A 57,247-nucleotide genomic window follows, 5' to 3' on the forward strand; every position below is an offset into this window, starting at 1 on the left:
GCGGGCGTCGCGTGCGCGGCGTACTCGACGAGCAGCCGGGCCGCCGCCGCGGGATCGCCGCGCTCGGACTCCACGGCCGCGCGGATCCGGGCGAGGCGGGCCCGCTCGTCCGGGGCGTCGGTGAGCTTCTCCGCCTGCGTCGCGAGTTCGTCGGCGGCGGCGGGACGGCCCGCCCGGAACACCGCGTCCGCCGCCGCGCCGAGACGCCGCGCCCGGATGGCGCGGTCCGGGGAGAGGTCCGCCGCCTGGCGGTAGAGCGTGGCCGCGGGGCCGAACCCGGCGCGGCGCTGCGCGCGTTCGGCCGCGTCCTGCAATTCGGCGGCGACGCCCTCGTCCGGCGACAACGTCACCGTGGCGAGGTGCCGTACGCGGCAGTCGGGGTCCTCGGACGCGTCGGCGAGCGCCCGGTGCACGGTCATCCGCTGGGCGGCCACGGCGCCGTGGTACGTCGCGGACCGGATCAGTGGATGCCGGAACCGGATCGAGGCGCCCGTGACCTCGACCAGCCGGGCGCGCTCGGCCTCCTCCAGGTCGGTGAGGCCGACGCCGAACGTGGCCGCGGCGGCGAGCAGCGTGGGCATGTGCCCGCGCCCCTCGGCCGCCGCGAGGAGCAGCATGAGCCGGCTCTTCTCAGGGAGGCCGGCGATGCGCGCGCGGAACGCGGCGGCGACTCGTTCGGCCAGCGGCAGCGGCGTCAGGATCGCGGGTGTACGCCGCGCGGAGCCGAACTCCAGCAGCGCCAGCGGATTGCCCTCGGACTCGCGGACGACCCGCGTACGCAGGTCCGGGGGCAGGCCGTCCCGCTGCTCGGCCAGCAGGCGCTCGGCGTCGGCGTCGGTCAGCCGGGACAGCGGCGTCTCGGGCAGACCCGGGCCGGCGAAGCCGTCCTCACGCGCGGCGAACAGCATCACCACACCTTCGGCGGCGAGCCGGCGGGCGGCGAACAGCAACGCCTCCGCGGTCGCCGCGTCGAGCCACTGGGCGTCGTCGACCAGGCACAGCACGGGCCCGTCCTCGGCGAGCTCGGCCAGAAGCGTCAGCACGGCCAGCCCACAGGCGAAGCGGTTCTGCTCCACGCCACCCACACCGGCCGGGACGTCATCCGCGGGCCGGTCGTTCGCGCCGAGGGCGCCGCGTAGGGCGGCGGCCTGCGCGTGCGGCAGGCCGTCGATCCGGTCGCGGATCGGCCACAGCAACTGCAGGAGGCCGGCGAACGCGATGTCGCGCTCGGCCTCGAAGCCGGTGACCCGCAGCACCCGCATGTCGCCGCCCGCCTCCGGCGCGGCGTGCGTCGCCTCCTCCGCGGCCCATTCGAGCAGCGCCGACTTGCCGATGCCCGCCTCGCCGCGCAGCACCACCGCGCCGCTGCGCCCGTCGACGCGAGCCTCGGTGATCAGCTGAGAGAGCCGCGCCAGCTCGATGTCACGCCCGTGAAGCACGGCATCCAAATTACGGGCCCGAATCCCGAAACCTTACGGATTCGGCCCGTACCCGGCCGTCCGTACGTTCGTGACCAGCCAGAACGACTGGGACATCAAGCGTGAGGAAGCCATGAACGAGCTGTTCGAGCCGGTGAAGATCGGCAAGCTGGACCTGCGGAACCGCCTGGTGATGTCTCCGATGACCCGCAGCCGTGTCGTCGACGCGGGCAGGGTGAACGACCTGACCGTGGAGTACTACGCGCAGCGCGCCGACGCCGGACTGATCATCACCGAGGGGATCCAGCCGAGCGTGATCGGCCAGGGCTACATCTGGACCCCGGGACTGCACGACGCGGCCCAGACGGAGGCGTGGCGGGCGGTGACCGAGGCCGTGCACGCCCGGGGCGGCCGCATCTTCGCCCAGATCATGCACGGCGGGCGGGTCGGGCACCCGTACCTCTATCCCGACGACGCGCTGCCGGTCGGGCCGTCGCCGATCCCCTCGGGCGAGAAGCTGTTCACCCCGGACGGCCTGCTCGACCACCCGACGCCGCGGGAGCTGACCATCGAGGACATCGCCCGTACGGTCGAGGACTTCGCGGCCGCGGCGCGCAACGCCGTCGAGGCCGGGTTCGACGGGGTGGAGCTGCACGGCGCCAACGGCTACCTGATCCAGCAGTTCCTCGCCGACGGGAGCAACCGGCGTACCGACGCGTACGGGGGCTCGATCCCCAACCGGATCCGCTTCGCGGTCGAGGTCGTGCGGGCGGTCGCCGACGCAATCGGGCCCGAGCGCGTCGGCCTGCGCGTCTCGCCGGGCGGTACGGCCAACGGCGTCAGCGAGAGCGACTCCGAGGAGCTCTACCGCGCCCTGCTGCGCGAACTGGCCCCGCTGGGCCTGGCGTACCTGCACGTGATGGAGCTGGGCGACCGCGCGCTCACGCGGACGCTGCGCGCCGAGTGGCCGGGCGCGCTGATCCTCAACCCGCACCCGACGCCGGAGGCGCTGTCCTCCTCGGCCCGGCCCGAACACGGCGTGGAGGCCCTCCGCGAGGGCGTCGCCGACGCGATCGCGTTCGCCCAGCTCTGGCTGGCCAACCCGGACCTGCCCGCGCGCATCAGGGCCGGCGGGCCGTACAACGAGGCCGACCGGGCGACCTTCTACGGCGGCGATCACCGCGGTTACACCGACTATCCGACGCTGGAGAGCGGCGTACGGGAGTAGGTCAGCGGCCGGCGAGCCACTGCTGGAGTTCGATCAGGTTGCCCTCCGGGTCGCGCAGGTACGCGACCCGGAGCCGTTCCCACATCACCGACGGCTCCGCGAGCAGCGTGACCCCGCGCTCGGAGAGCGAGGCGGCGTACCGGTCGACGTCGTCGACCTTCAGCACGACGAGCGCCCGGTCCCCGGCGGCCGCCGCGAGGCCGGGCACCGCCTCCGCCAGCGAGGCCCGGTCGTGCAGCGCGATCGCGGCCGGGCCCTCGTCCGGGCTGAACTTCGCGTACGGCCCGGAGTCGTCGTCGAACTGCGGCTTCAGCCCGAGGACGTCCCGGTAGAAGCGAAAGCAGGCCTTGAAGTCGGACACGATCAGTCGTACCTGGGTGAGCTCCATGACCGTCCATTGTTCCGGCCCCTGCGCGAGGAAGGGACGACTGGGTAGAGTCCAGACATAATTTCGGAATCCGATTCGGTCAGCCGGAGGCCTCATGGACGCCCAGGACTTCGCGGATGTGCTCGACGCGGTCCGTTCCTTCGTGCGCGAGAAGGTGGTTCCGCGCGAGGAGGAGATCGAGGAGACCGACCGGATCCCGGACGACATCCGCCAGGCCTCCGCCGACATGGGCCTGTTCGGCTACGCCCTCCCGGAGGCGTACGGCGGGCTGGGCCTGTCGATGAGCGAGGAGGTGCGGCTCGCGTTCGAACTCGGCTACACCGGCCCGGCCTTCCGGTCGATGTTCGGCACGAGCAACGGCATCGCCGGGCAGGTGATCGTCAAGGCCGGGACCGATGAGCAGAAGGAACGGTGGCTCCCGCGGCTCGCGGCCGGTACGGCGATCGGCGCGTTCGCGCTGACCGAGGCCGAGGCCGGCTCCGACCCCAGCACGCTGACCACGACGGCCCGCAGGGACGGCGACCACTACGTCATCGACGGCAGCAAGCGGTTCATCACGAACGCGCCCGAAGCCGACGTGTTCATGGTGTTCGCCCGCACCGGGGGTGAGGGAGGTCACGGCATCTCGACCTTCATCGTCGAGGCGGGCGCCGAGGGCCTCACCGTGGGGCGGCCGGACCAGAAGATGGGGCAGCGCGGCGCCCACACCGCCGAGGTCTTCTTCGACGGCGTACGCGTCCCGGCGTCGGCCATGGTCGGCGAGGAGGGCACCGGGTTCCGTACCGCGATGACCTCGCTCTCCCACGGCCGCCTGCACATCGCCGCCGTCTGTGTCGGGCTGAGCCAGAGGCTCCTCGACGAGACCGTCGCGTACGCCAAGGAGCGCAGGCAGGGCGGGCGGCGGATCGCCGACCACCAGCTCATCCAGGGCCTGCTCGCCGACTCCCAGACCGAGCTGTACGCGGGCCGCGCGATGGTCCTTCAGGCCGCCGAGGCGTACGACTCGGGCGAGGACCGCCGCATGGGCCCCTCGTGCGCGAAGTACTTCTGCTCGGAGATGGCCGGGCGGATCGCCGACCGCGCCGTGCAGGTCTTCGGCGGGATGGGCTACATGCGCGGCGTGGCCGTCGAGCGTCTCTACCGCGACGTCCGCCTCTTCCGCATCTATGAGGGCACCAGCCAGATCCAGCAGATCGTCATCGCCCGTGCCCTGGTCCGCTGAGCCACGGGTTATCGATTTCGTGTCGCCGACGCAGACCGTGTATGGTTACGGAGCGCGGAAGGCCGCACGCCCCCTTAGCTCAGTCGGCAGAGCGTCTCCATGGTAAGGAGAAGGTCTACGGTTCGATTCCGTAAGGGGGCTCCACCAGCCGATATTCACTCCAAGAGTGTGATGTCGGCTGTTCCGGGTGCGGGCGGGGAATCCTGTATTCTGTCCCCGGTCCTCCCGGATTTGTTCGTGGCGGAGTAGCTCAGTCAGGCAGAGCAAGCGGCTCATAATCGCTGTGTCGCCGGTTCAAGTCCGGCCTCCGCTACTACCTCACCGATCGCCCGCACACGTGAGCGGTCCGGTGAGGGTTGTCAGTTCACTGTCCCTTGGAAGGAAGGCACTCCCTCGTGGCTGCCACCGACGTACGGCCAAAGATCACGCTGGCCTGCCAGGAGTGCAAGCACCGCAACTACATCACGCGGAAGAACCGGCGCAACGACCCGGACCGCCTGGAGCTGAAGAAGTACTGCCCGAACTGCCGCAAGCACCAGGCGCACCGCGAGACCCGCTGAGTAGCGCCTTCGGGCATCACCGAAACTCATCCGGCCCGTCCCGGCGATCTGCCGGGGCGGGCTGAACCACGTTCTGTTACGGTCGCCCCATCGGCACCGGCCGGGACCGGTGGCGGTGCGCACTCGGCTCGAAGGGATGTACTGCATGGCGCTGAACCGCGACTTCATCGGGCACGCGTTCCCGAAGTCGGAGCCGTACGAGGTCTCCCGCGTGAAGATCAGGGAGTTCGCCGACGCGATCGGCGACCCGAACCCGATCTACCGTGACCGCGACGCCGCCAAGGCCGCGGGCCACCCCGACGTGATCGCGCCGCCCACCTTCCCGATCGTGATCACGCTCGGCACCGACGCGCTGCTCGACCCCGAGCTGGGCCTGAACTTCGCGATGGTGGTCCACGGCGAGCAGCGCTTCGAGTACCAGCGTCCGCTGCGGGCCGGCGACGTGGTGGTGACCGAGTCGACGATCTCCGGCATCCGCTCGATCGGCCGCAACGAGCGCCTCGAGGTCCAGACCGTCGTCATGACGGTCGAGGGCGAGCCCATCTGCACGTCGCACAACGTCCTGATCGAGCGGGGGGCCTAGAGCACATGACCGCCACGGTGAAGTACGACGAGGTCGAGGTCGGCCAGGAGATCCCGGAGCGCACCTATCCGGTCAAGCGGCTCGACCTGGTCAGGTACGCCGGCGCGTCCGGTGACTTCAACCCCATCCACTGGAACGAGAAGTTCGCCAGGTCCGTCGGCCTGCCCGACGTCATCGCGCACGGCATGTACACCATGGCCGAGGGCGGCCGGTTCGTCACCGACTGGGCCGGCGACCCGGGCGCGGTGATCGACTACGGCGTCCGGTTCTCCTCGATGGTCGTCGTCCCCGACGACGAGGGCGCCGAGATCGTGATCTCCGGCAAGATCGAGGAGAAGCGCGACGACAACACCGTCGTGGTCGCGCTGACCGCCCGTTCGGCCGGTGAGAAGGTCCTCACCCGCGCCAAAGCAACGGTGCGCCTGGCCTGATGGCCGTCCTCTGCGAGCGGGTGAACCTCTCCGGCTACACCACGCTGCGCCTCGGCGGCCCGGCGCGCCGCTTCGTCGAGGCCACGACCGACGACGAGCTGATCGGCGCCGTCCGCGACGCCGACGAGGCCGGTGAGCCACTCCTCGTCCTCGGCGGCGGCAGCAACCTCGTCGTCGCCGACGAGGGCTTCCCCGGCACGGTCGTCCACGTCGCCACCCGCGGCGTGACGATCGACCCGTCCCCGGGCGGCGGCGTGCTGGTCCGCGCGCAGGCAGGGGAGGAGTGGGAGCCGTTCGTCGCCCGTTGCGTGGACGAGGGGCTCGCCGGGGTCGAGTGCCTGTCCGGCATCCCGGGCCGCCTCGGCGCGACGCCCATCCAGAACGTCGGCGCGTACGGCCAGGACGTCAGCGAGACGATCGTCTCCGTCCGCGCGTACGACCGCGAGCGCGGCGGGGTCGTCACCCTCGACCGGGAGGCCTGCGGGTTCGGCTACCGCACCAGCGCCTTCAAGCGCTCCCGCCGTCACGTCGTGCTGGAGGTGACGTTCGCGCTGGAGCCGGCGGACCTGTCCACGCCGATCCGCTACGCCGAACTGGCCCGCCGCCTGGACGTGTCCGCCGGCGACCGGGTACCCCTCAAGGACGCCCGCGAGGCCGTGCTGGCGCTGCGCCGCGGCAAGGGCATGGTCCTGGACGCCACCGACCCCGACACGCGCAGCGCCGGGTCGTTCTTCACCAACCCGATCCTCGGTCCCGAGCAGGTGGCCGCGCTGGAACGCCGGGTCGCCGACCGGCTCGGCCCGGACGCGACGTTCCCGCGCTACCCGGAGGCCGACGGGCACGTGAAGACCTCGGCCGCCTGGCTCATCGACAAGGCCGGCTTCGGCAAGGGGCACGCCCGCGGCCCGGTGCGCATCTCGACCAAGCACACCCTGGCCCTGACCAACCCGGACGGCGCCCGTACGGCGGACCTGCTGGCCCTCGCCCGCGAGGTCCGCGACGGGGTACACGCGGTGTTCGGCGTGACCCTGGTCAACGAGCCGGTCTTCGTGGGCGTCGAGCTCTGACGCAAGGTTGTTGAACCCTCAAATACCCGCCCGGAGACGGGAATCGCGCCGGTGAACCCGGCGTTCCAGTGGTCATGCCGATCCGGGGTTTGAACCACGCCGTCCTGTATGTACGCGACGCGCAGCGCAGCGCCGCGTTCTACCGTGAGGTGCTGGGCTTCCGAGAGATCGTGAGCCTGCCGAACGCCGTCTTCCTGCGGGCGCCGGACTCCGACAACGACCACGACCTGGGCCTGTTCGGCGTCGGCGAAGCCGCCGCACCGTCACCCGCCGGCCGCTCGGCCGTCGGCCTGTACCACCTGGCCTGGGAGGTCCCGACACTCGCCGACCTGCGCGAGCACCGCGACCGCCTCGCCGAGGCGGGCGCCCTGGTCGGAGCCAGCGACCACGGGTCGACGAAGGCGCTGTACGCCAAGGACCCGGACGGCCTGGAGTTCGAAGTCTCCTGGCTGGTGCCGCACGAGCTCCTGGGCGACGACACGGAGATGCGCACGCTCCCGCTCGACCTGGACGCCGAGATCGAGCACTACGGCCCCGACCGCACCGGCGCCCTCAGCCGGGTGCCGGGAACAGCCCGTACCTGACCACCGGCCGGCGCCAGGGACGCCTGTGTCCCTCCGCGCCAGACGCGCTGGACGGAGAGCGTGTCGCCGATGGTGACGGTCGGGTCACCGGCGACAAGCGTGAGGTCGGCTCGGAGCCCGGGCTTGATTCGGCCGCGGTCATCAAGGCCGAACCTACGCGCGGGAACGGAGGTCGCCGCCCGCAGGGCCTCCATCGGCGTGAAGCCTCCCATCACCAGGAGTCGCAGTTCGTCGTGGAGGCTGGCGCCGTGGGCCATTCCCGGTGCGCCGAGATGCGCGGCATCCGTGCCCGCGAGAATGTCGACGCCGGCTCGCCGAAGCGCTGCGAGCGCCTCGAGCGCGTAACCGAAGTTCTCGTGTGGGCTTGTCGCCATCGCGCCGGACAGGTTGTCGAGCCATGCCGGCGTCAGCTTCGGGGTGACCCGCGGATCCTTGGAGAGCTCCTCACCGGCGGGCTCGCCGGTGATCGACGCGATCACCGTCAGTGTGGGGACCACGAAGGTGCCGGCGGCGGCGATCTTCTCGATCAGCTCGTCGGTATGCGGCCGATCGAAGAAGAGATGAGTGAATCCGTCGACGCCGGCGTCGAGGACCTGATCGGCCGTCTCGATGGTCATGGCGTGCGCGAGGACGATCTTGTCGCGGTCGTGGCCCTCGCGAACGGTCGCCGCGACCAGTTCGGGAGCGAGGGCGGGCAGGGACGAGCCGAACACGTGGCCATCCTCCACCAGCACCTTGAGGTAGTCGGCGCCCTCGGCGATCCTGGCCTCAACGAACGCCGGGATCTCGTCCACGCGCGTGGCCGTCGGCCACGGTGGGTCCCCTTCCCCTTTCCGGAGCTGATGCGGGTGTCCGTCCGCAGGTGTGAGCCCGATGGACGGGGAGCGCACGTCGGCGAGGTCGGTCGACTCGGCGACCTGGCGGCGCAGCGGGATCATTCGCTCCGGCATCGAGAGCATGTCGAGCTCGGTGGTGATCCCGAACGTCAGGGCCTGGCGGAGTGACTCCGCGTCGGTATGCGTGTGAGCGTCGAACAGGCCGGGCAACAACGTGGCACCGGTGCCATCGATCAGCTCGACTCCGTCGGGACGCCTGCCCGCGACGCTCACGATCGTGCCGTCTGCGACTTCGACGTCGACGACCCCAAGGAGGTCCTCGCCATCGAAGACGCGTGCGCCTGTGATCACGAAGTGATCCACGGCTGACTCGCGCAGCATAAGCCTCTCCACTTGGTTACTAATGGTGACCACAGAACCGTAAGAGACCACGATTGAGCTGCCAAGAAGGCACTTTTCCGACAGGTGGTGAGGTCCAGGTGACCAGGCGCGGCGACCTGGCCGGCCCATGCTGATGATCCGTCAGCTCGATCCCGGGGGTGTGCGCAGCCACGTGTCCACGTCGTCGAGAAGGCGCTTCTGGGCGTCGGACGGCGCGGCGGAGCCCCGGATCGAGCAGCGTGCCAGTTCGGCCAGCTCCGTGTCCGTGAAGCCGTGCACCTCGCGCGCCAGCTCGTACTGCCGCGTCAGGCGCGACCCGAACAGCAGTGGGTCGTCCGCGCCCAGGGCGATCGGCACTCCCGCGTCGAAGATCTTCCGCACCGGGACGTCCGGCGGCGCGGCGAACACCCCCAGCCCGACGTTGGACGACGGGCACACCTCCAGGGTCACGCCGCGCTCCGCCAGCGCGGCGAGCAGCGACGGATCGTCGGCCGAGCGGACCCCGTGGCCGATCCGGTCGGCCCCCAGGGCGTCCAGGCACGCCCGTACGCTCGACGGGCCCAGCAGCTCCCCGCCGTGCGGCGCCGACAGCAGACCGCCCCGCTTGGCGATGCGGAACGCCGCGTCGAAGTCGTATGCCCGGCCGCGCCGCTCGTCGTTGGACAGCCCGAACCCGACGACGCCGCGCCCGGCGTACTGGACCGCGAGGCGCGCCAGCGTCCGCGCGTCGAGGGGATGGCGCGTACGGTTCGCCGCGATGATCACCCCGATGCCCACGCCGGTGGCCGAGGAGGCCACCCGTACGGCGTCCAGGACCAGCTCGGTGAAGGCCGTGAGCCCATCGAACCGCGCGGCGTACCCGCTCGGATCCACCTGGATCTCCAGCCAGCCCGAGCCCTCCGCGGCCTCGTCCTCGGCCGTCTCGCGCACCAGCCGGCGTACGTCCTCCTCGTCGCGGAGCACCGAACGGGCGATGTCGTAGAGCCGCTGGAACCGGAACCAGCCGCGTTCGTCCGTCGCGTGCAGGCGGGGAGGCCACTCCTCCACCAGGGCGTCGGGCAGGTGCACGTTGTGCCGGCGGGCGAGATCCACGAGCGTGGCGTGCCGCATCGAGCCGGTGAAGTGCACGTGTAGGTGGGTCTTCGGCAGTGCGGCGATCGGACGGGCCTCCATGCGGAGATATAACCGCATGGCCCTCCCCTCGCATGCCACCTCCCCCAAGAACCGCCCGTCCGGGCCATGCCGAGGATCGCCTGAAAAAAGTTTTGGAGAGGCGTGCAACCCCCCGTGGGACTCACGCGTATATGAGGGGCGCGAGAGCAACACAGGCTGAACCAACACAGGCTGAAAGGGCATGACTCAATGAAGACGCTCAAGGTAGCTCTGCTGGTGACCACGACGGCCGGCGCCGTCGCCGCGGGTGGTGTCACGTGGGCGACCGTCGGGAACAGCAGCCCCGCCCCGAGCGCCCCGGCGGCCGTCAAGGACATCGCCAAGCACGCCCCCGAGGTGAAGACGCCCACCACTCCGTCCGTGCCCTCGGTGCCCACCTGCGTGCCGAACCTCCCGAAGGGCAGCAAGGCCCTCGCCGCCGCCAGGGCGAAGGTCGAGAAGCAGATCGAGGCCCTGGCCGCCAAGGCGCCCAAGACCCCGGTGACCCTTCCCGCGGTGCCGGGCAAGGCCCCGAAGGTGCTCCCGGCCGAGGAGCTCGCCAAGCTGCCGGTGAGCAAGCTGCCCACCTGCGACGCTGCCGGCGAGAAGGCCGAGACCGCGACCCCGCCGAAGGTGCCGGCCGCCCCGTCGCTGCCGGACGCCGTCTCCTGCGACAAGGTCCCGGCGGTGATCAAGAACGAGCAGGCCAAGGCCAAGCAGTTCACGCTGCCGAACGGCGCGAGGTTCGGCGTCGTCCACGCGCACAGCATCACCATCCAGAGCCGCGCGGCGTGCGTCTGGACCCAGCAGCTCGTCGGCTCGCTGCCCGGCTCCATCACGGTGGACCGCATCAAGACCCCGCCGCAGGTCACCCTGGCCGAGCTGGCGCAGGAGCTGAAGATGCCCGGCCAGTTCGTCTCGGTGAGTGGCGGGAACGCATGGCAGACGCCGACCCACGAGGGCATGCTGTGGCTCGATGACAATGGCTACGCCGTCCGGATCACGGGCAGCAACCCGGCGACGGCCGCGCTGCTGCCGGGCATCGCCTCCCAGCTTCACGCGGAGTGAGCATGGCGCGGGTGGCCCCGGCGCGGAGGGCCACCCGCGACCGGTCGGCATTCGATGTGGCGTTCACCGGACGGAGCACATTGGCGCGTCGAGATGACGAGTCATTCGTCAAGTTCGTGGCGGAGCGGGGTACCGCGTTGCTCCGCACAGCGAGTCTGCTGTGCGGGGCGCGGTCCGACGCGGAGGACATCCTCCAGACGGCGCTGGAAAAGGCCTACCGGCACTGGAACAAGATCAGTACCGAGGCCGATCCGGAGCCGTACGTCCGCCGCATCCTCGTGAACCTGACGGTGAGCCGGGCGAGACGATGGCGGGTTCTGCGTGAGGTGCACATGCCGAGCCCGCCAGAGGTCCCCTCGGCGTCGGAGACGGCCACGGTCGAGCTCCGGGGCGTCCTCATCGACGAGTTGCGCCGTCTCGGTCCGCGCCAGCGAGCGGTGCTCGTCCTCCGCTACTGGGAGGACATGTCAGAGGCCGACACGGCGAAGATGCTCGGATGTTCGGTCGGCACGGTCAAGAGTCAGGCCGCGCGGGGGCTCGCGCGGTTGCGTGAGCGGATGGGCTCATCCGCCCACACGGCGGTATCAAGGGGGTGAACCATGGATCTGGAGAATGAGCTGCGGCAGGCCATGGCGGACCATGTCACGGAGGTGTCCGCGCCGGAGACGCTGGCCGCGGACGCCAGGCGCCGCCATCACCGGACGGTACGACGCCGCACGGCGTTCGCCGTCGGTGCCGCCGGGGTGATCGTCGCGGCCGGGATGATCCCGGCCTACCACACGATCCGCCCGCAGACCGTCGGTGCGGACGGTCCGGACGGCCGGAGGCACGGGCAGCAGACGACCCGCACGCTGTCCGCGTCGCCGACACCCTCGGTGGACGCCCGCTCGGGCTCACCTGGTGCCGGATCGAAGGGTTCACACCCGGCGGGAAGGCCGAAGCGCCCGTCCGGCGCCCAGGACCCCGGCCTGGGCGCGGTCAGGGCGCTGCTCACGTACCTGCCCCACGGCCTCACCGCCAAGCCGTGCACGAGCACGCACACGGGGGCGAAGGAGACCAAGACCTGCCGTTGGAGCGGTTCCGGCGGCTGGATCGAGGTGCGCCTCATCCGCGACGGCGGGCTCAAGAATCCGTCGGACCTGGGGCTGGCGCCGCCGGTGGCCAAGGCGTTCCGCGTGCACGGCCATCCGGGTCTGCGCACGGACGGCCCGGCGGTGCCCAGCCAGATCATGTGGATCGAACGGCACGGCCTGGGTGTCTGGGTCGGTGTCAGCCCGTCGCTCGGCGGCAGCATGACGCGTATCGCCGAAGGGGTGAACGTCACCTGAGGGGAGCCGGGACGCGCCGCCCTCCACCCCATGCGTCCCGGCACTCACAAGAAGAGGCCGTCCCGTCGTTCGACGACGGGACGGCCTCTTCTCACGTACGGCTCCGAGGGCCGCGCTCAGTGGGCCTCGGCGAGCAGCTTGCCCACGCGGCCCACGCCCTCGGCGAGGTCCTCGTCGCTGAGGGCGTAGGACAGGCGGAAGTAGCCCGGCGTGCCGAACGCCTCACCCGGCACCACCGCCACCTCGGCCTCCTCCAGGATCACCGCCGCCAGCTCCACGGACGTCTGCGGGCGCTTGCCGCGGATCTCCTTGCCCAGCAGCTGCTTGACCGACGGGTAGGCGTAGAAGGCGCCCTGCGGCTCGGGGCACACCACGCCGGGGATGTCGTTGAGCATCCGGACGATGGTCTGCCGGCGCCGGTCGAACGCCTCGCGCATCCGTGCGACGGCCGTCAGGTCGCCGCTCACCGCCGCGAGCGCCGCGGCCTGGGAGACGTTCGCGACGTTGGACGTCGCGTGGGACTGGAGGTTCGTGGCGGCCTTCACGACGTCCTTGGGGCCGATCATCCAGCCGACCCGCCAGCCGGTCATGGCGTACGTCTTGGCCACGCCGTTGAGGATCAGGGTGCGGTCGGCCAGCTCGGGCACGACCACGGGCATCGAGGAGAACTCCGCGCCGCCGTACACGAGGTGCTCGTAGATCTCGTCCGTGATCACCCACAGGCCGTGCTCGGCCGCCCAGCGGCCGATCTCGGCGACCTGCTCGCGGCTGTAGACCGCGCCGGTCGGGTTGGACGGGGAGACGAACAGCAGGACCTTCGTACGGTCCGTACGGGCCGCCTCAAGCTGCTCCACGGTCACGAGGTAGCCGGTGGTCTCGTCGGCGACCACGTCGACCGGCACGCCGCCGGCCAGCTTGATCGACTCGGGGTACGTCGTCCAGTACGGGGTGGGGACCAGCACCTCATCGCCCGGGTCGAGCAGCGCGGCGAACGCCTCGTACACCGCCTGCTTGCCGCCGTTGGTGATGAGCACCTGGGACGCGTCGGCCTCGTAGCCGGAGTCGCGCTTGGTCTTCTCCGCGACCGCGGCCTTGAGCTCGGGCAGCCCGCCCGCGGGCGTGTACTTGTGGAAGCGGGGCGTACGGCACGCCTCGACGGCGGCCTCGACGATGTAGTCGGGTGTCGGGAAGTCCGGCTCGCCGGCGCCGAATCCGATGACCGGGCGCCCCGCGGCCTTCAGCGCCTTCGCCTTGGCGTCCACGGCGAGTGTCGCGGATTCGGAGATCGCGGCGATCCGGGCGGAGATTCGAGTGCTCATAGTGCCTATCGTCGCAGACGGCGCGGGGAGATCTCAGCCGGATATAGGCTGAGTCCGGAGCCGAACCGGGCGCGCTGCGGCGTTTGGTTCGACGCGGAGGTGGTTTGACACGTAGACTGCAGCACTTAGTGACGTCGCTCAGGGCTCTGACACGCCCTGGATGCGGTGCCACTGCGAAGGGCAGTAGCTCAATTGGCCAGAGTCCCGGTCTCCAAAACCGGTGGTTGGGGGTTCGAGTCCCTCCTGCCCTGCGGATTGCGGTTCGCGACTAACCTGAAGTATGCGGACGTAGTGATGCGCACGCCCACAGCGGAGTTTGCGACACGACCGACGAGGGGATGCGTCGACATCGATGGCGACTGACACGCGCGGCGACGCCGCGACCAAGGACAAGGAGAAGAAGCCGCGCCGGAAGCGGACTTCTCCTCTGCTGTTCTACCGCCAGGTGGTCGCCGAGCTTCGCAAGGTCATCTGGCCGACGCGCCACGAGCTTGTCACGTACACGACCGTTTCGCTGATCTTTGTGATCATTGTGCTGGCGATCGTGTTCGGTCTGGACAACCTGTTCTCGTGGCTGACCCTGAAGGCGTTCGGCTGACTCGGCTGATCACGCGTCACATCCGGCAAGACATTACGTATCGAGAGAAAGAGTGATCGTGTCCGAGTCCCCTGAGCTCCACGACGAGGCCGTCAAGGAGGCCGAGTCCGTGGAGACGGCGGCTACGACCGAGGCTGAAGACGTCGCCGCGGAGTCCGCCGAGACGCCGGAAGGCGCCTCGGCCGATGACGCCACCGCCGAGACGACGGCGGACGAGTCTCCGGAGGAGTCGTCCGACCCGGTCGGCGACTTCATGACGCAGCTGCGGCGCCTGCCGGGCGAGTGGTACGTCGTTCACTCGTACGCGGGATATGAAAACCGCGTCAAGACCAACATCGAGCAGCGCACCCAGTCGCTCAACATGGAGGACTTCATCTTCCAGGTCGAGGTGCCGCAGCACGAGGTCACCGAGGTCAAGGGCGGCAAGCGCCAGAAGGTCAGCGAGAAGGTCCTGCCGGGCTACATCCTGGTCCGCATGGACCTCACCGACGAGTCCTGGGCCGCCGTACGCAACACGCCCGGTGTGACGGGCTTCGTAGGACTTTCCAACACTCCGTCGCCGTTGCACCTCAGTGAGGTCGCCACCCTGCTGGCGCCCGAGCCGGAGGAGCAGGTCAAGGCCAAGGAGACCGCCAAGACCACGGCCACCGTCGACTTCGAGGTCGGCGAGTCCGTGACCGTCATGGACGGTCCCTTCGCCACACTGCCCGCGACGGTCAACGAGATCAACGCCGAGGCGCAGAAGCTCAAGGTGCTGGTTTCGATCTTCGGTCGGGAGACCCCGGTCGAGCTGTCGTTCAACCAGGTCTCCAAGATCTGACCACTCCTCGTCGGCGAGGAGCCCGCGAGAGCGGGGTCCTCGCCTGCCGAGGAGGTAAGGGCCCCAACGCGGCGGTCGACGTTCCAGTCGCCGTGTTGCCCGCGAATGCGGGAGTCGGGGCCGAAGTCACACAGGAACGCTAGGGGTGAGGCATGCCTCCCAGGAAGAAACTCGCCGCGATCGTCAAGGTCCAGCTGCAGGCCGGCCAGGCGACCCCCGCGCCGCCCGTCGGTACCGCCCTCGGTCCGCACGGCGTCAACATCATGGACTTCTGCAAGCAGTACAACGCTGCCACGGAGTCCCAGCGCGGCAACGTCATCCCCGTAGAGATCAGCATCTACGAGGACCGCTCGTTCACCTTCATCACCAAGACGCCGCCGGCCGCCCAGCTCATCAAGAAGGCCGCCGGGGTCGAGAAGGGCAGCGGCGAGCCGCACAAGAACAAGGTCGGCAGCATCACCCGCGACCAGCTCCGGGAGATCGCCCAGACCAAGATGCCCGACCTGAACGCCGGCTCCCTCGAGCAGGCCGAGAAGATCGTCGCCGGCACCGCCCGTTCCATGGGCATCAACGTCGGCGACTGATTCTCCTCAACTCACATCATTTCCGTGGGAGGGCTCGCGCGGCCCGTACCACGCACTCCAGCAAGGAGACGCACATGAAGCGCAGCAAGGCCTACCGCGAGGCCGACGCCAAGATCGACAAGGACGCTCTGTACAGCCCGGCCGAGGCCGTCAAGCTGGCCAAGCAGACCTCGCCCACCAAGTTCGACGCGACCGTCGAGGTCGCGCTCCGGCTGGGCGTCGACCCGCGCAAGGCCGACCAGATGGTCCGCGGCACCGTCAACCTGCCGCACGGCACCGGCAAGACGGCGCGCGTGCTGGTCATCGCCGGTGGCGCGAAGGCGGACGAGGCCCGTGAGGCCGGCGCCGACTACGTCGGCACGGACGACATGATCGAGCGGATCCAGGGCGGTTTCCTGGACTTCGACGCGGTCGTCGCGACCCCGGACATGATGGGCAAGGTCGGTCGGCTCGGCCGCGTGCTCGGCCCGCGCGGTCTCATGCCGAACCCCAAGACCGGCACCGTCACCACCGACGTGGCCAAGGCGGTCACGGAGATCAAGGGCGGCAAGATCGAGTTCCGCGTCGACCGGCACGGCAACCTCCACTTCATCATCGGCAAGTCCTCCTTCGACGAGCGCCAGCTCGTGGAGAACTACGCCGCGGCGCTGGAGGAGATCCTGCGGCTCAAGCCGTCGGCCGCCAAGGGGCGCTACATCAAGAAGGGCACCCTGAGCACCACGATGGGACCGGGCGTCCCGCTCGACCCGAGCCAGACCCGCAACCTCACCGCGGAGCTCGAGGGCGCGGCGAGCTGACATTCCGCACGTCAGGGGCGTCTCCCATCGGGAGGCGCCCCTTTTCGCGTTTGAGATCGCCGCGACCGCGAATCGGCCTTGGGGCGCCCGGCCGTACGACTTGGGGAGCATGCGGGGATAAACCATTTGGTCCCTGTGGGGGATGTCCTACGAATCGTTGGGGACAAGACTCGTAATCGGCCGGAGACAGAACGGTTCGCGGACCGAGATCCGCGTCCGGTAGCCATACGCGAGACGCAGGAGGAACCCAATGGTTCGTCGATACGCCCTGGGGACGGCGGCGGGAGCCGCGCTCATCGTCTCCCTGACCGCGTGCCAGGGAAGCGGCGACGACAAGCAGAGCGCTCAGGTCCCGGCGGCTCAGGCCATCGCCCTGGCGTCGCAGAAGACGGCCACCGTCGACTCGTACAAGGTCGCGGTCACGGCCGCCGGCACCGGCGAGGCGGCGGCCAAGATGCACGGCACCATCCAGATCCGACTCAAGCCGCAGCTCCAGGCCACCGGCACGCTCGACTCGGCCACCGTGAAGGGCCAGTCGCTGCCGGGCGGCGAGCGCGCCATCCTCCTCGGGGACGCCTTCTACGCCAAGGTTCCGCAGCAGCTGTCGCAGTTCACCGGCGGCAAGCCGTGGGTGAAGTTCTCCATCTCCCAGGCGAGCAAGCAGGCGGGGGTCAACCTCGACAGCATCGTCAAGCGGGCCAACCCGGCCGAGCAGACGAAGATCTTCACCGGCTCCAAGGACGCCCGCCGGGTCGGCACCGAGAGCATCGACGGCGTGAAGACCACCCACTACGAGGGCACGGTCACCCCGGAGCAGGTCGGGCAGCTCGACGCGCGGGCGCAGCAGGCGTTCAAGCAGTTCTACCAGCGGTCCGGCGCGAACAAGGTGACGTTCGACCTGTGGGTGGGCAAGGACAGCCTGCCGCGCAAGCTCGTCACCAAGGTCACGACCGACAAGGGCAACGCGTCCTCGACCATGATCTTCAGCGACTACAACAAGTCGTTCTCGGTCAGCGCGCCTCCGGCGAGCGAGGTGACCGACGGCAGCCAGCTCAAGAACGCTTTGGGCTCCCAGATCCATTAATAGTCCGGCTGACCAGCGTATTCGTCGCTTAAACGGAATGTCCCGTGACCTAAGTCACGGGACATTCCGTTTAAAGGGTCCTTGCTCAGGTACGGAACCGACACGCCGGAAGGCGGGCCACCGGAATGGCCGACCGTCAACCTGGGAGGAAACTCGCGATGACAGCAAGGGCCAGTCGATATGTGGCAGGCGCCGCCGCCGGGCTGGCGCTGACGGTGTCCCTCACCGGCTGCCGTACGGACGGGGGCGGCAGCGACGCGTCGGACAGCGGCAAGCCGGGCAGCGGCAAGCCGGGCGTGCACCTCACGGCGGCGCAGGAGGCTCTCGGGAAGGCCGCGGACAAGACCGCGGACCTGAAGTCGTTCCGCGCGACCCTGTCGACCTCCAGCGTCGTGAGCGGGCGGCAGGCCGACCTCAAGGGCGACCTGGCGTTCCGGCTGAAGCCGGACCCGGCGATGAAGCTCGACGTACCCGCGATCAACGCTTCGGGCAAGACCACCGACGGGTTCCAGGAGGTCTTCACCGGCGACACGATCTACCTGAAGATCCCCGCCCTGGCCAAGCGGGCCGGCAAGCCGTGGGTGAGCTTCACGACCGCCGAGGTGAGCAAGGCGACCGGCGTCGACGTCAAGGGCCTGCAGAGCCAGGGACGTCAGGCCGACCCGGCGCTGAACGCCAAGATGCTCACCGCGTCCAAGGACGTGCGCAAGGTCGGTACGGAGACGGTCGGCGGTGTCTCCACGACGCACTACCAGGGCACGTTCGCGCTCAGCGACGCGCTGTCCAAGCTCGGCACCGAACAGCGTGAAGAGGCCCAGAAGATCTTCAGCCAGGCCGGCCTCGACAAGCTGAACTTCAGCCTGTGGATCGACGGGCGGCAGCTGCCCCGCAAGATCACGCTGACCACGCCGCCCGGGGCGAAGCTGAAGCTCGACACCGCGATGAACTACGTCGACTTCAACAAGCCCGTCTCGATCAAGGCCCCGGCCAAGAGCCAGGTCGTGGACGGCCTCAAGCTCAAGGGCGCCGGCTCCAACGTCCCCGGCTGACGCCCGGCTGAGTGGGCCACGCGGCCGCCCGGACGGTGCTCCGGGTGGCCGCGTACTCATGTGACGGGGGAGTTTCTGGTGAAATGTGAACCTTTCTGGGGCGTACGACGTCTGATGTTGGCGTGGTCCCTGCCGGGGGTCGCGCCATGATCAGGAGAGGATGTTCCATGACACCAAAGGCCGGTCGATACGTGGCCGGGGCCGCGACGGGCCTGGCGATCGCACTGTCGCTGACCGCCTGCAAGGGCGCGAGCCAGGACAAGGCGTCCGGCGGCGAGCCGACGAGCGGTGCCGCCCACCTGACCGCCGCCCAGAACGTCCTGGCCAAGGTGTCGGAGCGGACGAGCGGAGTGACGTCGTACCGGGGGACGATGTCCGTGGCGATGAGCGCGTCCGGCCAGCAGGTGGACTTCAAGGGAAACATGGCGTGCCGGCTCAAGCCGTCGAAGGCCATGAAGCTCGTCATGACGATGCGCGGGATCGGCCAGGGGACGGCACGCGTCACCGAGATCGTGACCGGCGACAAGCTGTACATGAAGATGCCCGCGCTCCAGGCGAGGACCGGAAAGCCGTGGGTCGGCATAAAGCGCAGCGACCTGCACAAGGAGAGCGGCGCCGATCTGCAGTCGATGCAGCAGAGCGACCAGGGCGACCCGGCGCTGAACACCAAGCTGCTCACCGCGTCGAAGGACGTCCGCCAGATCGGTCGGGAGACGGTCGGTGGGGTACGGACCACCCACTACAAGGGCACGTACAGCATGACCGACGCCATGTCGAAGCTGAGTGGCGACCAGCGCGCTCAGGCGCAGAAGTCCTTCGCCGAGGCCGGCTTCGACAAGATCAACTTTGATATGTGGGTCGACGGGCGGCAGTTGCCCCGTAGGGTCACCATCGCGACGCCGTCCGACGCCCAGGTGGGCATGAAGATGACCCTCAACTACACGGCCTTCAACGTGCCGGTCTCGGTCACGGTTCCGCCGAAGAGCCAGGTCGCGGACGGGGCCGGCCTCCTGGGCGGCGGGCAGAACGTCCCCAGCTGACGCCCGGCTTCGCGAAGTCACGCGGTCGCCCGGATCTCCCTCCGGGCGGCCGCGTGTCGTTTTCCGGGGTTCTCCGGCGAGATGTCAACTCCTCCGGGCGGCGCACGATGTGCGGATGTTCACCGCCTCCAAGGACGCCCGCTTCCTCCCTACGCTGGGAATCGATTTGGACTCCCGGTTCCGGGCGCGTACTCTTTTGTCTGCCGAAGACCGCCGGTCGTCACCCGCATGGGTGGCCGAAGGTCCCGCACAGCGGGTGGCCAGCGCAGGTGATGACGAGAGCTTTCGACCGCGACGTCCGTCGCGTTCGGCCCCGTGCGCCTGCGCCGGGGCCTTTCCTGTTCCTGGGCCTTCCTCACCGGCGTACATCTGGAAGGAGGGCCATGGCGAGAGCGGACAAGACGGCGGCCGTCGCCGAGCTCCGATCTGCATTCGAGAGCTCGAGCGGCGCCGTGCTGACCGAGTACCGCGGGCTCACCGTGGCGCAGCTCAGCGAGCTGCGCCGGTCCCTCGGAGACAACGCACGGTTCGCCGTGGTGAAGAACACGCTGACCAAGATCGCGGCGCGCGAGGCCGGCGTCGCCGAGGAGCTGGAGCAACTGCTCCAGGGTCCGTCGGCGATCGCGTTCGTGCGCGGTGACGTGGTCGAGGCCGCCAAGGGCCTGCGTGACTTCTCCAAGGCCAACCCGGATCTCGTGATCAAGGGTGGTGTCGTCGACGGCAAGCCGATGACGCCCGACGAGATCACCAAGCTCGCCTCCCTCGAGTCGCGCGAGGTTCTGCTCGCGAAGCTCGCGGGTGCGATGAAGGCGTCCATGGGCAATGCCGCCGCCGCCTTCAACGCCCTGCCGGTCAAGGCCGCCCAGCTGGCCGACGCCCTGCGGGCCAAGCGCGAGAGCGAGGGTGAGGCGCCGGCCGAGGCGCCCGCCGCAGCGTCCGACGAGGGTTGATCCCGCGGTCGTAACAGACCTTTGAGTACGTGGCCCGGGCAGCGACCGGGCCGACAGGACAGGAGACATCATGGCGAAGCTCAGCACCGACGAGCTGCTCGACGCGTTCAAGGAGATGACGCTTCTCGAGCTGTCGGAGTTCGTGAAGCAGTTCGAGGACACCTTCGACGTCAAGGCCGCCGCCCCCGTCGCGGTCGCCGCCCCCGGTGCCGCCGCCCCGGGCGCCCCGGCCGAGGCCGCCGAGGAGAAGGACGAGTTCGACGTCGTCCTCGAGGCCGCCGGCGACAAGAAGATCCAGGTCATCAAGGAGGTCCGCGCCCTCACGAGCCTGGGCCTGAAGGAGGCCAAGGACCTGGTCGACGGCGCGCCGAAGCCGCTGCTGGAGAAGGTCAACAAGGAGACGGCCGACAAGGCCAAGGAGGCCCTGGAGAAGGCCGGCGCCACCGTGACGGTCAAGTAGTCGTCTGCTTCACCGCTCCTTGGGGCGGCCATCCGGAAACGGGTGGCCGCCCTTTCTCGTGCCCGCGTCTCTTGCGCCGGTCACTTGCGTCGAGCCGGTGCGGGCGTACGGCGCCGGTCGTCCTCTCATCCGCGCCGCGGACGCGTCGCCGTTCCGCGTTGAGACACCCTTCACAAGGGGCTTGTTGGACCGCTAGTCTCATAAGGATCCAGTAACGATCTGCTTACGAGGCCCTCGCCGTGACACCGGTATCGGCCATGGCCCCTTCCAATGGTGGAAGGGACGACTACGGTAGTTGCACGCTTTACACGGAACCGGCCGCCACCTTGCGGTGGCGCTACGTCATACGGCACCGTGACTCAGCGGTAACTCGCTCGTTGGACCGGATACCCCCCGGCCGGACGAAAGGTGACGAGTGGGCGTCGAAATCAGAGTCGATGGTCTGACCAAGTCCTTCGGGCGTCAGGTCATCTGGGAGGACGTGACGCTGACCCTGCCCGCCGGAGAGATCTCGGTGATGCTCGGGCCCTCCGGTACGGGTAAGTCGGTCTTCCTCAAGACGCTCGTCGGGCTGCTCAAGCCCGACCGCGGTCACTGCTGGATCGGCGACCGTGACATGCCCCATCTCCGCGAACACGACCTGTACGAGACGCGCAAGCTGTTCGGCGTCCTGTTCCAGGACGGCGCGCTGTTCGGCTCGATGAACCTCTTCGACAACATCGCCTTCCCCCTGCGCGAGCACACGAGGAAGAGCGAGTCGGCGATCAAGAAGATCGTCATGGAGAAGATGGAGATGGTCGGCCTGCTCGGGGCCGAGCGCAAGCTGCCCGGCGAGATCTCCGGCGGCATGCGCAAGCGCGCCGGGCTGGCCCGCGCCCTCGTGCTCGAACCCGAGATCATCCTCTGCGACGAGCCCGACTCCGGTCTCGACCCGGTCCGTACGGCCTACCTCAACCAGCTCATCGTCGACCTCAACGCCGAGACCAACGCGACGTTCCTCATCGTCACGCACGACATCAACACCGCCCGGACCGTTCCCGACAACATCGGCCTGCTGTTCCGGCGCGAGCTGGTGATGTTCGGCCCGCGCGAGATGCTGCTGTCGAGTGAGGAGCCGGTCGTCCGGCAGTTCCTCAACGCCCGCAAGGTCGGCCCCATCGGCATGTCCGAGGAGAAGGACGTGTCCGAGCTGGAGGCCGAGGCCCGCATGGGGCACGACCCCGGCGTCCTGCCGCCCATCCCGCCGCAGCTCATGCCCGCCGACGGCCGCCTGCGCGCGGCCCAGCGCGCACCGGGCGAGTGGCTGCGCGCCCACGGCGTCGCCCCGCCGGAGGGCTCGTTCGTCGACGACCAGGGCCGCAACTGGCTGGAGGAGTGGCCGCGGTACGTCGCCGAGCGCACCCCCGTCGCCGGCAGCGCCGGAGGTGGCCGCCCATGACCGAGCGAAGCGAAGGAATCAAAAGACGCGCCCCTGTGGTCACGCCCTCCGACGAAGGAGGACTCATGACCGAGCGAAGCGAGGGAATCGAAGACACGGCCCTGTGGTCACGCCCTCCGACGAAGGAGGACTCATGACGCAGGCCCCCGAGCGCACCGAACCCGAGACGAGACCCAGCCGCCTCGCCCCGGTCGCCGACGGCGCCGTCAACGTCATCTTCCGCGAGCCCGGGCGCTTCTTCGCGATGTCGCTCGACACCGTGCGCGCGGCGTTCAAGTGGCCGTTCCAGTGGCAGGAGTTCCTGCAGCAGGCCTGGTTCATCGTCAGCGTCACCGTGGCGCCGACGATCATGGTCGCCATCCCGTTCGGCGCGATCCTGTCGCTCCAGGTCGGCAACCTCATCCGCCAGCTCGGCGCGCAGTCGCAGACCGGTTCTACCGCCGTGCTCGCGATCGTCCGCGAGGCCAGCCCGATCGTGACCGCGCTGCTGATCGCCGCCGCGGCCGGCTCGGCGATCTGCGCCGACCTCGGCGCACGGAAGATCCGCGAAGAGATCGACGCCATGGAGGTGCTCGGCATCAACCCGCTGCACCGGCTCGTGGTGCCGCGCGTGCTCGCCTGCGCCTTCGTCGGGCTGTTCCTCAACGGCATCGTGTCGGTCGTTGGCATCGCCGGCGGCTACATCTTCAACGTCATGCTCCAGGGCGGCACGCCCGGCGCGTACATGGCGTCCTTCAGCGGCCTCGCCCAGCTGCCCGACCTCTACCAGGCCGAGGTCAAGGCGGTGGTCTTCGGGGTCACCGCCGCGCTGGTCGCCTCGTACAAGGGCCTGACCGCCTCCGGCGGCCCCAAGGGCGTCGGTGACGCCGTGAACCAGACCGTCGTCATCGCGGCCATGGCACTGTTCGTGGAGAACTTCGTGCTCAGCGCGCTGTACTTCCAGCTCGTGCCGCAGAAGGGAATGTGATGGTCGCGGGTACGCGCAGCGGCAGCGGCCTCCGTGCGGCCAAGCGTGTCGTCGACGCGCCGCTGGAGCGCCTCGAGGACTTCGGCCGCCAGATGGCCTTCTACGTCCGGGTGTTCGCCTGGGTCTGGCGGGTGATCGTCCGCTACAAGAAGGAGGTCGTCCGCCTCCTGGCCGAGGTCAGCCTGGGCACCGGCGGCCTGGCCGTCATGGGCGGCAGCGTGGCGATCGTCGCGTTCATGACGTTCTTCACCGGCACCGAGGTCGGCCTGCAGGGTTACAACGCCCTCAACCAGATCGGCAGCGCGGCCTTCAGCGGCTTCGTCTCCGCCTACTTCAACACCCGCGAGCTCGCGCCGACGGTCTCCGCGCTGGCGCTGTCGGCCACGGTCGGCTGCGGCTTCACCGCCCAGCTCGGCGCGATGCGGATCAGCGACGAGATCGACGCGCTGGAGGTCATGGGCGTGCCGTCGCTGCCGTTCCTGGTGACCACGCGCATGGTGGCCGGCATGCTCGCGGTCATCCCGCTGTACGTCATCGGCCTGCTGGCCTCGTTCTTCGCCACGCGGATCATCGTGACGGTGGCGTTCGGGCAGTCCAGCGGCACCTATGACCACTACTTCTACCTGTTCCTCCCGCCGCACGACGTGTTGTGGTCGTTCGGCAAGGTCCTCGTCTTCGCGATGCTCGTGATGCTCATCCACTGCTACTACGGCTACAACGCCAGCGGCGGCCCGGCCGGCGTCGGCGTCGCGGTCGGGCGCGCGGTGCGTACGAGCCTCGTGGTCGTGAACGTCGTGGACCTGCTCATGGGGATGGCCATCTGGGGCACCACGACGACCGTCCGGATAGCCGGTTAGAGGACGAGAAGGTGACAACCGCGATGATGACGGGTGAGGGCACATGACCGCCGGCTCATGGTCTGAACGCCTGCGCTACCGCCTGTACGGCCTGGCGTTCATGATCATCGTCATCGTGCTCGTTCTGCTGATGCTCGCCCAGTACAACCAGGCCTTCAAGTCCGTCTACCACGTCACCGTCAACAGCGACCGGGCCGGACTGCAGCTCGTGCCGCACTCCGACGTCAAGGTGCGCGGCCTGATCGTCGGTGAGGTCCGCAGCATCCACTCGACGGCCACCGGCGCCGCGATCGACCTCGCGCTCGATCCGGGCAAGGCGGCGCTGATCCCGGACAACTCCTCGGCGCGCATGCTGCCCAAGACGGTGTTCGGCGAGAAGTACGTCGATCTGGTGCCGCCCACCGCCAACGCGGGGCCGCACCTGAAGGACGGCGACACCATCGCCCAGGACAAGTCCACCACCGCCGTCGAGGTGAACCAGGTCCTCGACGACATCATGCCGCTGCTGAACGCGGTGAAGCCCGAGAAGCTCAACGCGACGCTCAACGCCCTGGCCACCGCGCTGCAGGGCCGCGGCGAGGAGATCGGGCAGACGATCGACCTGGCCGACGGCTACCTCAGGAAGCTCAACCCCCATCTGCCGACGATCGTGCACGACCTGCGGGCGCTGTCCACGGTCAGCGACAACCTCAACGGCGCCGCGCCCGACCTGCTGTCGATCATGCAGAACCTCCAGGTCACCAACAAGACGATCGTCGACAAGCAACCCCAGCTGGTCTCCCTGCTGGACAAGGGCATCGACCTGACCGGCAAGCTCATCCCGTTCGCGGAGGAGAACGAGCCGCGGTTGGTGGGCGCGCAGCTGGCGAACCGCCAGGCGCTCGCCCTCATCGCCAAGGCCTCCCCGGCCATCCCGTGCGTCTTCAAGGGCATGGCCAAGATCCAGCCCCGTCTGGTCGAGGCGATGGGCGGCGGCCAGCCCGGCGTGCACGTCACGCTGGAGCTGAGCAAGCCGCGCCCGGCGTACAAGCCGGTCCTGGACCTGCCGGAGAACAAGGACCAGCGCAACGCCCGCTGCTACGGCATACCGAACCCCAAGGTGCCCTTCCCGCAGTACCAGACCCTGGACGGCACCCAGGACGACACGTGGTGGAAGGGCCCGGCCGGCCGCTCGCTGTCCAGCGTCCTGATCAAGCCCGGCTCCTCCACCGATGACGACTCCATGCTGAAGAGCCTCATGGCGCCGGCGATGGGCACCTCCGCGAACCAGGTCTCCGACCTCGCCTCGCTGCTGTACGCCCCGGCCGCCAGCGGAATGGTGGTGACGCTGAAGTGAAGACGACGTCGGCGGCCATCAAGCTGCTCATCTTCGCGGTGATCGCGACGCTGTTCACCGGCATCCTCGCGGTCACGATCTCCAACACCCAGTTCGTCGACACGACGAAGTATCGGCTGATCTTCACCGACGCGGCCGGGGTGCTCCCGGGCGACGAGGTGCGCATCGCCGGCGTACGCGTCGGGCAGGTCGACTCGGTCAAGCTCTACCGCGGCACCCTCGCGCAGGTGACGGTCTCGGTGCTCAAGTCCGAGCCGCTGCCGCGCAGCACCCAGGCCCAGCTGCGCTACCGCAACCTGATGGGCCAGCGCTACGTCTCGCTGACGCAGGGCTCGGGCCAGGGCGGCACCCTGCCGGCGAACGGCGTCATCCCCAAGGAGCAGACCCAGCCGGCGCTCGACCTGACCGCGCTGTTCAACGGCTTCCGCCCGCTCCTGCGCGCCATCCGGCCACAGGACGTCAACCAGCTCTCGTACGAGATCATCCAGGTGCTCCAGGGCGAGGGCGGCACGGTCAACGGCCTGCTCGCGCACGTCTCGTCGCTGACCCAGACCCTGGGCAACCGCGACCAGGTCATCGGCCGGGTCATCGACAACCTCGACCGCGTGATCAGCACGATCGACTCGCGCGACGAGGAGGTCTCCTCGCTGATCACCAACCTGAAGAGCCTCGTCTCGGGCCTGTCAGGCGACCGTAAGGCGATCGGTGACTCGCTCGTTAGCGTCAACCAGCTCATCGGCGCGACCAACGGCCTGCTCAGCCAGGCGCGGCCTCCGCTCAAGAACGACATCACCCAGCTCGGGCAGCTGTCGAAGGTCCTCGCGGCCAACGGCAACGACCTGGACAAGGCGTTCGCGGCACTGCCGACCAACTTCACGCTGCTCGACCGGGTGGCGTCCTACGGATCCTTCTTCAACTTCTACCTCTGCAGTCTGGACGCCCGGATCGGGCTGCCCGGAAAGGTCACTGTCAACACGCCGCAGATCGTGAACGACAACGCCCGGTGTAAAGAATGAGAAAGTTCATCTTCGGGTCGAGAGGGGAGTACGGCCATGAAGCGGTCGTTCCGGGATCGGGATCCCCTGCGGATGGGTCTGCTCGGCGTGACCTCGGTGACGCTGCTCGTGGCCCTCTCGTTCAACCTGTCGCGCTTCGAGGGCGGGACGAAGTATCAGGCCGCGTTCACGGAGGCCAGCGGGCTGAAGCCGTCGGAGGACGTCCGCATCGCGGGCGTGAAGGTCGGCAAGGTCCTGAGCGTGGGCCTGGAGGGCGACCACGTGAAGGTCGCCTTCACGGTGGACCCCAAGGTGCGCTTCGGCACCACCTCACGCGCGGCGATCAAGCTGAGCACGATCCTGGGTTCGCACTACCTGGAGATCCAGCCGAGCGGTTCGGGACGGCAGCCGGCGCACTCGGAGATCCCCACCTCGCGCACGACGCCGTCGTACGAGGTCGTGCCCGCCTTGCAGGACCTCAGCGGGCAGGTGCAGAAGATCGACGTGCCGCAGCTCGGCAAGGCGTTCGACACGCTGTCGGACACGCTGCAGGGCTCCCCGGACAACGTCCGCGGAGCGCTGGACGGGCTGCGGAAGATCTCCCGGGCGGTGGCCTCGCGCGACGAGTCGCTGAGCGACCTGCTCCAGCACACCAACAACGTCACCAAGCTGCTGGCCGACCGCAGCGGGGACCTGGCGGCGCTGGTCTCGGACGGCTCGCGGCTGCTGCAGGAGATCGACGACCGGCGCGCGGTGGTCCGCTCGCTGCTGTCCGGCACGGTGAGCCTCTCCCAGCAGATCACCGGCACGATCGAGGAGAACCGCGCCACGCTGAACCCCGCCCTGACCCAGCTCCACAAGGTCGTCGACATCCTGCTGCGCAACCAGGACAACCTCGACCGCGCGGTGAAGGTCATCGGGCCGTTCGTCACGACGTCGGCGGACGCCACGTCCGCCGGCCGGTGGTTCGACGGATACCTCCAGAACCTCATCCCGCTGCCGGCGAGCGTCAAGGGCCCCTCAGGCGGCTCGTCGACCAAGTCCCCCGGGACGGACACGCTGCCGATCATTCCGTGAGCGCAAGGACAAAGGTGGGAAGGGAGGCCCGCAGATGAGGCGAGGTGCCATCCGCCGCGCGGCCCCGCGGGCCCTCGCGCTCGCGCTCGCCCTCGGCACCGCGGTGTCGGGGTGCACGTTCAAGGGCGTGTCGTCGATGCCGCTGCCGGGCGGCGTCGACACGGGCTCCCAGCCGTACGACGTGAAGATGGTCTTCGAGAACGTCCTGGACCTGGTGCCGCAGTCGCAGTGCCGGGTCAACGACGTCCCGGTCGGCATGGTCACCAAGATCGACCTGGTCGACTGGAAGGCCGTCGTGACGTGCCGGCTCCGCCGTACGGTCGACCTGCCCGCCAACGCGGTCGCCACCATCTCCCAGACCAGCCTGCTCGGGGAGAAGTTCGTCGCGCTGTCCGCCCCGCAGGGACAGACACCGCAGGGACGCCTCGCGGCGGGGGCCGAGATCCCCCTCGACCGCACCTCGCGCAGCACCGAGGTCGAGGAGGTGCTGTCGGCGATGTCGATGCTCGTCACCGGCGGCGGCCTCGAACAGATCTCCACGATCAACCATGAGCTGAACGCCGCCCTGCAGGGCCACACCACGCAGTTGCGCGACGTGCTGAACCAGCTCAACACCTTCGTCGGCACGCTCGACCGGCAGAAGAACCAGATCGTCACGACGATCGACAAGGTCGACCAGCTGGCCGCCACGCTCGCCAAGCACAACAAGACGATCGCCGACACCATCGACAGCACCGGCCCGGCGGTGAAGATCCTGGCCTCCCAGCGCAAGGACCTCACCAAGCTGCTGGTCAACATGGACAGGCTGGGTACGGTCGCGACCCGCGTCATCAACCGGTCGCAGGGCGACACCGTGGCCAACCTCAAGGCCCTGCAGACCATCCTGACCAACACCAACAAGGCCGGCGAGACGATCCCCAAGATCCTCGGCGGCCTGTTCACCTTCCCGTTCCCGCAGACGGTCAGCCAGGCGCTCAAGGGCGACTACGGCAACCTGATGGTCTCCATGGACCTCAACGTCGCCGACCTCGCGCACAACCTCCTCGCCGGTACGCCGCTCGCAGGCATCTCCAAGGCCGCGGACAAGCTGCAGAACATCCTGCCGCCGCCGCGCACGGGCCTGCCCGACACGCCGCTGGGCGTGCTGCCGGGGCTCACGACGAACGGAGCGGGCCAGAACAGCGGATCCGCGACCCCCGGGTCCTCCAAATCTCCGGGAACCCCCGGCTCGAACGGTGGTTCCGGGGGGATCGGCGACATCCTGCCGCCGCTCGGCATGAGCGGCCCGCCCGGTGACGACCTCGGTGCGCTGCTCCAGGGAGGCACCGCATGATCATCAAGCGCGGCGTCAAGATCCAGCTGCTGGTGTTCGCGGTCATCACGGCGCTGACCATGGCGTACACCCTGGTCAACATCATCGGCATCGGGCAGGGCGTGCTCGACCTGCGGTACCGCGTGTACGTCAATCTCACCGACTCGGGCGGCATCTTCTCCGGCGCGGAGGTCACGTACCGCGGTGTCACGGTCGGGCGCGTGGGCCCGCTGCGGCTCACCAAGGACGGCGTACGCGTCGAGCTGCGCATCGACCGGGGCAAGAAGGTGCCCGCCAACGGCGTCCAGGCCTACGTGCTCAACCGGTCCGGCGTCGGCGAGCAGTACGTCGACCTGCGCCCGGCCGGCAACGGCCCGTCGCTGAAGGACGGCTCGGTCATCCCGGTCTCGCACACGCACCTGCCGGTGCAGACGTACGAGCTGCTGCGCAACGTCGACGCGCTGGTCCGTACGGTCAACCCCCAGGACCTCGGCACGGTCATCGACGAGCTCGACAAGGGCCTGTCGGGCACCGGTCCGGACCTGCAGTCGCTGCTCGACTCGAACAAGCGGATCCTCGAAGCGCTCAACGCGAGCTACCCCGAGACGATCCAGCTGCTCAACAACGGCCGTACCGTCCTGGACACGCAGGTGGACGAGGGGCCGACGTTCCGGCAGTTCTCCCACGACCTCGCGTCGCTGACCGGTGAGCTCAAGCACGACGACGGCACGGTGCGCTCGGTGCTGAACACCACGCCCGGCACGCTGGACCAGGGCAACGACCTGTTCGAACGCATCCAGCCGACGCTCCCCACGCTGCTGGCCAACGGCTCGGTGATCGGCCAGGTGCTGACCTCACGCTCCACCCAGTTGCGGCAGATGCTGGTCATGTACCCGCTGATCGTGGGCGGCGCGTTCACCGTGGCGCCCGGCGACGGCACCGTGCACTTCGGCATGGAGCTGAACCTCAACGCACCACCCGTGTGCACCAAGGGGTACGAGAACACGCGGGTGCGGTATCCGCAGGACACACGCCCGGCGAGCGTCAACCCCAAGGCCTCCTGCAAGCTGCCGAAGAACTCGCCCACGGCCGTGCGCGGCTCGCGCAACGCTCCGCCCGCGGGGCCGTACCCCAAGCTTCCGGCCGGCGCCACCGCGGGCGCGGGCTTCCCGTACGAGCGGACCTATTCGGGCGGGTCGTCGTCTTCGTCGTCGTCCTCGGACGCGGCCAAGCAGGCCTCGGCGCAGCAGTCGCCGGGCGCGACGAACGGTGCGCAGTCCGCATCGCGGCTTCAGACGCTCTTCGTCACCGGCTACGATCCCCGGACTCGCGTTTACGTGGGACCCGACGGAAAGCAGTACCGGTTGGGCAAGGTCAGTCAACTGACGGGAGACGCTTCATGGCAGACGCTTCTGCTGAGCCCGATCGTCGGCTGAGCGCCGGCCGTGGCCGGCTGGGGGCGATGCTCGACCGGCGGTTCCGCGGAGGCCGTCTGGGAGCGGCCTTCGCGGCACTGGGACTGATCTTCATCGCGCTGACGGTGTGGGCGGGCTTCCTCGCCAAGAGCACGTACGCCGCCGACACCCGTAAGTCCGACATCGCCGCCGCCCAGGAGGTCGCACGCCGGGTCGTCATCCACTTCTACGAGATCAGCTACCAAACCTTCGACCAGGACACCCAGCGGGTGTACGCGGACCTGGACAGCGCGTTCAAGGCGCAGGCGGTCCAGCAGATCGGGTCGGCCTGGAAGCAGACCGTGGTGAGCAACCAGCTGATCTCCAACGCGGCCTTGTACGCCTCGGGCGTGGTGAACATCAGCTCCAAGTCGGCCGAGGTCCTGGTCACCGTGACGCGCACCGCCCGGTCCAGCCAGGCGAAGACCCCGGTGTCGTCGCGGGTGAGCGCGCAGGTTCAGCTCACCAAGCGGGGTGACGACTGGAAGGTCTCGGGGATGGGCGGTCTGCAGTGACGGTGGAGACGGACAGCGAGAGCCGCCGGGCGGCGCGCCGGGCCGAGCGTGACGACCGGCGGAAGCGTGAGCGGGAGCGGCAGCAGGAGCGGAAGCGCGAGCCGGAGGGCCCGGCCGCCGAGAAGACCGCGGCGGCGGACCGCCGGTCCCCGGCGACGCCGCTGCTGACGCTGCTGGGCTGCGCGTGCCTGGTGATGGCGGTGTGCTGCCTGTACCTGTGGCACCAGAAGATCCACGACCGAGCCCTCGCCCGCGCCCGCGACGACGCCCGCGCGGCCGCCCAGTCCGAGGCGAAGGACCTGCTGTCCTACAACTACAAGACACTCGACTACGACCTGAACAAGGCGAAGTCGGAGATGACCCCGGGGATGGCCAAGTCGTTCGGCGACTACTGGCAGATCCTCCGTCCGTCGGTGGAGAAGAGCCAGACCCAGGCCCTGACCCAGATCCAGGTGACGGCGGTGACCGATGCGACTCCGACGAGGGTCGAGGTGGTCATGTTCGTGAAGATGATCTCGGTCAACGCCGCGCACAAGGAGCCCCAGGTGGACACGGCCTGGCCCCGGCTCCAGATGCAGAAGATCGGCAAGAAGTGGCTGATCGACGGCCCGAGGATGACCACCCCGCCCCCGGCGTCGGCCTCTCCCACCCCGGCCCCGTCGGCGTCGAAGAAGCCGTCCTCCAAGACGTCCCCGAAGGCCCCGAAGGCCTCGAAGAAGCCGTAGTCCGGACGTCCTCGGCCGGGTCGTCACCGGCAGGGCCGCCGGAGGGCGACGTACGGCGGCCGAGGGGCGCTGAGGGGTTTCGGGTCCCACGGATGCCCTGGAAGGCCCGTCACGGGCCTCTGTGGGCCTGTGAGGCCGTGCCGGGCGGTGGCGCGGCGCCCCCGACGCGAGGTGGGCCGGGCCGCCGGGGCCCGGTCCTGATCACTCCTCGCCGGAGAACCGCTCCCACGCGGATTGCCGAGTGATGCCGAGGGCCTGTCCGATCCGCGCCCAGGTGACGCCCCGGCGGCGCAGCTCCCGTACCCACGAGCGCAGGTCGGCCTCGACCTGATCGGCGACGGCGGCGACCCGCGGGATGTGTTCGAGCATCTGTTCGTCGGTCAGGGAGCCCCAGATCGGCAGCCGCGGCTTGACCGGGGCGTCGCGGTACTCCTCGATGACCGCCTCGGCCAGGGCGACGCACTCGTTGCAGATGTGCACTCCAGGACCGGCGACCATCTTGTCGACCTCGGTGTGGGCCTTGCCACAGAACGAGCACAGGACCGGCTCGGCCGGCGGAACGGGCATCGCCATGAGAGACCTCCGTTTGTCAGGGTGTCCCTGACGAAGGTAGATCGTCAGGGACACCCTGACAAGTGGTCGGGAAGAGCTGTGCGGCGGGGTCGTGGGGAGGTGGGGGCGGGTGGCCTTCGGATGACCGTTCGATGGCCGGGGCGAGGCCTTCCCGTGGCCTCCGTGACACCCGCGCGAAGCCCGTCTGCGTCGGGGCGGAGCGACATCTCCGCACATGTCCACCCAGTGAGATGAGGAGGCCTGGCGAACGTGGGCTAAACTATGGTCTTCGTCACGCCTGATGAGCGGGCGAAATGTCCATGTCTAGTCTTGACGTGGGGCCGCTGACGAGCGATGCTGCGGAGCAACTGTGATGCATACTGCGGCGCTCTGCTTGCCAGCGGTGTAGCCCTCGGCTACACTGCCCCTTTGCGCTGCCCTCTGACTATCCACAACCTGAGAGACCGTGAAGAGTCCACCTCGCACGGCTTTGGGACGTGGATCGTCTGGCGTGCGCGTCGTCAGTCCGCCGCGAGCCCTCGGAAGGACCACTCTTGGCAGCCTCGCGCAACGCCTCGACTACCGCAACCGGTCCGAACCGCGTTTCCTTCGCGCGTATCAAGGAGCCTCTGGGAGTCCCGGATCTCCTCGCGCTGCAAACCGAGTCCTTTGACTGGTTGCTCGGTAACGAGAGGTGGAAGGCCCGGGTCGATGCGGCCCAGCAGGCCGGTCGTAAGGATGTCCCGACCCAGTCGGGACTTGAGGAGATCTTCGAAGAGATCAGTCCCATCGAAGACTTCTCCGGCACCATGTCCCTCTCGTTCCGCGATCACCGGTTCGAGCCGCCGAAGTACTCCGTTGAGGAGTGCAAAGACAAGGACATGACCTTCTCCGCCCCGATGTTCGTCACGGCGGAGTTCATCAACAACTCCACGGGGGAGATCAAGAGCCAGACGGTGTTCATGGGTGACTTCCCGCTCATGACGCCGAAGGGCACTTTCATCATCAACGGCACCGAGCGTGTCGTCGTCTCTCAGCTCGTCCGCTCGTCCGGCGTCTACTTCGACCGGACCCTGGACAAGACGTCCGACAAGGACATCTTCGGCTGCAAGGTGATCCCCTCCCGGGGTGCATGGCTCGAGTTCGAAGTCGACAAGCGTGACAATGTCGGCGTCCGTATCGACCGCAAGCGCAAGCAGAGCGTCACCGTTCTGCTCAAGGCGCTGGGCTGGGACGACGCCCGCATTCTCGAGCGCTGGGGCGACTACGAGTCGATGCGGATCACCCTGGAGAAGGACCACACCACCGGGCAGGACGACGCGCTGCTCGACATCTACCGCAAGCTGCGTCCGGGCGAGCCTCCGACCAAGGAGTCCGCGCAGACGCTGCTCGAGAACCTCTACTTCAACCCGAAGCGGTACGACCTCGCGAAGGTCGGCCGATACAAGGTCAACAAGAAGCTCGGCCTCGACCTGGACCTCACGCAGGGCACCCTGACCGAGGACGACATCGTCACCACCGTCGACTACCTCGTGCGGCTGCACGCCGGCGAGGAGGAGATGACGGGCCCGGCGGGCCGCGACGTGCCCGTCGAGACCGACGACATCGACCACTTCGGCAACCGCCGTATCCGCTCGGTCGGCGAGCTCATCCAGAACCAGGTCCGCCTGGGCCTGGCCCGCATGGAGCGCGTCGTCCGCGAGCGCATGACCACGCAGGACGTCGAGGCCATCACGCCGCAGACCCTGATCAACATCCGTCCGGTCGTGGCGTCGATCAAGGAGTTCTTCGGCACCTCGCAGCTGTCGCAGTTCATGGACCAGACCAACCCGCTCGCGGGCCTGACGCACAAGCGTCGTCTCAACGCCCTGGGCCCCGGCGGTCTGTCCCGTGAGCGCGCCGGCATGGAGGTCCGTGACGTCCACCCGTCGCACTACGGCCGCATGTGCCCGATCGAGACCCCGGAAGGGCCGAACATCGGCCTGATCGGCTCGCTGAGCTCGTACGGCCGGGTCAACTCCTTCGGCTTCATCGAGACGCCGTACCGCAAGGTCGTCGACGGCCGGGTCACCGAGCAGATCGACTACCTCACCGCGGACGAGGAGGACCGGCACGTCGTCGCCCAGGCCAACACGCCGATCGACGACGACGGCAACTTCGCCGAGAGCCGCGTTCTGGTGCGCCGGAAGGGCGGCGAGATCGAATTCATCTCGCCGGCCGACGTGGACTACATCGACGTCTCGCCGCGCCAGATGGTGTCGGTCGCGACGGCCATGATCCCGTTCCTCGAGCACGACGACGCCAACCGCGCGCTGATGGGCTCGAACATGCAGCGCCAGTCGGTGCCGCTGCTGCGCAGCGAGGCTCCGCTGGTCGGCACGGGCATGGAGTACCGCGCGGCGACCGACGCCGGCGACGTCATCACGGCCGAGAAGGCCGGCGTCGTCGAGGAGGTCTCGGCCGACTACATCACGGTGATGAACGACGACGGCACGCGTACGACGTACCGTGTCGCCAAGTTCAAGCGCTCCAACCAGGGCACGTGCTTCAACCAGAAGCCGATCGTGAACGAGGGCCAGCGGGTCGAGGTCGGCACCGTCATCGCCGACGGTCCCTGCACGGACAACGGCGAGATGGCGCTCGGCAAGAACCTCCTGGTGGCGTTCATGCCGTGGGAGGGCCACAACTACGAAGACGCGATCATCCTCTCCCAGCGTCTGGTGCAGGACGACGTCCTGTCCTCGATCCACATCGAGGAGCACGAGGTCGACGCCCGCGACACCAAGCTGGGCCCGGAGGAGATCACCCGGGACATCCCGAACGTCTCCGAAGAGGTCCTGTCCGACCTGGACGAGCGCGGCATCATCCGCATCGGGGCCGAGGTCACCACGGGCGACATCCTGGTCGGCAAGGTCACGCCCAAGGGCGAGACCGAGCTGACCCCGGAGGAGCGCCTCCTGCGCGCGATCTTCGGTGAGAAGGCCCGTGAGGTCCGCGACACCTCGCTGAAGGTCCCGCACGGTGAGTCCGGCAAGGTCATCGGTGTCCGCGTGTTCAGCCGCGAAGAGGGCGACGAGCTCCCGCCCGGCGTGAACGAGCTGGTCCGCGTGTACGTGGCCCAGAAGCGCAAGATCACCGATGGTGACAAGCTCGCCGGTCGTCACGGCAACAAGGGCGTGATCTCCAAGGTGCTGCCGGTCGAGGACATGCCGTTCCTGGAGGACGGCACCCCGGTCGACATCGTCCTCAACCCGCTCGGTGTGCCCGGCCGAATGAACGTCGGCCAGGTCCTGGAGACCCACCTCGGGTGGGTGGCCAGCCGTGGCTGGAAGGTCGACGGGGACGACGCCGAGTGGAAGCGCCAGCTGAAGGCCATCGGAGCGGACGCCGCCGAGCCCGGCACCAACGTCGCGACTCCGGTCTTCGACGGTGCCCGCGAGGAGGAGATCACCGAGCTGCTCGACAGCACCCTGCCGAACCGCGATGGCGAGCGCATGGTGCAGAAGACCGGCAAGGCGCGGCTGTTCGACGGCCGCACCGGTGAGCCCTTCAAGGACCCGATCGCCGTCGGTTACATCTACATCCTGAAGCTGCTCCACCTGGTCGACGACAAGATCCACGCGCGTTCGACCGGCCCGTACTCCATGATCACCCAGCAGCCGCTCGGCGGTAAGGCCCAGTTCGGTGGCCAGCGCTTCGGTGAGATGGAGGTCTGGGCGCTGGAGGCGTACGGCGCCGCCTACGCCCTCCAGGAGCTGCTCACCATCAAGTCCGACGACGTCCTCGGCCGGGTGAAGGTCTACGAGGCCATCGTCAAGGGCGAGAACATCCCTGAGCCGGGCATCCCTGAGTCCTTCAAGGTGCTGATCAAGGAGATGCAGTCGCTGTGCCTGAACGTCGAGGTGCTCTCCAGCGACGGCATGTCCATTGAGATGCGTGACACCGACGAGGACGTCTTCCGCGCAGCGGAGGAGCTCGGCATCGACCTGTCCCGGCGTGAGCCGAGCAGTGTCGAAGAGGTCTAGCGAGCGGACGGCCGGGCCGGCGCGTGGAGCGCGGGCCCGGCGGCCGCGACCTGGGAACGGCATACGACAGCAGGGGACTGGTTAACAAAGTGCTCGACGTCAACTTCTTCGACGAGCTGCGGATCGGCCTGGCGACGGCGGACGACATCCGGCAGTGGTCACACGGTGAGGTCAAGAAGCCGGAGACCATCAACTACCGGACTCTGAAGCCGGAGAAGGACGGGCTCTTCTGCGAAAAGATCTTTGGTCCGACCCGCGACTGGGAGTGCTACTGCGGGAAGTACAAGCGTGTCCGCTTCAAGGGCATCATCTGTGAGCGCTGTGGCGTTGAGGTGACCCGCGCCAAGGTGCGTCGTGAGCGGATGGGCCACATCGAGCTGGCCGCGCCGGTCACGCACATCTGGTACTTCAAGGGTGTGCCCAGCCGGCTGGGGTACCTCCTGGACCTGGCGCCCAAGGACCTTGAGAAGATCATTTATTTTGCGGCCTACATGATCACATGGGTCGACACCGACTCGCGCGAGCGTGACCTGCCCTCGCTCGAGGCCAAGATCTCCGTGGAGCGGCAGCAGATCGAGCAGCGCCGCGACGCCGAGATCGAGGCCCGGCAGAAGAAGCTGGAGCAGGACCTCGCCGAGCTCGAGGCCGCGGGGGCAAAGGGCGACCAGCGCCGCAAGGTGCGTGAGGCCGCCGAGCGTGAGATCAAGCAGATCCGCGACCGGGCCCAGCGCGAGCTGGACCGCCTCGACGAGGTCTGGAACCGCTTCCGCAACCTCAAGGTCCAAGACCTCGAGGGCGACGAGCTGCTCTACCGCGAGATGCGCGACCGGTTCGGCCGCTACTTCGAGGGCGGCATGGGCGCGGCCGCGATCCAGAAGCGTCTGGAGAACTTCGACCTCGACGCCGAGGCGGAGCGGCTGCGGGAGATCATCCGCAGCGGCAAGGGCCAGAAGAAGGCCCGCGCCCTCAAGCGCCTCAAGGTCGTCTCCGCGTTCCTCAACACCCGCAACAGCCCGCGGGGCATGGTGCTGGACTGCATTCCGGTCATCCCGCCGGACCTGCGCCCGATGGTGCAGCTCGACGGTGGCCGGTTCGCCACGAGCGACCTCAACGACCTGTACCGCCGGGTCATCAACCGGAACAACCGGCTGAAGAGGCTGCTCGACCTCGGCGCGCCCGAGATCATCGTCAACAACGAGAAGCGGATGCTCCAGGAGGCCGTCGACGCGCTGTTCGACAACGGCCGCCGCGGCCGGCCCGTCACCGGGCCCGGCAACCGTCCGCTCAAGTCGCTGTCCGACATGCTCAAGGGCAAGCAGGGCCGGTTCCGGCAGAACCTCCTGGGCAAGCGCGTCGACTACTCCGGCCGTTCGGTCATCGTCGTCGGCCCGCAGCTGCGGCTGCACCAGTGCGGTCTGCCCAAGCAGATGGCGCTGGAGCTGTTCAAGCCCTTCGTCATGAAGCGGCTGGTCGACCTCAACCACGCACAGAACATCAAGAGCGCCAAGCGCATGGTCGAGCGTGCCCGCCCGGCCGTGTGGGACGTGCTCGAAGAGGTCATCACCGAGCACCCGGTGCTGCTCAACCGGGCGCCGACGCTGCACCGCCTGGGCATCCAGGCCTTCGAGCCGCAGCTGGTCGAGGGCAAGGCCATCCAGATCCACCCGCTCGTCTGCACCGCGTTCAACGCGGACTTCGACGGTGACCAGATGGCCGTGCACCTGCCGCTGGCGGCCGAGGCCCAGGCCGAGGCGCGCATCCTGATGCTCTCGACCAACAACATCCTCAAGCCGTCCGACGGCAAGCCGGTCACCATGCCGACCCAGGACATGGTCATCGGCCTGTTCTGGCTGACCACGGAGAAGGACGGTGCGGACGGCCAGGGCCGTACGTTCACCACCCTGTCCGAGGCGATCATGGCCTACGACCGGGGCGAGCTCGACCTGCAGGCCCGGATCCAGGTCCGGGTCAAGGACGTCCCGCCGCCGCGCGGCTGGACGGCGCCGGAGGGTTACGAGGAGGGGCAGCCGTACCGCCTCGAGACCACGCTCGGCCGCCTGCTGTTCAACGAGGCGCTGCCGGCCGACTTCCCGTTCGTGAACTACGAGGTCGGCAAGAAGCAGCTCTCGACGATCGTGAACGAGCTGGCCGAGACGTACCCGAAGGTCGACGTGGCCAACGCGCTCGACGCGCTGAAGGACACCGGCTTCCGGTGGGCGACCCGCTCCGGCGTCACCATCGCCATCGACGACGTCATCGCCCCGCCGAACAAGGCGGACATCATGGCGTCGTACGAGCGGCAGGCCGACAAGGTGCAGCGGGAGTACGACCGCGGTCTGATCACCGACGACGAGCGCCGTCAGGAGCTCATCGAGATCTGGACCAAGGCCACGGTCGACGTCGCCAAGGACATGGAGGCGGCGTTCCCCGCCACCAACCCGATCTGGATGATGATCAACTCCGGTGCCCGCGGTAACCCGCTGCAGCTCCGGCAGATCGCCGGTATGCGCGGTCTGGTCTCCAACCCCAAGGGCGAGACCATCCCGCGGCCGATCAAGTCCTCCTTCCGCGAGGGCCTGTCCGTGGTCGAGTACTTCATCGCCACGCACGGTGCCCGGAAGGGTCTGGCCGACACCGCTCTGCGTACCGCCGACTCGGGCTACCTCACCCGTCGTCTGGTCGACGTCGCGCAGGACGTCATCGTCCGCGAGGACGACTGCGGCACCGACCGTACGATCAAGTTCGCGATCGCGACCAAGGGCGCCGACGGCTCCCTGACCAAGGTGGCGAACTCCGAGAACAGCCTCGTCGGGCGCAACATCGCCGAGGACATCGAGGTCGACGGCACGCTGATCTACCCGGCCGGCACCGACCTCAACGACACGGTGCTCAACCGTCTCATCGAGGTCGGCGTCTCGGAGGTCCGCACGCGGAGCGCGCTGGTCTGCGAGTCCAAGATCGGTGTCTGCGCGATGTGCTACGGCCGTTCGCTGGCCACCGGCAAGCTCGTGGACGTCGGCGAGGCGGTCGGCATCATCGCCGCCCAGTCGATCGGCGAGCCCGGCACCCAGCTGACGATGCGTACCTTCCACACCGGTGGTGTGGCGGGTGTCGACATCACGCACGGTCTGCCGCGTGTCCAGGAGCTGTTCGAGGCGCGCATCCCCAAGGGTGTCGCCCCGATCAGCGAGGTGGCCGGCCGGATCCGCATCGACGAGACCGAGAAGACCCGCAAGATCGTGGTCATCCCGGACGACGGTGGCGAGGAGATCGCCTACCCGGTGCCGATGCGGTCGCGGCTGAGCGTCAAGGACGGCGACCACGTCGACGTCGGCCAGCAGCTCATCGCGGGTGCCATCAACCCGCACGAGGTGCTGCGCATCCTCGGCCCGCGCGCGGTCCAGCTGCACCTGGTCGACCAGGTGCAGGAGGTCTACCGGTCCCAGGGTGTGTCGATCCACGACAAGCACATCGAGATCATCGTTCGGCAGATGCTGAAGCGGGTCCAGGTGCTGGAGTCCGGCGACACCGACATGCTGCCCGGTGTCGAGCTGGTCGAGCGGCCGCGGTTCGAGGAGCTCAACCGTGCCGTCGTCGCCGAGGGCGGTCAGCCCGCCGTCGGCCGTCCCCAGCTCATGGGCATCACGAAGGCGTCGCTGGCCACCGAGTCGTGGCTGTCGGCGGCCTCCTTCCAGGAGACGACGCGGGTCCTCACGGACGCGGCGATCCACGCCAAGTCCGACCCGCTGGTCGGCCTGAAGGAGAACGTCATCATCGGAAAGCTGATCCCGGCCGGTACGGGCATGCCGCAGTACCGCAACATCCGGGTGGAGCCGACCGAGGAGGCCAAGGCGGCCGTCTACTCCGTCGGGTCCTACGACGAGGGCGCCGAGTACGCCTTCGGCCAGGGCTCCGGCGAGGCGGTCCCGCTGGAGGAGTACGACTTCGGCCAGTACAACCGCTGAGCAAGACAAGCGAAGAGGCCCCTTCCGAGCGATCGGAGGGGGCCTCTCCGCGTATGTCTAGGGGTCGAACTCGAAGTAGAAACTGGTCATGCCGCCCCGCTTCTCCCGCACGAGCCGACTACGGGAGTTGAGCCGGTCTGTGTTCTTGAGTTCCTGACCGCCGTAAGCCCTGATCTTAAGGTTCGGAAGACCGCTCAACGGAGCGAGATCGAGAGGGTGGTCGATCTCGCGAATGTCCAGGTCGGTAAGGCATGTGAGCTCCGCCAGCGGAGTCAGATCGCGAATGTTTTGGCACCTCGGAAGATCCAGTCTCCGCAGTACTCGCAACGCCGAAAGAGGGGACAGGTCGTCCACCTCTGTGCCCGACAGGGTCAGCTGGTCGAGTTCGCTCAGTCCCGCGAGCGGCGCGAGCGAACTGAAGCCCTTGAGATCGCTGAGGTTCAGGCCTGTCCACCCCGTCAAATCCGCCAGCGGGGCGAGGTCGCCTAGGCGGCCGCATTCCACCAGCTGCAGAGTCTCCAGCTCGGGAAGGGTCTCGACGACCTTCTTCAGGTCTAGCCTGCCCTTAATGGTCAGGAAGGTGAGATGCCTGAGCTGGGTAAGCGGCCGGAGCCGGTCGACGTCGATCCGCGGTGCGTCGCCCAAGGTGAGTGACCGAAGTCCGCTTATCGCGGACACGAAGTCGAGGTCATGTGCGCTGGAGAGCCGATGGAGCGACAACGATCGCAGCTCGCCGAGATCGGCCAGCTCACCGACGGCCGTGATGCCGTTCACCCACAGCTTTAGACGCCGGAGGGGCAGTGACGTGATGTACTGGATCGTCGCGGGATCTGCCCCATCCAGCTCCAGCGTTCGCAGCCCGTCCTGCGACATAAGTGCATCCTGACCGGTCAGCTCGGTTGCGTAGATCACCAGAGCGTCCAGCCGTGGTACGTGACGAAGGAACGTCAGATCCACCGTGCGCGCGCCTAGGATGCGCAGGCTATGGAATCCCCGGGCATGCGGCAGCCCGGGCAACACCCGGGGCGTCTTGAGATCGATTTTCCCGGCCGACCACGGTGTCTCGGCCAGTACCCGGCGGGCGTACGTCTCCGGCTCGAAGTACTCCCAGCCGGTGATGAGTTCGTCCTGCACCTCCTTCCGCCCGTCCCTGCCGTAGGCGACCAGGACGTCCAGGGCGGCCGGGCCGTTGATGAGCCAGGCGGTCCGTACGGCCGCGACGGCGCGGGCGGTGCCGAGGCCGTCCAGGTCGCGGGGGAGGCGGCGCAGGATCTCCTCGCCCGCGCCGACCAGCAGGTGGGCCTCCTCGGCGTTGCGCGGGGGGATGACGTTCGCCAGGCAGTGTTCGATGCGGTCGCGCAGTTCGGCCGGGATCTCCGGCACGGTCTCCAGGCAGGCGGTCACCAGGCGTCGCAGGCGGCGGGCGTGCCGGGGTTCGCGGTCGGCGCGGTCCAGCAACCCCGCCAGCAGGTCGCGGCGGAGGGGGCCCGTCGCGTGGCCCGCGGTCATCACGATCGTCTCGCGCCACTGGTCCAGGTGGGCTCGTTCGATCAGCGGTTCGACGTCGTCGCGGTCGGCCGCCTCCTTCGCCGCGAGGTACTCCTGCACGGTCCGGTGCACGAAGTCGATCCGGCCTTCGGCGGGCGAGCGGATCACGCCGCTGCGTTCCAGCAGATAGTCGAGCAGCAGTGACGGCGGGACCGTCACGCGCGGCATCCCGGCCGTACGGTCCGCGACGTGGCGTTCCGCCGCCTCGCGGCGCAGCTCCGAGCGGCCCCACACCGAGAGCTGCCAGGCCAGATGCTGCAGCACGCGGACCTTCTGGTCGGGTTCCAGGCCGACCGCCGCGAAGGCGGACACCTCGCGTTCGGCGTCGCGGCGTTCGAGGAGCATGTCGAGCGCGGCGGCGTAGATGCCCATGCGGTCGCGCGGCAGTTGCCGGGCGCGGTCCAGGTTCAGGGCGCAGAGCATGGCCGCCAGCAGCGGCGTCGCGGCGAGCGCGCGCAGGTGGGGGCTGCTCTCCAGCCGGGCGAGCAGCGCGCCCTCGTACGCCGGGAGCCGCTCCGCCGGGCACGGCAGGTCACCCGCGTCGCGTACCGCGGAGTGCCAGTGCCGTACGAGCTCGCGCAGGTCGTCCGGGGCCATGGGAGACAGCGTCACCGGGGCGAAGCTCTCCGCCGTGAGCCAGCGGGCGTCGACCGCGGCCGGGCGTGAGGTGACCACGGTGCGCAGGCCCGGATACAGCGTGAGGAGGCCGCGCAGCCAGTCTCGTACGGCGGGCCGGCGGTTCGGCGGGAGTTCGTCGACGCCGTCGACGAGCAGCAGACCGCGCCCGGCCGACAGCACCCGGTGCGCCCAGCCCGGCGGCGCCAGGCCCGCGAGCGGGGCCGCCACGTCGCGTGGCAGGTCCTCCGGCTGTGGGAGGCCGGACTCGGCGTGGCTGCGGAGCTTGACGACGAACGGCACGAGGCCGTTCCAGCCGCGCAGCGCTCCGGTGAAGCCGCCGCGGGCGGCGGTCACCGCGAGCCAGCGCAGCAGCGTGCTCTTTCCCGAGCCCGCGTCACCGCGCAGGAGGGTCCGCTCGGCGCGGGCGAGCGCCGACTCGACGCGCGTGTTCGCCGGTTCGCCGTCCCGCGCGACGCCGGTGAGGTCGGAGTAGCGCAGCCGGCCCGTCGCAGGGCCGGCCGGCTCGTCGCTCTGGGCGTTCAGGCTGATGTAGGCGACGCTGAGCGTGGCGCGCGGCCGATAGTTGACGATGCGCACGCCGAACAGTTCGACCTCGTCCAGCGCCGTGGCGGCGAACTCCAGGTACCGCCGTTCGAACTCGCCGTCGTCCCCCGTGCCGCCCGGAGCGTCGAGCGTGCGCGCGGGCAGGCGGTCGAGCACGGTCGCGATCTGCTCCCCCATGCCGGAGAGCCGCGCGAGCATCTCGGTCTCCGCCCGGGCGGAGAACTCCGGGAGCTGCCGCACGACCCGTACGAAGCATTCGCAGCACTCCTGGAGAAGGAGGTCATAGAGCCGGGTGCCGGCCTCTCCGAGCTGCGCCGGCGAGCCGCGCAGCCCGTCGCGGAGGTGACGGGCGAGCCGAACCGGATCGGCGTCCGCGGCGAACAGCGCGCGGTCCGACAGGTCGGCGTTCTTCATCGTGTCGCCCACCTCCGCGGCGACGGCCGCCCGGTCGTTCTCCCCGAGGGCGGCGTACTCGCCGGCGATGAGAGAGCCGAGGCGGCGTTCGACGGCGTCGACGATCTCGTCGAGCTGGCGGTCCAGCCGTCGTCGCACGAACCGGTCGGGGAATCCGGCGCGCAGCAGCTCGGCCAGATCCTTGTCCCCGTCGCGCCGGGCGGAGCGCGCGGCCAGCCACTCGCGCGCGGCCCGCTGGACGACCGTCCTGCCGACAGCGGCGGCGATTCCCTCGATACCGGTCATAGGCCCTTCTTCGTCGGAGGGTGTGACCACTGGGCCGTGTCTTCGGTTCTCTCGCTGCGCTCGGTCACGGGGCTCCCCGCCGTGCGATCGGATTCGCGGTTCCGGTCTCCAAGTTTCGGCCACCGGCCGCGTCCGCGCGATCGATACGGGGGCGTTCGTCCTTTGTTCGGATGACTCCTGCCGTCCGGGGCGATGCGGCCGCCCGCGGGCCTTCTCGGCGGGGTGTCTTTTCAGAGGTCAGACGGCGTGATTTGCGATTAGGCCGGTCATCACGGCAGGCTGGGGCGAAGGGTATACCGGCGGAGATTACCGTCGGCTTGTGGTCGATGACTCGGAGGTCCCCATGCGCCACGTGCCTTCGAGTGAAGTCATGCACTGCGGGCGGCACACCGCCGGCGGCATCGGCGCTGAAGGAGCCCGACGATGACCGAGCAGAACGGTGGCCAGGGATCCCACTGGCCGCTGCCTGACGAGCAGTCCCCCAAGCCCGAGGCATCCGGCGACAGACGCGACGAGGCACCGGCCGGCCAGGACGCCACCCCGGGCACGTCATCCACGCCGTCGCAGGACGCGGAGAGCGTCTCCCCGGTCGCCGACGTTCCGCAGGACGTCCTCGAGTCGGGCCGCACCGTGGTCTTCGGCCAGCACCGGCGGCCGGCCAAGCCGGAGGCATCATCCGACCCCGGCACGCCCGTCGCGGGCGGTGAGAGCAGCGGGTCGGGCGAGTCGGCGCCGCCGCCGTTCGGCCAGCCGGGTGGGTACCCCGAGCCGGGCACCCCGCCGCCGTTCGCCGCGCCGGGCGAGCAGGGACCGCCCGCGTACGGCGGCCAGCAGCCCTACGGCGCCCCGCCGTCCTATCCGCAGCCGCAGCAGCCGTACGGTCAGCAGCCGTACGGCCAGCCGAGCCAGCCCGGCCAACCGGGCCAGCCGGGACAGCCGGGACAGCCTTCCTACGACCAGCCGCCGACGTACGGCCAGCAGCCCTACGGGCAGCAGCAGTCTCCGTACGGTCAGCCCTCCTACGGGCAGCCGGGCGACCAGCCCGCGTCTCCGTACGGTCAGCAGCCCGGCGCGCCGTACGGGCAGCCTCCGGACTCCGCAGGCGGGACGCTGTCCGGCCCGCCACCGTACGGATCGGAGTCCTACGGGCAGGCAGGCGACCAGGGCGGCCAGGCGTACGGCCAGCAGCAGTCTCCGTACGGTCAGCAGCCGCCGTACGGCCAGCAGCAGCCCTACGGCCAGCCCGGCCAGCCCGCGTACGGCGGCCAGCCCTACGGGGAGCAGGGCCCGTACGGACAGCCCGGTTACCCCGCGCCGTACGGCGGGCCGTACGGCCAGCCGGGACAGCCCGGTCAGCCGGGACAGCCGGGACAGCCGGGACAGTTCGGCGGCCAGCCGGGCGCACCCGCGTACGGCGACAAGCCCGCCGAGGACGACACGGCCGAGCGCACCACGGTCTCGCCGCCGAGCCCGGGAGAGTCCGACTCCCCGCCGAGCGAGGGCCTTATCGGTGCGCCCGCCACGACGGCGTTCTCCCCGAGCCAGGAGACCGGCTCCGAACCGCAGCCTCCATCCTCGTTCGGCGGCACTCCGCTGGGTGAGGACGAGGGCTCCAAGCCGCCCTCCACGATGCTGGACACGCCGCTGTCGCAGGGCTTGGGAACGGGCGAGCACCCCACGCCGTCCGGCGACGTTCCCGCGTACGGTTCGTCCCCGGTCGAGGACGTCGTGCCCGGCTTCGGGCCGTCGCAGGACCACGGGGCCGGCGAACCGCAGGACGACCACGACGAGCAGGGCGGAGCCGAGCGCACCATGCTGGTGCCGCCGCCGGACTCGGGCGCCGAGACCCCGGGTCACTCCGGCCAGGACGTGCCGGCGTACGGCCGCCCCGACCCGGGCGCCGCGTCCGGTGGCGAGAAGACGACCGCCTTCGGGCAGACCTCACCCGCGTCGTCGCCGTACGAGCCGTCGTCCCCGTACGAGCCCTCATCGCCGTATGACTCGTCGCCGTACGCGCCCCCGCCGCCGGGCGGAGAGCAGGGCTCGTCCTGGGCGGCGCCCGGCGGCGAACAGCAGGGCGGCTTCCCGCAGTACGGCCAGCAGAACCAGCCGGGCCAGGACACGTCCGGCCCGCAGTCCTTCGGCGACCAGAGCCAGCAGGGCCAGCCGCAGCAGGGCTACGGCCAGGCCGCCTACGGTCAACAGCAGTACGGCCAGCAGGGCTACGGCCAGCAACAGGGCTACGGTCAGCAGCCGTACGGCGGGCAGCAGGGCCAGTCGCAGGAGGGCCAGTCCCAGCAGGCCTACGGGCAGCAGGGGCAGTCTCAGCAGGGCCAGTCCCAGCAGGCCTACGGCCAGCAGGGCTACGGGCAGGGTTACGGCCAGCAGCAGTACGGTCAGCAGCCGTACGGCCAGGTCGCCCAGGGCGGCGGCTACCCGGGCTACGGCCAGTCGCAGTCGCCCGCCTCCGACGGCGCGTCCAAGCAGAAGCTGTGGATCGCGCTCGGTGCCGGTGCGGTGGTGCTGGTCATCCTGCTCATCATCTTGTTCGTGGTGCTCTGACGCACACCGGAGCGCCGTCTTCCCAAACCCCGGATGACTGAGACAGAATGCCGACGGGAACAAACCGTCGGCATTCTCTCGTTGTATCGACGTCTCACCGCGCCACGCCGATGTGGTAGGGCACTTGTTTTGACCCATGCGCGGGTGTTGGGTAGTCTCTCCCTTCGTGCCCGCGGTTCGCGGGTCCAACGTGCGTGCACACCGATCTCGGTGCCTCACCGTAGCGATCATCGCCTGGTGACCGGCCTGAAGTCAGCGTGCGGCGCGGATTCGACTCCCTGAGTTCACCTGGCCCCTCCGGGCTGGGTGCAGGAGGGTGTGTGCGACACGCCCGACCACGGGGGTCGGAGGCAAAAGCAAAACGGCAGGTCGTTCCCGCTCGTCGGGTCGCGACCGGCCGGCCGCGCGAGAGCACGGCAAACCCAGCAAACGGCTTGGTACGAGGAAGACGGAGACGCGGTGCCCACGATCCAGCAGCTGGTCCGCAAGGGCCGCCAGGACAAGGTGACCAAGAACAAGACGCCGGCGCTCAAGGGAAGCCCGCAGCGCCGCGGCGTCTGCACGCGCGTCTACACGACGACGCCCAAGAAGCCCAACTCCGCGCTGCGCAAGGTCGCCCGTGTCCGGCTGACGAGCGGGATCGAGGTCACGGCCTACATCCCCGGCGTCGGGCACAACCTGCAGGAGCACTCGATCGTGCTCGTGCGCGGCGGCCGTGTGAAGGACCTCCCGGGTGTGCGGTACAAGATCATCCGCGGGTCGCTCGACACCCAGGGTGTTCGGAACCGGAAGCAGGCTCGCAGCCGCTACGGCGCGAAGAAGGAGAAGAGCTGAGATGCCTCGCAAGGGCCCCGCAGGCAAGCGCCAGCTGATCGCTGACCCGGTGTACAACTCGCCGCTGGTCACCTCGCTGGTCAACAAGGTCCTGCTCGACGGCAAGCGGTCGATCGCTCAGAGCATCGTGTACGACGCCCTGGAGGGCTGCCGCGAGAAGACCGGCAACGACCCGGTCGTGACGCTCAAGCGCGCGCTGGACAACGTCAAGCCGACCCTCGAGGTCCGCAGCCGGCGTGTCGGTGGCGCCACCTACCAGGTGCCCGTCGAGGTGCGCCCGGCGCGCAGCACCACCCTCGCGCTCCGCTGGCTCGTGCTGTACGCCCGTCAGCGGCGTGAGAAGACCATGACCGAGCGGCTGATGAACGAGCTGCTCGACGCGAGCAACGGCCTCGGCGCGAGCGTGAAGAAGCGCGAGGACACGCACAAGATGGCGGAGTCCAACAAGGCCTTCGCCCATTACCGCTGGTAATCCAGCACCACGTACGAGACTAACGAGGGCGCGAAAGTGGCTACTAAGACCGGCGTAGACCTGGCCAAGGTCCGAAACATCGGGATCATGGCCCACATCGACGCGGGTAAGACCACAACCACCGAGCGGATCCTGTACTACACCGGCGTCAACTACAAGATCGGTGAGGTCCATGAGGGCGCAGCCACCATGGACTGGATGGAACAGGAGCAGGAGCGCGGCATCACGATCACGTCCGCCGCGACGACCTGCCACTGGACGGTTGACGACGTCGATCACACCATCAACATCATCGACACGCCCGGGCACGTCGACTTCACCGTCGAGGTGGAGCGTTCACTGCGCGTCCTCGACGGCGCGGTCGCGGTGTTCGACGGTGTGGCCGGTGTCGAGCCGCAGTCCGAGACGGTGTGGCGCCAGGCCGACCGTTACAACGTGCCGCGGATCTGCTTCGTCAACAAGCTCGACCGCGTCGGCGCGGAGTTCCACCGCTGCGTCGACATGATCGTCGACCGGCTCAACGCCACGCCGTTGGTGCTGCAGATCCCGATCGGCGCCGAGGCCGACTTCAAGGGCGTCGTCGACCTGGTCCGCATGAAGGCGCTCGTGTGGAGCGCCGAGGCGGCCAAGGGCGAGATGTACGACGTCATCGAGATCCCCGACACGCACGCGGACGCCGCCCGCGAGTGGCACGACAAGCTGGTCGAGACGCTGGCCGAGGCCGACGACGAGATCATGGAGCTCTACCTCGAGGGCAACGAGCCCACGACGGCGCAGCTCATTCCGGCGATCCGCCGGGCCACGATCGCCGGCGCGCTGACCCCGGTCACCTGTGGCACCGCCTTCAAGAACAAGGGCGTCCAGCCGCTGCTCGACGCGATCGTCAACTACCTTCCCTCGCCGCTCGACGTCGAGGCCATCCAGGGTCACGACTACCGCGACGAAGAGAAGGCCATCGAGCGCAAGCCGAGCGAGGACGAGCCGTTCGCTGCGCTGGCGTTCAAGATCATGAGCGACCCGCACCTGGGCAAGCTGACCTTCATCCGCGTCTACTCGGGCGTGCTGGAGGCCGGCAGCTCGGTCCTGAACAGCGTGAAGGACCGCAAGGAGCGCGTCGGCAAGATCTACCGCATGCACGCGAACAAGCGTGAGGAGATCGACCGCGTGGGCGCGGGCGACATCGTCGCGGTGATGGGTCTCAAGCAGACCACCACCGGCGAGACGCTCTCCGACGACAAGAACCCGGTGATCCTGGAGTCGATGAGCTTCCCGGCGCCGGTCATCAACGTCGCCATCGAGCCCAAGACCAAGGCCGACCAGCAGAAGCTGGGCACCGCGATCCAGCGGCTCGCCGAGGAGGACCCGTCCTTCCAGGTGCGGACCGACGAGGAGACCGGGCAGACCATCATCTCCGGCATGGGCGAGCTGCACCTCGAGGTGCTGGTCGACCGCATGAAGCGCGAGTTCAAGGTCGAGGCCAACGTCGGCCGGCCGCAGGTGGCGTACCGCGAGACCATCCGCCGCAAGGTGGAGAAGGTCGAGTACACCCACAAGAAGCAGACGGGCGGTTCCGGCCAGTTCGGCCGCGTCATCATCGACGTCGAGCCGCTCGGCGGCGGCAGCGATGGCTACGAGTTCGAGAACAAGGTCACCGGTGGCCGCATCCCGCGGGAGTACATCCCGTCGGTGGACGCGGGTTGCCAGGAGGCGGCCGAGTTCGGTGTGCTCGCCGGATACCCGCTGGTCGGTGTCAAGGTCACGCTCCAGGACGGCGCCTACCACGACGTCGACTCCTCCGAGCTGGCCTTCAAGATCGCCGGTTCCATGGCGTTCAAGGAGGCGGCCCGCAAGGCCGACCCCGCGCTGCTGGAGCCGATGATGGCCGTCGAGGTCACCACTCCTGAGGACTACATGGGTGACGTCATCGGCGACCTGAACGGCCGCCGTGGCCAGATTCAGGAGATGGGCGAGCGTAGCGGGGTCAAGGTCATCAAGGCCGTCGTGCCGCTGTCCGAGATGTTCGGATACGTCGGTGACCTGCGCAGCAAGACCCAGGGGCGCGCCGTCTTCACCATGCAGTTCGACTCCTACGCTGAGGTTCCGACGAACGTCGCGCAGGAGATCATCGCCAAGGCGCGCGGCGAATAACGCGTCGCGGCACAAGACCAACCACTGAAGCTACAGACGGTCGCGAAAGACGGCCGAGGATCGCAACAAGGAGACACCGGTGGCCAAGGCCAAGTTCGAGCGGACGAAGCCGCACGTAAACATCGGCACCATTGGGCACATCGACCATGGTAAGACCACGCTTACCGCGGCGATTACCAAGGTGCTCCACGACAAGCACCCCGACCTGAACCCCTTCACGCCGTTCGACGAGATCGACAAGGCGCCGGAGGAGCGGGAGCGGGGCATCACGATCTCGATCGCTCACGTCGAGTACCAGACCGAGAAGCGTCACTACGCCCACGTCGACTGCCCGGGCCACGCCGACTACATCAAGAACATGATCACCGGCGCTGCCCAGATGGACGGTGCGATCCTGGTCGTGGCGGCGACCGACGGTCCGATGCCGCAGACCAAGGAGCACGTGCTCCTGGCCCGTCAGGTCGGCGTCCCGTACATCGTCGTGGCGCTCAACAAGGCCGACATGGTCGACGACGAGGAGATCCTCGAGCTCGTCGAGCTGGAGGTCCGCGAGCTGCTGTCGGAGTACGAGTTCCCGGGCGACGACGTCCCGGTGATCCGTGTCTCCGCGCTCAAGGCCCTCGAGGGTGACGCCGAGTGGGGCGAGAAGATCGTCGAGCTCATGGACGCCTGCGACGAGAACATCCCCGAGCCGCAGCGTGAGACGGACAAGCCGTTCCTCATGCCGATCGAGGACGTCTTCTCGATCACCGGCCGCGGCACGGTCGTCACCGGCCGCATCGAGCGTGGTGTCGTCAACGTCAACGAGACCGTCGACATCATCGGCATCAAGGACACCGCCACCACGACCACGGTCACCGGTGTCGAGATGTTCCGCAAGCTCCTCGACCAGGGCCAGGCGGGCGACAACGTCGGCCTGCTCCTGCGCGGCATCAAGCGCGAAGAGGTCGAGCGCGGTCAGTGTGTCATCAAGCCGGGCACCAACACCCCGCACACCGAGTTCGAGGCGCAGGTCTACATCCTGTCCAAGGACGAGGGTGGCCGCCACACGCCGTTCTTCAACAACTACCGTCCGCAGTTCTACTTCCGGACCACGGACGTGACCGGCGTCGTGCACCTGCCCGAGGGCACCGAGATGGTCATGCCGGGCGACAACACCGAGATGCGTGTCGAGCTCATCCAGCCCATCGCGATGGAGGAAGGCCTCAAGTTCGCGATCCGCGAGGGTGGCCGTACCGTCGGTGCGGGCCGTGTGACCAAGATCATCAAGTAGTACCCGCGGCGCGGCGGTCGGGGCTCCTGGAGACAGGCCCGGCCGCCGCACCACGACTCCCGACGGTTTCGATCTGAGGGAGATCTCCGTGGGGGACGCGCGAGCGGTCTCCACGGTCTGTAACCCAGCGGCACCTAGGAAGCAAAGGACACCGAGGCCACCATGGCGGGACAGAAGATCCGCATCCGGCTCAAGGCCTACGACCACGAGGTCATCGACACTTCGGCGCGCAAGATCGTCGAGACGGTGACGCGCACGGGCGCGAAGGTCGCCGGCCCGGTGCCGCTGCCGACCGAGAAGAACGTGTACTGCGTCATCCGCTCGCCGCACAAGTACAAGGACAGTCGCGAGCACTTCGAGATGCGCACGCACAAGCGCCTGATCGACATCATCGATCCGACGCCCAAGACGGTCGACTCGCTCATGCGGCTCGACCTTCCGGCCGGCGTCGACATCGAGATCAAGCTCTAAGGGCATCCAGAGATGAGCAAGCAGAGAAAGGGCGTTCTGGGCGAGAAGCTCGGTATGACCCAGGTCTTCGACGATGAGGGCCGGATCGTTCCGGTAACCGTCGTCCAGGCTGGGCCGTGCGTCGTCACCCGAGTGCGCACGCCGGAATCCGACGGTTACTCCGCCGTCCAGATCGGCTACGGCCAGATCGACCCGCGCAAGGTCAACAAGCCGATGACCGGCCACTACGAGAAGGCCGGCGTGACGCCGCGCCGTCACCTCGTGGAGCTGCGCACGGACGACGCCGCCGAGTACGAGCTCGGCCAGGAGATCACCGTCGAGGTCTTCGAGGCCGGACAGCGGATCGACGTCACCGGCCGGAGCAAGGGCAAGGGCACCGCGGGTGTCATGAAGCGCCACGGGTTCAAGGGCCTCGGCGCCTCGCACGGCACCCAGCGCAAGCACCGCTCGCCCGGCTCGATCGGTGGCTGCGCCACGCCGGGCCGTGTGTTCAAGGGCCTGCGCATGGCCGGACGGCACGGCAACGCCCGTACGACCGTGCAGAACCTCACCGTGCACTCCATCGACGCCGACAAGGGGCTGCTCCTCATCAAGGGCGCGGTCCCCGGACCGAACGGCGGCCTCGTCCTGGTGCGCAGCGCCGCGAAGGGGGCGAACTAAATGGCCACGAAGCTGGACATCGAGCTCGCTCCGGAGATCTTCGACGCGAAGGTCAATGTGCCGCTGATCCACCAGGTCGTCGTGGCGCAGCTCGCCGCGGCGCGGCAGGGCACGCACAAGACCAAGACTCGCGGTGAGGTCTCCGGTGGCGGCAAGAAGCCGTACCGGCAGAAGGGCACCGGCCGCGCCCGTCAGGGCTCGACCCGCGCCCCGCAGTTCGCCGGCGGTGGCACCGTCCACGGCCCGCAGCCGCGCTCGTACGCGCAGAAGACGCCGAAGAAGATGAAGGCCGCCGCGCTGCGCGGCGCGCTGTCGGACCGCGCTCGCTACGGCCGCGTGCACGTGGTGTCGGGTCTGGTCGAGGGCGAGACGCCCAAGACCAAGGCCGCGCTCTCCTCGCTGCGTTCGGTGACCGAGGCGGCCAAGGTGCTGGTGGTCCTCGACCGCGAGGACGACCTGACCTGGCTGAGCCTGCGCAACGTGCCCGAGGTGCACGTGCTCATGGCCGACCAGCTCAACACCTACGACGTGCTCTGCAACGACGACATCGTCTTCACCGAGCCCGCGTACCAGGCCTTCGTGGACCACGCCAGTGGGAAGGAGAAGGCCAAGTGAGCAGGATCGCCGACCCGCGCGACATCCTCATCGCGCCCGTGATCTCTGAGAAGAGCTACGGGCTGCTCGACGAGGGCAAGTACACGTTCGAGGTTCGCCCGGACGCCAACAAGACCCAGATCCGGCAGGCCGTCGAGGCCGTCTTCGGGGTCAAGGTGACCGGCGTGAACACCATCAACCGGCAGGGCAAGCGCAAGCGCACCCGGTTCGGTTACGGCAAGCGCAAGGACACCAAGCGGGCCATCGTGAGCCTGGCCGAGGGTGAGCGGATCGAAATCTTCGGAGGCTCGATCTCATGACCCTCTCCTCCGCGGCGCACCGCTCCTGCGAGGGAGCGCACGCGCGCGACCTCCGGACGCCGGGCACCGCGGAGGGCCGGTCCGGATCGGTTCACCGTCCGAAGACAGACAAGGGATGAACGAAAAAGATGGGCATCCGTAAGTACAAGCCGACGACCCCCGGTCGCCGCGGTTCGAGTGTGGCCGACTTCGTCGAGGTCACCCGGGCCGAGCCGGAGAAGTCGCTGGTGCGTCCGCTCCCCAAGAAGGGCGGCCGTAACGTCCACGGCCGCATCACCACGCGGCACCAGGGCGGCGGGCACAAGCGGGCGTACCGGGTCATCGACTTCCGGCGCGCCGACAAGGACGGTGTGCCGGCGAAGGTCGCGCACATCGAGTACGACCCGAACCGCACCGCGCGCATCGCGCTGCTGCACTACGCCGACGGGGAGAAGCGCTACATCCTCTGCCCGACCGGTGTGAAGCAGGGCGACCGCGTCGAGAACGGTCCGTCCGCCGACATCAAGCCGGGCAACTGCCTGCCGCTGCGCAACGTCCCGACCGGTACGGTCGTGCACGCCATCGAGCTGCGCCCCGGCGGCGGCGCGAAGCTGGCCCGCTCGGCCGGCTCCGGCGCCCAGCTGCTGGCCAAGGAGGGCAAGTACGCCACGCTGCGCATGCCCTCGGGCGAAATGCGGATGGTGGACCTGCGCTGCCGCGCCACGGTCGGTGAGGTGGGCAACTCCGAGCAGTCCAACATCAACTGGGGCAAGGCCGGCCGCATGCGGTGGAAGGGCAAGCGCCCGACCGTCCGCGGCGTCGCGATGAACCCGATCGACCACCCGCACGGTGGTGGTGAGGGCAAGACCTCCGGTGGTCGCCACCCCTCCAGCCCGTGGGGCCAGCCAGAGGGTCGCACCCGGAGGGCGAACAAGCCGTCCGACCGGCTCATCGTCCGTCGTCGCAGCAAGAAGAAGCGGTAGGAGCCGAAGCCATGCCACGTAGCCTTAAAAAGGGTCCCTTCGTCGACGACCACCTGATCAAGAAGGTGGACGTGCAGAACGAGAAGGGCACCAAGAACGTCATCAAGACGTGGTCGCGTCGCTCCATGATCGTGCCCGACATGCTCGGTCACACGATCGCCGTGCACGACGGCCGCAAGCACGTTCCCGTATTCATCACCGAGGCCATGATCGGTCACAAGCTCGGGGAGTTCGCCCCGACGCGGACCTTCAAGGGCCACGTCAAGGAAGACCGCCGCAGCCGGCGGGGCTGACAAGAAGTATCGAGAGCGAGGAAACAGCGATGGAAGCCAGGGCCCAGGCGCGGTACGCCCGCGTCACGCCCAGAAAGGCCCGCCGCGTGGTGGACCTCATCCGCGGCATGCAGGCCGCGGAGGCTCAGGCGGTGCTGAAGTTCGCCCCTCAGGCTGCGAGCGAGCCGGTGTACAAGGTGCTCTCGAGCGCCATCGCCAACGCCGAGCACAACCAGAAGCTCGACGCCGACACGCTCTTCGTGAGCCGGGCGTGGGTGGACGAGGGACCGACGTTGAAGCGCTACCGCCCGCGTTCGATGGGCCGTGCGTACCGCATCAACAAGCGGACCAGCCACATCACGGTCGTGGTCGAGTCGCGTCCCGAGGGTGACAAGGGCGGCAAGCGTTCGGGCAACGGCCGCAAGCAGACGAGGAGGACCCGCTAGTGGGGCAGAAGGTCAACCCGCACGGGTTCCGACTGGGCATCACCACCGACTTCAAGAGCCGGTGGTACGCCGACAAGCTGTACAAGGACTACGTCAAGGAAGACGTGTCGATCCGCCGGATGCTGACCCGCGGCATGGACCGCGCCGGCATCTCCAAGGTGGAGATCGAGCGCACCCGTGACCGCGTCCGCGTCGACATCCACACCGCGCGTCCGGGCATCGTGATCGGCCGCCGGGGTGCCGAGGCCGACCGCATCCGCGGCGACCTGGAGAAGCTGACCGGCAAGCAGGTCCAGCTCAACATCCTCGAGGTCAAGAACCCCGAGATCGACGCGCAGCTCGTCGCGCAGGGCGTCGCCGAGCAGCTGTCCAGCCGAGTCGCGTTCCGCCGTGCCATGCGTAAGGCGATCCAGAGCGCCATGAAGAGCGGCGCCAAGGGGATCAAGGTGCAGTGCGGCGGCCGCCTGGGCGGTGCCGAGATGTCCCGCTCGGAGTTCTACCGCGAGGGCCAGGTGCCCCTGCACACGCTCCGCGCCGACATCGACTACGGCTTCTATGAGGCCCGTACGACCTTCGGCCGCATCGGCGTGAAGGTCTGGATCTACAAGGGCGAGGCGCCGACGAGCCGCGCCGAGCGCGAGGCGCAGGCCGCGAAGGAGCGCGCCGCCGGTGGCGGCGGCCGTCGCGAGCGGCCGCAGCGTCGTGGTGGCGGCCGTGGTGGCCGCGGCGGAGACCGTGGCGGCGACCGTGGCGGCCGGCAGCAGCAGGCCGCGACGAGCGCGCCCGCCGAGCAGCAGGCGACTGAGACGGCGGCGCCGTCCAGCGCGGGTGAGGGGAGCTGAATTACCAATGCTGATCCCTCGCAGGGTCAAGCACCGCAAGCAGCACCACCCGAAGCGACGGGGCATGGCCAAGGGCGGCACGAAGGTCGTCTTCGGTGAGTTCGGCATCCAGGCCGTCGAGGGCGCGTACGTGACCAACCGGCAGATCGAGGCCGCACGTATCGCCATGACCCGGCACATCAAGCGTGGCGGAAAGGTGTGGATCAACATCTACCCCGACCGTCCGCTGACCAAGAAGCCCGCCGAGACCCGCATGGGTTCCGGTAAGGGCTCGCCGGAGTGGTGGGTCGCGAACGTCAAGCCGGGCCGGGTCATGTTCGAGCTCGCCGGTGTCCCGGAGCCGCTGGCTCGCGAGGCCCTCCGCCGAGCGATGCACAAGCTCCCGATGAAGTGCAAGTTCGTCAAGCGCGAAGTGGGTGAGGCGTGATGGCTCAGGGCCTTACCGCCGAAGATCTGCGGTCCCAGCCGGAGGCCGAGCTGGTCACCAAGCTGAAGGAGGCCAAGGAGGAGCTGTTCAACCTCCGCTTCCAGGCGGCGACGGGCCAGCTTGAGACCCACGGTCGGCTGCGCGAAGTGAAGCGGGAGATCGCCCGCATTTACACCGTGATGCGGGAGCGGGAGCTCGGCATCGTCGTGTTCGCCGAGGAGCCCGTGGAGGAGTCCACCGATGAGTGACGAGAAGACGCAGCAGACGCGGAGCTACCGCAAGATCCGCGAGGGTCTCGTGGTCAGCGACAAGATGGACAAGACCGTTGTGGTCGCCGTCGAGGACCGCGTCAAGCACGCCCTGTACGGCAAGATCATCCGCCGTACGACGAAGTACAAGGCGCACGACGAGTCCAACGCGTGTGGCGTGGGCGACCGGGTCCGGCTGATGGAGACCCGCCCGCTGTCGGCCACGAAGCGTTGGCGTGTCGTGGAGATCCTTGAGAAGGCCAAGTAAGGGGTTCCGCCCCCGAGGTGGTCCCCGGTGAATGGCAGTCGCCGCCGAGCGACTGAAGGATCGAATCCGCCAGGCTCGAAAGAGAACCGGCGAGAATAACAGGAGTTGACGTGATCCAGCAGGAGTCGCGACTCAAGGTCGCCGACAACACGGGTGCCAAGGAGATCCTTTGCATCCGGGTTCTCGGTGGCTCGGGTCGGCGCTATGCGGGCATCGGCGACATCATCGTCGCGACCGTGAAGGACGCCCTTCCCGGTGCCGGCGTGAAGAAGGGTGATGTCGTTAAGGCCGTCGTCGTGCGCACCCGCAAGGAGCGCCGCCGTCCCGACGGCTCCTACATCCGCTTCGACGAGAACGCGGCTGTGCTCATCAGGGACGGCGGAGACCCGCGCGGTACGCGTATCTTCGGGCCGGTCGGCCGGGAGCTGCGCGACAAGAGGTTCATGCGCATCATCTCGCTCGCGCCGGAGGTGCTCTGATGAAGATCAAGAAGGGTGATGACGTCATCGTCATCGCCGGCAAGGACAAGGGCGCGACCGGCAAGGTCATCGCCGCCGACCCGAATCGCGAGCGCGTGATCGTCGAGGGCGTCAACCTGGTTAAGCGTCACACCAAGGAGACCAACCAGGGACCGCGCGGCGCCAAGGACGGCGGGGTCGTCACCAAGGAGGCCTCGATCCACGTCAGCAACGTGGCGCTGGTCGAGGACGGCAAGCCCACCCGCGTCGGTTACCGATTCGACGAAGACGGCACGAAGGTTCGCATCTCGCGCCGTACCGGTAAGGACATCTGATGACCGCCGACACGACCACCCAGGAGACCGTGCAGCCGCGGCTCAAGCAGCGCTACCGCGA

The 57,247-nt window shown here is 68.8% G+C and carries 57 protein-coding genes and 3 tRNA genes (2 of these 60 cut by a window edge); 53 read left to right on the top strand and 7 right to left on the bottom strand.

Annotated elements, in window-relative coordinates:
- Positions 1-1,439 carry the 5' portion of an ATP-binding protein gene (locus OG417_RS05235; RefSeq protein ID WP_329250540.1) on the bottom strand. The gene continues 1,303 nt to the left of window position 1, outside the view, so 1,439 of the gene's 2,742 nt are visible here — the first part of the coding sequence; it begins with the start codon at positions 1,437-1,439; the stop codon falls past the left edge of the window.
- A 112-nt stretch (positions 1,440-1,551) separates the two neighbouring features.
- On the opposite strand from OG417_RS05235, the gene OG417_RS05240 reads away from it, so the two are divergent.
- Positions 1,552-2,646, top strand: a complete 1,095-nt coding sequence (locus OG417_RS05240; RefSeq protein WP_329262119.1) for an alkene reductase — start codon at positions 1,552-1,554, stop codon at positions 2,644-2,646.
- Between the two features lies 1 nt (position 2,647).
- On the opposite strand, the gene OG417_RS05245 is transcribed toward OG417_RS05240, so the two are convergent.
- Positions 2,648-3,034, bottom strand: a complete 387-nt coding sequence (locus OG417_RS05245) for a VOC family protein (protein WP_329250543.1) — start codon at positions 3,032-3,034, stop codon at positions 2,648-2,650.
- A 94-nt stretch (positions 3,035-3,128) separates the two neighbouring features.
- Between OG417_RS05245 and OG417_RS05250 the strand changes: the two genes are divergently transcribed.
- From OG417_RS05250 to OG417_RS05285, 8 genes are all read left to right on the top strand, one after another.
- Positions 3,129-4,256, top strand: coding sequence for an acyl-CoA dehydrogenase family protein (locus tag OG417_RS05250; protein WP_329250546.1), 1,128 nt, complete (start codon positions 3,129-3,131; stop codon positions 4,254-4,256).
- 68 nt (positions 4,257-4,324) lie between these two features.
- Positions 4,325-4,400 (top strand) — tRNA-Thr (locus OG417_RS05255).
- Between the two features lie 95 nt (positions 4,401-4,495).
- Positions 4,496-4,569: transfer RNA gene (locus OG417_RS05260), tRNA-Met, on the top strand.
- An 82-nt stretch (positions 4,570-4,651) separates the two neighbouring features.
- Complete coding sequence (rpmG, locus tag OG417_RS05265; RefSeq protein WP_252780260.1) at positions 4,652-4,816, top strand: 50S ribosomal protein L33; 165 nt, start codon at positions 4,652-4,654, stop codon at positions 4,814-4,816.
- 145 nt (positions 4,817-4,961) lie between these two features.
- Positions 4,962-5,399 carry a MaoC family dehydratase N-terminal domain-containing protein gene (locus OG417_RS05270; RefSeq protein WP_329250549.1) on the top strand — a complete coding sequence of 146 codons (438 nt, stop codon included), beginning with the start codon at positions 4,962-4,964 and terminating at the stop codon, positions 5,397-5,399.
- A gap of 5 nt (positions 5,400-5,404) precedes the next feature.
- Positions 5,405-5,830: a MaoC family dehydratase gene (locus tag OG417_RS05275; RefSeq protein ID WP_329250552.1), complete on the top strand. Its 426-nt coding sequence runs from the start codon at positions 5,405-5,407 to the stop codon at positions 5,828-5,830.
- A complete protein-coding gene (locus tag OG417_RS05280; RefSeq protein WP_442875740.1) occupies positions 5,827-6,897 on the top strand; it encodes a UDP-N-acetylmuramate dehydrogenase in 1,071 nt (356 codons plus the stop codon). Before OG417_RS05275 ends, OG417_RS05280 begins: the two co-directional genes overlap by 4 nt.
- Before the next feature lie 89 nt (positions 6,898-6,986).
- Positions 6,987-7,481 carry a VOC family protein gene (locus OG417_RS05285; protein WP_329250557.1) on the top strand — a complete coding sequence of 165 codons (495 nt, stop codon included), beginning with the start codon at positions 6,987-6,989 and terminating at the stop codon, positions 7,479-7,481.
- Here OG417_RS05285 and OG417_RS05290 read toward each other — a convergent pair.
- Entirely contained in the window at positions 7,424-8,749 is a 1,326-nt protein-coding gene (locus tag OG417_RS05290; RefSeq protein WP_329250560.1) for an amidohydrolase family protein, read from the bottom strand. The genes OG417_RS05285 and OG417_RS05290 overlap by 58 nt on opposite strands.
- A gap of 90 nt (positions 8,750-8,839) precedes the next feature.
- Positions 8,840-9,871: an adenosine deaminase gene (locus tag OG417_RS05295; RefSeq protein ID WP_329250562.1), complete on the bottom strand. Its 1,032-nt coding sequence runs from the start codon at positions 9,869-9,871 to the stop codon at positions 8,840-8,842.
- 189 nt (positions 9,872-10,060) lie between these two features.
- Here OG417_RS05295 and OG417_RS05300 point away from each other — a divergent pair, with 189 nt between their 5' ends.
- The 3 genes from OG417_RS05300 (at position 10,061) to OG417_RS05310 (ending at position 12,246) form a co-directional block, all read left to right on the top strand.
- Positions 10,061-10,918 (top strand): hypothetical protein, encoded by an 858-nt coding sequence (locus OG417_RS05300; protein WP_329250564.1) that lies wholly within the window; start codon positions 10,061-10,063, stop codon positions 10,916-10,918.
- An 80-nt stretch (positions 10,919-10,998) separates the two neighbouring features.
- Positions 10,999-11,514: a SigE family RNA polymerase sigma factor gene (locus OG417_RS05305; protein WP_329250566.1), complete on the top strand. Its 516-nt coding sequence runs from the start codon at positions 10,999-11,001 to the stop codon at positions 11,512-11,514.
- Between the two features lie 3 nt (positions 11,515-11,517).
- Positions 11,518-12,246 (top strand): hypothetical protein, encoded by a 729-nt coding sequence (locus tag OG417_RS05310; RefSeq protein ID WP_329250568.1) that lies wholly within the window; start codon positions 11,518-11,520, stop codon positions 12,244-12,246.
- A 116-nt stretch (positions 12,247-12,362) separates the two neighbouring features.
- Here the strand turns inward: OG417_RS05310 and OG417_RS05315 are convergent, their stop codons facing one another.
- Positions 12,363-13,565: a pyridoxal phosphate-dependent aminotransferase gene (locus OG417_RS05315; protein ID WP_329250571.1), complete on the bottom strand. Its 1,203-nt coding sequence runs from the start codon at positions 13,563-13,565 to the stop codon at positions 12,363-12,365.
- A 177-nt stretch (positions 13,566-13,742) separates the two neighbouring features.
- Between OG417_RS05315 and OG417_RS05320 the strand changes: the two genes are divergently transcribed.
- The 20 genes from OG417_RS05320 (at position 13,743) to OG417_RS05415 (ending at position 31,623) form a co-directional block, all read left to right on the top strand.
- A tRNA-Trp gene (locus OG417_RS05320) sits at positions 13,743-13,816 on the top strand.
- A 101-nt stretch (positions 13,817-13,917) separates the two neighbouring features.
- Entirely contained in the window at positions 13,918-14,163 is a 246-nt protein-coding gene (gene secE, locus OG417_RS05325; protein ID WP_329250574.1) for a preprotein translocase subunit SecE, read from the top strand.
- A 58-nt stretch (positions 14,164-14,221) separates the two neighbouring features.
- Positions 14,222-14,983 carry a transcription termination/antitermination protein NusG gene (nusG, locus tag OG417_RS05330; protein WP_329250576.1) on the top strand — a complete coding sequence of 254 codons (762 nt, stop codon included), beginning with the start codon at positions 14,222-14,224 and terminating at the stop codon, positions 14,981-14,983.
- A 152-nt stretch (positions 14,984-15,135) separates the two neighbouring features.
- The gene (rplK, locus tag OG417_RS05335) at positions 15,136-15,567 is read left to right on the top strand and encodes a 50S ribosomal protein L11 (RefSeq protein ID WP_329250579.1); all 432 of its coding nucleotides are present in this window, start codon (positions 15,136-15,138) and stop codon (positions 15,565-15,567) included.
- Between the two features lie 74 nt (positions 15,568-15,641).
- Complete coding sequence (gene rplA, locus OG417_RS05340) at positions 15,642-16,364, top strand: 50S ribosomal protein L1 (RefSeq protein ID WP_329250583.1); 723 nt, start codon at positions 15,642-15,644, stop codon at positions 16,362-16,364.
- Between the two features lie 250 nt (positions 16,365-16,614).
- Positions 16,615-17,448, top strand: a complete 834-nt coding sequence (locus OG417_RS05345) for an LppX_LprAFG lipoprotein (protein ID WP_329250585.1) — start codon at positions 16,615-16,617, stop codon at positions 17,446-17,448.
- 158 nt (positions 17,449-17,606) lie between these two features.
- Positions 17,607-18,497, top strand: a complete 891-nt coding sequence (locus tag OG417_RS05350; protein ID WP_329250589.1) for a hypothetical protein — start codon at positions 17,607-17,609, stop codon at positions 18,495-18,497.
- 167 nt (positions 18,498-18,664) lie between these two features.
- Positions 18,665-19,537 carry a hypothetical protein gene (locus OG417_RS05355; RefSeq protein WP_329250592.1) on the top strand — a complete coding sequence of 291 codons (873 nt, stop codon included), beginning with the start codon at positions 18,665-18,667 and terminating at the stop codon, positions 19,535-19,537.
- Between the two features lie 383 nt (positions 19,538-19,920).
- On the top strand, positions 19,921-20,487 hold the full coding sequence (gene rplJ / locus OG417_RS05360; protein WP_329250595.1) for a 50S ribosomal protein L10: 567 nt from the start codon (positions 19,921-19,923) through the stop codon (positions 20,485-20,487).
- A gap of 70 nt (positions 20,488-20,557) precedes the next feature.
- Positions 20,558-20,947: a 50S ribosomal protein L7/L12 gene (gene rplL, locus OG417_RS05365; RefSeq protein WP_329250598.1), complete on the top strand. Its 390-nt coding sequence runs from the start codon at positions 20,558-20,560 to the stop codon at positions 20,945-20,947.
- Between the two features lie 415 nt (positions 20,948-21,362).
- Positions 21,363-22,385: an ABC transporter ATP-binding protein gene (locus OG417_RS05370; RefSeq protein ID WP_329250600.1), complete on the top strand. Its 1,023-nt coding sequence runs from the start codon at positions 21,363-21,365 to the stop codon at positions 22,383-22,385.
- A gap of 133 nt (positions 22,386-22,518) precedes the next feature.
- Entirely contained in the window at positions 22,519-23,352 is an 834-nt protein-coding gene (locus tag OG417_RS05375; RefSeq protein WP_425550853.1) for an MlaE family ABC transporter permease, read from the top strand.
- Entirely contained in the window at positions 23,352-24,209 is an 858-nt protein-coding gene (locus tag OG417_RS05380; RefSeq protein ID WP_442875658.1) for an MlaE family ABC transporter permease, read from the top strand. Before OG417_RS05375 ends, OG417_RS05380 begins: the two co-directional genes overlap by 1 nt.
- Positions 24,210-24,252: 43 nt before the next feature.
- Positions 24,253-25,545: an MCE family protein gene (locus tag OG417_RS05385; protein WP_329250602.1), complete on the top strand. Its 1,293-nt coding sequence runs from the start codon at positions 24,253-24,255 to the stop codon at positions 25,543-25,545.
- Positions 25,542-26,561 (top strand): MlaD family protein, encoded by a 1,020-nt coding sequence (locus OG417_RS05390; protein ID WP_329250604.1) that lies wholly within the window; start codon positions 25,542-25,544, stop codon positions 26,559-26,561. Before OG417_RS05385 ends, OG417_RS05390 begins: the two co-directional genes overlap by 4 nt.
- A gap of 36 nt (positions 26,562-26,597) precedes the next feature.
- Positions 26,598-27,617, top strand: coding sequence for an MCE family protein (locus OG417_RS05395; RefSeq protein WP_329250607.1), 1,020 nt, complete (start codon positions 26,598-26,600; stop codon positions 27,615-27,617).
- 34 nt (positions 27,618-27,651) lie between these two features.
- Entirely contained in the window at positions 27,652-28,950 is a 1,299-nt protein-coding gene (locus OG417_RS05400; RefSeq protein ID WP_329250610.1) for an MCE family protein, read from the top strand.
- Positions 28,947-30,365 carry an MlaD family protein gene (locus OG417_RS05405; protein WP_329250612.1) on the top strand — a complete coding sequence of 473 codons (1,419 nt, stop codon included), beginning with the start codon at positions 28,947-28,949 and terminating at the stop codon, positions 30,363-30,365. The genes OG417_RS05400 and OG417_RS05405 overlap by 4 nt, the downstream gene beginning before the upstream one ends.
- A complete protein-coding gene (locus OG417_RS05410) occupies positions 30,329-30,898 on the top strand; it encodes a hypothetical protein (protein WP_329250615.1) in 570 nt (189 codons plus the stop codon). The genes OG417_RS05405 and OG417_RS05410 overlap by 37 nt, the downstream gene beginning before the upstream one ends.
- Complete coding sequence (locus OG417_RS05415) at positions 30,895-31,623, top strand: hypothetical protein (protein ID WP_329250618.1); 729 nt, start codon at positions 30,895-30,897, stop codon at positions 31,621-31,623. Before OG417_RS05410 ends, OG417_RS05415 begins: the two co-directional genes overlap by 4 nt.
- A 201-nt stretch (positions 31,624-31,824) precedes the next feature.
- On the opposite strand, the gene OG417_RS05420 is transcribed toward OG417_RS05415, so the two are convergent.
- Positions 31,825-32,196 carry a ClpX C4-type zinc finger protein gene (locus OG417_RS05420; RefSeq protein WP_329250621.1) on the bottom strand — a complete coding sequence of 124 codons (372 nt, stop codon included), beginning with the start codon at positions 32,194-32,196 and terminating at the stop codon, positions 31,825-31,827.
- A 533-nt stretch (positions 32,197-32,729) separates the two neighbouring features.
- Between OG417_RS05420 and rpoB the strand changes: the two genes are divergently transcribed.
- Both rpoB and OG417_RS05430 read left to right on the top strand, forming a co-directional pair.
- Positions 32,730-36,200 (top strand): DNA-directed RNA polymerase subunit beta, encoded by a 3,471-nt coding sequence (rpoB, locus tag OG417_RS05425; RefSeq protein WP_329250624.1) that lies wholly within the window; start codon positions 32,730-32,732, stop codon positions 36,198-36,200.
- Between the two features lie 89 nt (positions 36,201-36,289).
- Positions 36,290-40,165, top strand: coding sequence for a DNA-directed RNA polymerase subunit beta' (locus OG417_RS05430; RefSeq protein WP_329250627.1), 3,876 nt, complete (start codon positions 36,290-36,292; stop codon positions 40,163-40,165).
- Between the two features lie 57 nt (positions 40,166-40,222).
- On the opposite strand, the gene OG417_RS05435 is transcribed toward OG417_RS05430, so the two are convergent.
- Positions 40,223-43,594: an NACHT domain-containing protein gene (locus OG417_RS05435; protein ID WP_329250629.1), complete on the bottom strand. Its 3,372-nt coding sequence runs from the start codon at positions 43,592-43,594 to the stop codon at positions 40,223-40,225.
- Positions 43,595-44,017: 423 nt separating this feature from the next.
- Here OG417_RS05435 and OG417_RS05440 point away from each other — a divergent pair, with 423 nt between their 5' ends.
- The 19 genes from OG417_RS05440 to rplE all read left to right on the top strand — a co-directional run.
- The gene (locus OG417_RS05440) at positions 44,018-46,156 is read left to right on the top strand and encodes a hypothetical protein (RefSeq protein WP_329250632.1); all 2,139 of its coding nucleotides are present in this window, start codon (positions 44,018-44,020) and stop codon (positions 46,154-46,156) included.
- A gap of 459 nt (positions 46,157-46,615) precedes the next feature.
- A complete protein-coding gene (gene rpsL / locus OG417_RS05445) occupies positions 46,616-46,990 on the top strand; it encodes a 30S ribosomal protein S12 (protein WP_019632621.1) in 375 nt (124 codons plus the stop codon).
- 1 nt (position 46,991) lies between these two features.
- Positions 46,992-47,462 carry a 30S ribosomal protein S7 gene (rpsG, locus tag OG417_RS05450; RefSeq protein WP_252780395.1) on the top strand — a complete coding sequence of 157 codons (471 nt, stop codon included), beginning with the start codon at positions 46,992-46,994 and terminating at the stop codon, positions 47,460-47,462.
- Positions 47,463-47,498: 36 nt separating this feature from the next.
- A complete protein-coding gene (gene fusA / locus OG417_RS05455; RefSeq protein WP_329250635.1) occupies positions 47,499-49,610 on the top strand; it encodes an elongation factor G in 2,112 nt (703 codons plus the stop codon).
- Positions 49,611-49,689: 79 nt separating this feature from the next.
- Complete coding sequence (tuf, locus tag OG417_RS05460; RefSeq protein WP_329250638.1) at positions 49,690-50,883, top strand: elongation factor Tu; 1,194 nt, start codon at positions 49,690-49,692, stop codon at positions 50,881-50,883.
- Between the two features lie 162 nt (positions 50,884-51,045).
- Positions 51,046-51,354 carry a 30S ribosomal protein S10 gene (rpsJ, locus tag OG417_RS05465; protein WP_141956729.1) on the top strand — a complete coding sequence of 103 codons (309 nt, stop codon included), beginning with the start codon at positions 51,046-51,048 and terminating at the stop codon, positions 51,352-51,354.
- A 12-nt stretch (positions 51,355-51,366) separates the two neighbouring features.
- Positions 51,367-52,014 carry a 50S ribosomal protein L3 gene (gene rplC / locus OG417_RS05470; protein ID WP_329250640.1) on the top strand — a complete coding sequence of 216 codons (648 nt, stop codon included), beginning with the start codon at positions 51,367-51,369 and terminating at the stop codon, positions 52,012-52,014.
- Positions 52,015-52,629, top strand: a complete 615-nt coding sequence (gene rplD / locus OG417_RS05475) for a 50S ribosomal protein L4 (RefSeq protein WP_329250643.1) — start codon at positions 52,015-52,017, stop codon at positions 52,627-52,629. It abuts the gene before it with no gap.
- The gene (rplW, locus tag OG417_RS05480; protein ID WP_329250644.1) at positions 52,626-52,928 is read left to right on the top strand and encodes a 50S ribosomal protein L23; all 303 of its coding nucleotides are present in this window, start codon (positions 52,626-52,628) and stop codon (positions 52,926-52,928) included. Before rplD ends, rplW begins: the two co-directional genes overlap by 4 nt.
- Before the next feature lie 128 nt (positions 52,929-53,056).
- Entirely contained in the window at positions 53,057-53,890 is an 834-nt protein-coding gene (rplB, locus tag OG417_RS05485) for a 50S ribosomal protein L2 (protein ID WP_329250646.1), read from the top strand.
- An 11-nt stretch (positions 53,891-53,901) separates the two neighbouring features.
- Positions 53,902-54,183 (top strand): 30S ribosomal protein S19, encoded by a 282-nt coding sequence (gene rpsS / locus OG417_RS05490; protein WP_329250648.1) that lies wholly within the window; start codon positions 53,902-53,904, stop codon positions 54,181-54,183.
- A 29-nt stretch (positions 54,184-54,212) separates the two neighbouring features.
- Positions 54,213-54,608: a 50S ribosomal protein L22 gene (rplV, locus tag OG417_RS05495; RefSeq protein WP_329250652.1), complete on the top strand. Its 396-nt coding sequence runs from the start codon at positions 54,213-54,215 to the stop codon at positions 54,606-54,608.
- A complete protein-coding gene (rpsC, locus tag OG417_RS05500; RefSeq protein WP_329250654.1) occupies positions 54,608-55,450 on the top strand; it encodes a 30S ribosomal protein S3 in 843 nt (280 codons plus the stop codon). The genes rplV and rpsC overlap by 1 nt, the downstream gene beginning before the upstream one ends.
- Before the next feature lie 7 nt (positions 55,451-55,457).
- Positions 55,458-55,877: a 50S ribosomal protein L16 gene (gene rplP / locus OG417_RS05505; RefSeq protein WP_329250657.1), complete on the top strand. Its 420-nt coding sequence runs from the start codon at positions 55,458-55,460 to the stop codon at positions 55,875-55,877.
- Positions 55,877-56,125, top strand: coding sequence for a 50S ribosomal protein L29 (gene rpmC, locus OG417_RS05510; protein ID WP_285582688.1), 249 nt, complete (start codon positions 55,877-55,879; stop codon positions 56,123-56,125). The genes rplP and rpmC overlap by 1 nt, the downstream gene beginning before the upstream one ends.
- Positions 56,118-56,393, top strand: a complete 276-nt coding sequence (rpsQ, locus tag OG417_RS05515) for a 30S ribosomal protein S17 (RefSeq protein ID WP_285582686.1) — start codon at positions 56,118-56,120, stop codon at positions 56,391-56,393. Before rpmC ends, rpsQ begins: the two co-directional genes overlap by 8 nt.
- A 110-nt stretch (positions 56,394-56,503) precedes the next feature.
- Positions 56,504-56,872: a 50S ribosomal protein L14 gene (rplN, locus tag OG417_RS05520; protein ID WP_141956740.1), complete on the top strand. Its 369-nt coding sequence runs from the start codon at positions 56,504-56,506 to the stop codon at positions 56,870-56,872.
- Positions 56,872-57,186, top strand: coding sequence for a 50S ribosomal protein L24 (gene rplX, locus OG417_RS05525; RefSeq protein WP_329250660.1), 315 nt, complete (start codon positions 56,872-56,874; stop codon positions 57,184-57,186). The genes rplN and rplX overlap by 1 nt, the downstream gene beginning before the upstream one ends.
- Positions 57,186-57,247: the start of a 50S ribosomal protein L5 gene (gene rplE / locus OG417_RS05530; protein ID WP_285625176.1), read on the top strand. 514 nt of this gene lie beyond the right edge of the window; only the first 62 of its 576 coding nucleotides appear in the window; its start codon is at positions 57,186-57,188; the stop codon falls past the right edge of the window. Before rplX ends, rplE begins: the two co-directional genes overlap by 1 nt.

Origin of the sequence: Actinoallomurus sp. NBC_01490 (assembly GCF_036227085.1) — a bacterium.
GTDB lineage: Bacteria > Actinomycetota > Actinomycetes > Streptosporangiales > Streptosporangiaceae > Actinoallomurus > Actinoallomurus oryzae.

Coding starts and splice junctions, on each gene's coding strand:
- rpsS (WP_329250648.1), top strand. CDS start 53,902: ATGCCACGTAGCCTTAAAAAGGGTCCCTTCGTCGACGACCACCTGATC.
- rplA (WP_329250583.1), top strand. CDS start 15,642: ATGAAGCGCAGCAAGGCCTACCGCGAGGCCGACGCCAAGATCGACAAG.
- rplC (WP_329250640.1), top strand. CDS start 51,367: ATGAGCAAGCAGAGAAAGGGCGTTCTGGGCGAGAAGCTCGGTATGACC.
- OG417_RS05300 (WP_329250564.1), top strand. CDS start 10,061: ATGAAGACGCTCAAGGTAGCTCTGCTGGTGACCACGACGGCCGGCGCC.
- OG417_RS05375 (WP_425550853.1), top strand. CDS start 22,519: ATGACGCAGGCCCCCGAGCGCACCGAACCCGAGACGAGACCCAGCCGC.
- rpmC (WP_285582688.1), top strand. CDS start 55,877: ATGGCTCAGGGCCTTACCGCCGAAGATCTGCGGTCCCAGCCGGAGGCC.
- rplX (WP_329250660.1), top strand. CDS start 56,872: ATGAAGATCAAGAAGGGTGATGACGTCATCGTCATCGCCGGCAAGGAC.
- rplJ (WP_329250595.1), top strand. CDS start 19,921: ATGGCGAGAGCGGACAAGACGGCGGCCGTCGCCGAGCTCCGATCTGCA.
- rpsJ (WP_141956729.1), top strand. CDS start 51,046: ATGGCGGGACAGAAGATCCGCATCCGGCTCAAGGCCTACGACCACGAG.
- rplK (WP_329250579.1), top strand. CDS start 15,136: ATGCCTCCCAGGAAGAAACTCGCCGCGATCGTCAAGGTCCAGCTGCAG.
- OG417_RS05400 (WP_329250610.1), top strand. CDS start 27,652: ATGAGGCGAGGTGCCATCCGCCGCGCGGCCCCGCGGGCCCTCGCGCTC.
- OG417_RS05385 (WP_329250602.1), top strand. CDS start 24,253: ATGACCGCCGGCTCATGGTCTGAACGCCTGCGCTACCGCCTGTACGGC.
- OG417_RS05240 (WP_329262119.1), top strand. CDS start 1,552: ATGAACGAGCTGTTCGAGCCGGTGAAGATCGGCAAGCTGGACCTGCGG.
- OG417_RS05395 (WP_329250607.1), top strand. CDS start 26,598: ATGAAGCGGTCGTTCCGGGATCGGGATCCCCTGCGGATGGGTCTGCTC.
- OG417_RS05435 (WP_329250629.1), bottom strand. CDS start 43,594: ATGACCGGTATCGAGGGAATCGCCGCCGCTGTCGGCAGGACGGTCGTC.
- OG417_RS05315 (WP_329250571.1), bottom strand. CDS start 13,565: ATGAGCACTCGAATCTCCGCCCGGATCGCCGCGATCTCCGAATCCGCG.
- OG417_RS05410 (WP_329250615.1), top strand. CDS start 30,329: ATGGCAGACGCTTCTGCTGAGCCCGATCGTCGGCTGAGCGCCGGCCGT.
- rplP (WP_329250657.1), top strand. CDS start 55,458: ATGCTGATCCCTCGCAGGGTCAAGCACCGCAAGCAGCACCACCCGAAG.
- rpsG (WP_252780395.1), top strand. CDS start 46,992: ATGCCTCGCAAGGGCCCCGCAGGCAAGCGCCAGCTGATCGCTGACCCG.
- OG417_RS05345 (WP_329250585.1), top strand. CDS start 16,615: ATGGTTCGTCGATACGCCCTGGGGACGGCGGCGGGAGCCGCGCTCATC.
- OG417_RS05440 (WP_329250632.1), top strand. CDS start 44,018: ATGACCGAGCAGAACGGTGGCCAGGGATCCCACTGGCCGCTGCCTGAC.
- OG417_RS05310 (WP_329250568.1), top strand. CDS start 11,518: ATGGATCTGGAGAATGAGCTGCGGCAGGCCATGGCGGACCATGTCACG.
- OG417_RS05405 (WP_329250612.1), top strand. CDS start 28,947: ATGATCATCAAGCGCGGCGTCAAGATCCAGCTGCTGGTGTTCGCGGTC.
- OG417_RS05275 (WP_329250552.1), top strand. CDS start 5,405: ATGACCGCCACGGTGAAGTACGACGAGGTCGAGGTCGGCCAGGAGATC.
- OG417_RS05270 (WP_329250549.1), top strand. CDS start 4,962: ATGGCGCTGAACCGCGACTTCATCGGGCACGCGTTCCCGAAGTCGGAG.
- OG417_RS05250 (WP_329250546.1), top strand. CDS start 3,129: ATGGACGCCCAGGACTTCGCGGATGTGCTCGACGCGGTCCGTTCCTTC.
- rpsQ (WP_285582686.1), top strand. CDS start 56,118: ATGAGTGACGAGAAGACGCAGCAGACGCGGAGCTACCGCAAGATCCGC.
- rplD (WP_329250643.1), top strand. CDS start 52,015: ATGGCCACGAAGCTGGACATCGAGCTCGCTCCGGAGATCTTCGACGCG.
- rplB (WP_329250646.1), top strand. CDS start 53,057: ATGGGCATCCGTAAGTACAAGCCGACGACCCCCGGTCGCCGCGGTTCG.
- OG417_RS05420 (WP_329250621.1), bottom strand. CDS start 32,196: ATGGCGATGCCCGTTCCGCCGGCCGAGCCGGTCCTGTGCTCGTTCTGT.
- OG417_RS05380 (WP_442875658.1), top strand. CDS start 23,352: ATGGTCGCGGGTACGCGCAGCGGCAGCGGCCTCCGTGCGGCCAAGCGT.
- rplL (WP_329250598.1), top strand. CDS start 20,558: ATGGCGAAGCTCAGCACCGACGAGCTGCTCGACGCGTTCAAGGAGATG.
- secE (WP_329250574.1), top strand. CDS start 13,918: ATGGCGACTGACACGCGCGGCGACGCCGCGACCAAGGACAAGGAGAAG.
- OG417_RS05245 (WP_329250543.1), bottom strand. CDS start 3,034: ATGGAGCTCACCCAGGTACGACTGATCGTGTCCGACTTCAAGGCCTGC.
- OG417_RS05350 (WP_329250589.1), top strand. CDS start 17,607: ATGACAGCAAGGGCCAGTCGATATGTGGCAGGCGCCGCCGCCGGGCTG.
- rplV (WP_329250652.1), top strand. CDS start 54,213: ATGGAAGCCAGGGCCCAGGCGCGGTACGCCCGCGTCACGCCCAGAAAG.
- OG417_RS05295 (WP_329250562.1), bottom strand. CDS start 9,871: ATGGAGGCCCGTCCGATCGCCGCACTGCCGAAGACCCACCTACACGTG.
- OG417_RS05355 (WP_329250592.1), top strand. CDS start 18,665: ATGACACCAAAGGCCGGTCGATACGTGGCCGGGGCCGCGACGGGCCTG.